The sequence below is a fragment of the Myxococcus sp. AB056 genome (assembly GCF_006547365.1).
In the GTDB taxonomy this organism is placed as follows: Bacteria; Myxococcota; Myxococcia; order Myxococcales; family Myxococcaceae; genus Myxococcus; species Myxococcus virescens.
Genome location: NZ_VHLB01000010.1, coordinates 57,111 through 113,554, shown reverse-complemented (window position 1 = coordinate 113,554; position 56,444 = coordinate 57,111). Strand labels below are relative to the sequence as shown.

49 protein-coding genes and 2 pseudogenes (2 of these 51 cut by a window edge) are annotated in these 56,444 nt (G+C 67.0%); 28 read left to right on the top strand and 23 right to left on the bottom strand.

Annotated features, from left to right (window positions below):
- Positions 1–119 carry the beginning of an RNA polymerase sigma factor gene (locus FMP39_RS07100; protein WP_228557744.1) on the bottom strand. The gene continues 412 nt to the left of window position 1, outside the view, so the window shows 119 of its 531 coding nt (coding positions 1–119); it begins with the start codon at positions 117–119; its stop codon lies beyond the left edge, outside the window.
- A gap of 597 nt (positions 120–716) precedes the next feature.
- On the opposite strand from FMP39_RS07100, the gene FMP39_RS37820 reads away from it, so the two are divergent.
- Positions 717–1,424 (top strand): hypothetical protein, encoded by a 708-nt coding sequence (locus FMP39_RS37820; RefSeq protein ID WP_228557743.1) that lies wholly within the window; start codon positions 717–719, stop codon positions 1,422–1,424.
- A gap of 220 nt (positions 1,425–1,644) precedes the next feature.
- Here FMP39_RS37820 and FMP39_RS07090 read toward each other — a convergent pair whose 3' ends face one another.
- From FMP39_RS07090 to FMP39_RS07080, 3 genes are all read right to left on the bottom strand, one after another.
- The gene (locus FMP39_RS07090; protein ID WP_194858275.1) at positions 1,645–3,093 is read right to left on the bottom strand and encodes a glycoside hydrolase family 43 protein; all 1,449 of its coding nucleotides are present in this window, start codon (positions 3,091–3,093) and stop codon (positions 1,645–1,647) included.
- 160 nt (positions 3,094–3,253) lie between these two features.
- Positions 3,254–3,571 carry a hypothetical protein gene (locus FMP39_RS07085; RefSeq protein ID WP_194858274.1) on the bottom strand — a complete coding sequence of 106 codons (318 nt, stop codon included), beginning with the start codon at positions 3,569–3,571 and terminating at the stop codon, positions 3,254–3,256.
- A 5-nt stretch (positions 3,572–3,576) separates the two neighbouring features.
- A complete protein-coding gene (locus tag FMP39_RS07080; RefSeq protein ID WP_141589209.1) occupies positions 3,577–3,786 on the bottom strand; it encodes a hypothetical protein in 210 nt (69 codons plus the stop codon).
- Positions 3,787–3,854: 68 nt separating this feature from the next.
- Here FMP39_RS07080 and FMP39_RS07075 point away from each other — a divergent pair, with 68 nt between their 5' ends.
- The 4 genes from FMP39_RS07075 (at position 3,855) to FMP39_RS07060 (ending at position 7,818) form a co-directional block, all read left to right on the top strand.
- Positions 3,855–4,982, top strand: coding sequence for an MYXO-CTERM-anchored inactivated metalloprotease (locus FMP39_RS07075; protein ID WP_228557742.1), 1,128 nt, complete (start codon positions 3,855–3,857; stop codon positions 4,980–4,982).
- Between the two features lie 317 nt (positions 4,983–5,299).
- Positions 5,300–5,875 carry a putative immunity protein gene (locus FMP39_RS07070; RefSeq protein WP_228557741.1) on the top strand — a complete coding sequence of 192 codons (576 nt, stop codon included), beginning with the start codon at positions 5,300–5,302 and terminating at the stop codon, positions 5,873–5,875.
- 438 nt (positions 5,876–6,313) lie between these two features.
- Positions 6,314–7,054 (top strand): alpha/beta hydrolase, encoded by a 741-nt coding sequence (locus FMP39_RS07065; RefSeq protein WP_141589208.1) that lies wholly within the window; start codon positions 6,314–6,316, stop codon positions 7,052–7,054.
- Positions 7,051–7,818 (top strand): glutathione S-transferase N-terminal domain-containing protein, encoded by a 768-nt coding sequence (locus FMP39_RS07060; protein ID WP_141589207.1) that lies wholly within the window; start codon positions 7,051–7,053, stop codon positions 7,816–7,818. The genes FMP39_RS07065 and FMP39_RS07060 overlap by 4 nt, the downstream gene beginning before the upstream one ends.
- A 17-nt stretch (positions 7,819–7,835) precedes the next feature.
- Here FMP39_RS07060 and FMP39_RS07055 read toward each other — a convergent pair whose 3' ends face one another.
- Positions 7,836–8,303, bottom strand: coding sequence for a hypothetical protein (locus tag FMP39_RS07055; protein WP_255508461.1), 468 nt, complete (start codon positions 8,301–8,303; stop codon positions 7,836–7,838).
- 38 nt (positions 8,304–8,341) lie between these two features.
- Complete coding sequence (locus FMP39_RS07050) at positions 8,342–8,530, bottom strand: hypothetical protein (protein WP_141589206.1); 189 nt, start codon at positions 8,528–8,530, stop codon at positions 8,342–8,344.
- 72 nt (positions 8,531–8,602) lie between these two features.
- On the opposite strand from FMP39_RS07050, the gene FMP39_RS07045 reads away from it, so the two are divergent.
- Complete coding sequence (locus tag FMP39_RS07045; protein WP_141589205.1) at positions 8,603–9,040, top strand: YciI family protein; 438 nt, start codon at positions 8,603–8,605, stop codon at positions 9,038–9,040.
- Between the two features lie 166 nt (positions 9,041–9,206).
- Positions 9,207–9,995, top strand: a complete 789-nt coding sequence (locus FMP39_RS07040) for a DUF4163 domain-containing protein (protein ID WP_228557740.1) — start codon at positions 9,207–9,209, stop codon at positions 9,993–9,995.
- A gap of 630 nt (positions 9,996–10,625) precedes the next feature.
- Here the strand turns inward: FMP39_RS07040 and FMP39_RS07030 are convergent.
- Positions 10,626–10,985 carry a DUF3175 domain-containing protein gene (locus FMP39_RS07030; RefSeq protein ID WP_141589202.1) on the bottom strand — a complete coding sequence of 120 codons (360 nt, stop codon included), beginning with the start codon at positions 10,983–10,985 and terminating at the stop codon, positions 10,626–10,628.
- 361 nt (positions 10,986–11,346) lie between these two features.
- Between FMP39_RS07030 and FMP39_RS07025 the strand changes: the two genes are divergently transcribed.
- Positions 11,347–11,580 carry a GFA family protein gene (locus FMP39_RS07025; RefSeq protein ID WP_141589201.1) on the top strand — a complete coding sequence of 78 codons (234 nt, stop codon included), beginning with the start codon at positions 11,347–11,349 and terminating at the stop codon, positions 11,578–11,580.
- A 130-nt stretch (positions 11,581–11,710) separates the two neighbouring features.
- Here the strand turns inward: FMP39_RS07025 and FMP39_RS07020 are convergent, their stop codons facing one another.
- The gene (locus FMP39_RS07020; RefSeq protein WP_141589200.1) at positions 11,711–12,631 is read right to left on the bottom strand and encodes a hypothetical protein; all 921 of its coding nucleotides are present in this window, start codon (positions 12,629–12,631) and stop codon (positions 11,711–11,713) included.
- Between the two features lie 241 nt (positions 12,632–12,872).
- On the opposite strand from FMP39_RS07020, the gene FMP39_RS07015 reads away from it, so the two are divergent.
- Positions 12,873–14,147 carry a hypothetical protein gene (locus FMP39_RS07015; protein WP_228557739.1) on the top strand — a complete coding sequence of 425 codons (1,275 nt, stop codon included), beginning with the start codon at positions 12,873–12,875 and terminating at the stop codon, positions 14,145–14,147.
- A gap of 261 nt (positions 14,148–14,408) precedes the next feature.
- On the opposite strand, the gene FMP39_RS07010 is transcribed toward FMP39_RS07015, so the two are convergent.
- Positions 14,409–14,738: a hypothetical protein gene (locus FMP39_RS07010; RefSeq protein ID WP_141589199.1), complete on the bottom strand. Its 330-nt coding sequence runs from the start codon at positions 14,736–14,738 to the stop codon at positions 14,409–14,411.
- Positions 14,739–15,334: 596 nt separating this feature from the next.
- On the opposite strand from FMP39_RS07010, the gene FMP39_RS07005 reads away from it, so the two are divergent.
- Both FMP39_RS07005 and FMP39_RS07000 read left to right on the top strand, forming a co-directional pair.
- Positions 15,335–15,886 carry an RNA polymerase sigma factor gene (locus FMP39_RS07005; RefSeq protein ID WP_228557738.1) on the top strand — a complete coding sequence of 184 codons (552 nt, stop codon included), beginning with the start codon at positions 15,335–15,337 and terminating at the stop codon, positions 15,884–15,886.
- Between the two features lie 56 nt (positions 15,887–15,942).
- Positions 15,943–16,878 carry a cation diffusion facilitator family transporter gene (locus FMP39_RS07000; RefSeq protein ID WP_141589197.1) on the top strand — a complete coding sequence of 312 codons (936 nt, stop codon included), beginning with the start codon at positions 15,943–15,945 and terminating at the stop codon, positions 16,876–16,878.
- 109 nt (positions 16,879–16,987) lie between these two features.
- Here the strand turns inward: FMP39_RS07000 and FMP39_RS06995 are convergent, their stop codons facing one another.
- Positions 16,988–17,545: an oxygenase MpaB family protein gene (locus FMP39_RS06995; protein ID WP_141589196.1), complete on the bottom strand. Its 558-nt coding sequence runs from the start codon at positions 17,543–17,545 to the stop codon at positions 16,988–16,990.
- 516 nt (positions 17,546–18,061) lie between these two features.
- Between FMP39_RS06995 and FMP39_RS06990 the strand changes: the two are divergent.
- Together FMP39_RS06990 and FMP39_RS38650 are read left to right on the top strand one after the other, a co-directional pair.
- A pseudogene (locus FMP39_RS06990) lies at positions 18,062–18,316 on the top strand (ISKra4 family transposase); the annotation flags it as partial.
- A gap of 123 nt (positions 18,317–18,439) precedes the next feature.
- Positions 18,440–19,015: an RICIN domain-containing protein gene (locus FMP39_RS38650; protein WP_141589194.1), complete on the top strand. Its 576-nt coding sequence runs from the start codon at positions 18,440–18,442 to the stop codon at positions 19,013–19,015.
- Between the two features lie 470 nt (positions 19,016–19,485).
- Here the strand turns inward: FMP39_RS38650 and FMP39_RS37345 are convergent, their stop codons facing one another.
- On the bottom strand, positions 19,486–19,980 hold the full coding sequence (locus tag FMP39_RS37345; RefSeq protein ID WP_228557737.1) for an ATP-binding protein: 495 nt from the start codon (positions 19,978–19,980) through the stop codon (positions 19,486–19,488).
- Here FMP39_RS37345 and FMP39_RS06975 point away from each other — a divergent pair.
- A pseudogene (locus FMP39_RS06975) lies at positions 19,981–20,184 on the top strand (transposase); the annotation flags it as partial.
- Positions 20,185–20,479: 295 nt separating this feature from the next.
- Here FMP39_RS06975 and FMP39_RS06970 read toward each other — a convergent pair.
- Complete coding sequence (locus FMP39_RS06970; RefSeq protein WP_141589192.1) at positions 20,480–20,899, bottom strand: MAPEG family protein; 420 nt, start codon at positions 20,897–20,899, stop codon at positions 20,480–20,482.
- 658 nt (positions 20,900–21,557) lie between these two features.
- Here FMP39_RS06970 and FMP39_RS06965 point away from each other — a divergent pair.
- From FMP39_RS06965 to FMP39_RS06950, 4 genes are all read left to right on the top strand, one after another.
- Positions 21,558–21,836, top strand: a complete 279-nt coding sequence (locus FMP39_RS06965; RefSeq protein WP_141589191.1) for a hypothetical protein — start codon at positions 21,558–21,560, stop codon at positions 21,834–21,836.
- A gap of 600 nt (positions 21,837–22,436) precedes the next feature.
- Positions 22,437–24,989: a galactose oxidase-like domain-containing protein gene (locus FMP39_RS06960; RefSeq protein WP_141589190.1), complete on the top strand. Its 2,553-nt coding sequence runs from the start codon at positions 22,437–22,439 to the stop codon at positions 24,987–24,989.
- 717 nt (positions 24,990–25,706) lie between these two features.
- Positions 25,707–26,687, top strand: a complete 981-nt coding sequence (locus FMP39_RS06955) for a hypothetical protein (protein ID WP_141589189.1) — start codon at positions 25,707–25,709, stop codon at positions 26,685–26,687.
- A 404-nt stretch (positions 26,688–27,091) separates the two neighbouring features.
- Positions 27,092–28,336 carry an MFS transporter gene (locus FMP39_RS06950; protein ID WP_141589188.1) on the top strand — a complete coding sequence of 415 codons (1,245 nt, stop codon included), beginning with the start codon at positions 27,092–27,094 and terminating at the stop codon, positions 28,334–28,336.
- 60 nt (positions 28,337–28,396) lie between these two features.
- On the opposite strand, the gene FMP39_RS06945 is transcribed toward FMP39_RS06950, so the two are convergent.
- A complete protein-coding gene (locus FMP39_RS06945; protein WP_194858272.1) occupies positions 28,397–29,233 on the bottom strand; it encodes a ferritin-like domain-containing protein in 837 nt (278 codons plus the stop codon).
- Positions 29,234–30,330: 1,097 nt separating this feature from the next.
- On the opposite strand from FMP39_RS06945, the gene FMP39_RS06940 reads away from it, so the two are divergent.
- A complete protein-coding gene (locus tag FMP39_RS06940) occupies positions 30,331–31,932 on the top strand; it encodes a PKD domain-containing protein (RefSeq protein ID WP_194858271.1) in 1,602 nt (533 codons plus the stop codon).
- Between the two features lie 96 nt (positions 31,933–32,028).
- Here the strand turns inward: FMP39_RS06940 and FMP39_RS06935 are convergent, their stop codons facing one another.
- Positions 32,029–32,997 carry a hypothetical protein gene (locus FMP39_RS06935; protein ID WP_141589186.1) on the bottom strand — a complete coding sequence of 323 codons (969 nt, stop codon included), beginning with the start codon at positions 32,995–32,997 and terminating at the stop codon, positions 32,029–32,031.
- Positions 32,998–33,295: 298 nt separating this feature from the next.
- Here FMP39_RS06935 and FMP39_RS06930 point away from each other — a divergent pair, with 298 nt between their 5' ends.
- A complete protein-coding gene (locus tag FMP39_RS06930) occupies positions 33,296–34,012 on the top strand; it encodes a helix-turn-helix transcriptional regulator (protein WP_228557736.1) in 717 nt (238 codons plus the stop codon).
- A 169-nt stretch (positions 34,013–34,181) separates the two neighbouring features.
- On the opposite strand, the gene FMP39_RS06925 is transcribed toward FMP39_RS06930, so the two are convergent.
- Positions 34,182–35,417, bottom strand: coding sequence for a hypothetical protein (locus FMP39_RS06925; RefSeq protein WP_228557735.1), 1,236 nt, complete (start codon positions 35,415–35,417; stop codon positions 34,182–34,184).
- 133 nt (positions 35,418–35,550) lie between these two features.
- On the opposite strand from FMP39_RS06925, the gene FMP39_RS06920 reads away from it, so the two are divergent.
- The 4 genes from FMP39_RS06920 to FMP39_RS06905 all read left to right on the top strand — a co-directional run bounded on the left by FMP39_RS06920 (position 35,551) and on the right by FMP39_RS06905 (position 40,462).
- A complete protein-coding gene (locus FMP39_RS06920; protein ID WP_141589184.1) occupies positions 35,551–35,838 on the top strand; it encodes a hypothetical protein in 288 nt (95 codons plus the stop codon).
- A gap of 82 nt (positions 35,839–35,920) precedes the next feature.
- Complete coding sequence (locus FMP39_RS06915) at positions 35,921–36,733, top strand: helix-turn-helix domain-containing protein (RefSeq protein WP_141589183.1); 813 nt, start codon at positions 35,921–35,923, stop codon at positions 36,731–36,733.
- A 145-nt stretch (positions 36,734–36,878) separates the two neighbouring features.
- The gene (locus tag FMP39_RS06910; protein WP_141589182.1) at positions 36,879–38,684 is read left to right on the top strand and encodes an ABC transporter ATP-binding protein; all 1,806 of its coding nucleotides are present in this window, start codon (positions 36,879–36,881) and stop codon (positions 38,682–38,684) included.
- A complete protein-coding gene (locus tag FMP39_RS06905; protein WP_141589181.1) occupies positions 38,684–40,462 on the top strand; it encodes an ABC transporter ATP-binding protein in 1,779 nt (592 codons plus the stop codon). Before FMP39_RS06910 ends, FMP39_RS06905 begins: the two co-directional genes overlap by 1 nt.
- Positions 40,463–40,559: 97 nt before the next feature.
- Here FMP39_RS06905 and FMP39_RS06900 read toward each other — a convergent pair whose 3' ends face one another.
- A complete protein-coding gene (locus tag FMP39_RS06900) occupies positions 40,560–42,026 on the bottom strand; it encodes a DUF3943 domain-containing protein (RefSeq protein WP_228557734.1) in 1,467 nt (488 codons plus the stop codon).
- Between the two features lie 554 nt (positions 42,027–42,580).
- On the opposite strand from FMP39_RS06900, the gene FMP39_RS06895 reads away from it, so the two are divergent.
- Positions 42,581–43,564 carry a hypothetical protein gene (locus FMP39_RS06895; RefSeq protein WP_228557733.1) on the top strand — a complete coding sequence of 328 codons (984 nt, stop codon included), beginning with the start codon at positions 42,581–42,583 and terminating at the stop codon, positions 43,562–43,564.
- A 607-nt stretch (positions 43,565–44,171) separates the two neighbouring features.
- On the opposite strand, the gene FMP39_RS06890 is transcribed toward FMP39_RS06895, so the two are convergent.
- From FMP39_RS06890 to FMP39_RS06880, 3 genes are all read right to left on the bottom strand, one after another.
- Positions 44,172–44,420 (bottom strand): hypothetical protein, encoded by a 249-nt coding sequence (locus FMP39_RS06890; protein WP_153904232.1) that lies wholly within the window; start codon positions 44,418–44,420, stop codon positions 44,172–44,174.
- A gap of 514 nt (positions 44,421–44,934) precedes the next feature.
- Positions 44,935–46,089 (bottom strand): hypothetical protein, encoded by a 1,155-nt coding sequence (locus FMP39_RS06885; RefSeq protein WP_228557732.1) that lies wholly within the window; start codon positions 46,087–46,089, stop codon positions 44,935–44,937.
- Between the two features lie 600 nt (positions 46,090–46,689).
- Complete coding sequence (locus FMP39_RS06880; RefSeq protein ID WP_228557731.1) at positions 46,690–47,124, bottom strand: hypothetical protein; 435 nt, start codon at positions 47,122–47,124, stop codon at positions 46,690–46,692.
- A 475-nt stretch (positions 47,125–47,599) separates the two neighbouring features.
- Between FMP39_RS06880 and FMP39_RS06875 the strand changes: the two genes are divergently transcribed.
- Both FMP39_RS06875 and FMP39_RS06870 read left to right on the top strand, forming a co-directional pair.
- Positions 47,600–48,418 carry a hypothetical protein gene (locus tag FMP39_RS06875; RefSeq protein WP_141589174.1) on the top strand — a complete coding sequence of 273 codons (819 nt, stop codon included), beginning with the start codon at positions 47,600–47,602 and terminating at the stop codon, positions 48,416–48,418.
- Positions 48,419–48,635: 217 nt separating this feature from the next.
- On the top strand, positions 48,636–49,718 hold the full coding sequence (locus tag FMP39_RS06870; protein WP_141589173.1) for a hypothetical protein: 1,083 nt from the start codon (positions 48,636–48,638) through the stop codon (positions 49,716–49,718).
- 58 nt (positions 49,719–49,776) lie between these two features.
- Here the strand turns inward: FMP39_RS06870 and mtgA are convergent, their stop codons facing one another.
- Complete coding sequence (gene mtgA, locus FMP39_RS06865; RefSeq protein ID WP_141589172.1) at positions 49,777–50,676, bottom strand: monofunctional biosynthetic peptidoglycan transglycosylase; 900 nt, start codon at positions 50,674–50,676, stop codon at positions 49,777–49,779.
- A gap of 94 nt (positions 50,677–50,770) precedes the next feature.
- On the opposite strand from mtgA, the gene FMP39_RS06860 reads away from it, so the two are divergent.
- Positions 50,771–52,366 (top strand): DUF4034 domain-containing protein, encoded by a 1,596-nt coding sequence (locus tag FMP39_RS06860; protein WP_228557729.1) that lies wholly within the window; start codon positions 50,771–50,773, stop codon positions 52,364–52,366.
- A gap of 46 nt (positions 52,367–52,412) precedes the next feature.
- On the opposite strand, the gene FMP39_RS06855 is transcribed toward FMP39_RS06860, so the two are convergent.
- The 3 genes from FMP39_RS06855 to FMP39_RS06845 form a co-directional block, all read right to left on the bottom strand.
- Positions 52,413–54,098 (bottom strand): LVIVD repeat-containing protein, encoded by a 1,686-nt coding sequence (locus FMP39_RS06855; RefSeq protein ID WP_141589170.1) that lies wholly within the window; start codon positions 54,096–54,098, stop codon positions 52,413–52,415.
- Positions 54,099–54,347: 249 nt separating this feature from the next.
- Positions 54,348–55,124 carry a collagen-like protein gene (locus FMP39_RS38545; protein ID WP_141589169.1) on the bottom strand — a complete coding sequence of 259 codons (777 nt, stop codon included), beginning with the start codon at positions 55,122–55,124 and terminating at the stop codon, positions 54,348–54,350.
- A gap of 281 nt (positions 55,125–55,405) precedes the next feature.
- On the bottom strand, positions 55,406–56,444 hold the 3' portion of the coding sequence (locus FMP39_RS06845) for a hypothetical protein (protein ID WP_228557728.1). It continues 32 nt past the right edge of the window; only the last 1,039 of its 1,071 coding nucleotides appear in the window; its start codon lies beyond the right edge, outside the window — the gene reads right to left on this strand; it ends in the stop codon at positions 55,406–55,408.

The following is a 56,444-nucleotide window of genomic DNA, read 5'->3' as shown; positions in this document are numbered from 1 at the left end:
TCGAGCGCGTCGTCGGCGAGCAGGCCCTCGTTTCGAGCCACCGCCGCGAGCGTGCCGCGATGGTCGCGCACCAGGCGGGTGACCCAGGAAAAGAACCCCTTCTCGTCGTTGCGCTCCATCTCCAGCTCCTTTCAGCGGCAGATCCGGCAAGCAACCGTCGCCCCCTCGCGAAGCTTCCTGCACGCCTTTCGTTACGTCGAAAGGGCGCAACGTAGCCGATGCGCCAATGCGCATTCCACCCAACTTCCTGACGGCGACTACTTCCGCGGCTGCGTCGACAAGGCCGCGTGAAACCGCAACCGTGCCGAGAGCGAACGTGGCCCATTGTTCGGCCAACGCGACCTTCGTTGAGAGCATGGGGTGGCTACCTGGCGCAGAGAGACGAGGAGGGCCGCCAACGGTGGCGGCCGAGCTGTGTCCCAGTCCGGTCGAGAGGTCGCGCAGTCCCTTGGGGGACGCACCTGGCCAGGCCGCCCTCCCACGAGGGGCGCGGCAGCTGACGGAGGCAGGCATCTGCTCCCCGCCGAACCATGGACTCTGTCACACGGCGACGACGCTTCATCTGAAGGGGGCCCGCCTCTCCGGCGACCTCAATAAGGGCCGACCCGCCTCCTGGTCCAGTCGGCCCGCGAGCGCGCCCCCCTGAGCGGTTACGCCAGCCGCAGTCCGCCCACCGCGATAGGAACCTTCGCGCGTGTCCAGGCGTCCACCGGTGCATGGTTCCCATCCTGCTGCTCCTCACCCTTGCCGCTGTCGACGAGGAGCGCGACGCCCCTCTCCCAGAGCGGCCCTATGCCGAGGTGGTCTCCGAGTTGGAGTCCCGACGACACGCCTTCGGCACGCGGTGGCACCAGCCCGGCGCCGAGCGCATGGCCTTGCGTGACGAGGCCCGCGCAACCGTGCTCGATGCCATCACCCGACACCTGATGCCGGCCTGGTACGGCACACCGTGGGAGTTCTACGGCGACAGCCAGACGCCACGCACAGGGAGCATCGCCTGTGGCTACTTCGTCTCCACGGTGCTGCGAGACGCCGGCTTCCGCGTCGAGCATACGCAGATGGCCCAGCAGCACGCCGAGTACATCGTGAAGGCGCTGGCACCTCCGAAGAAAATCTGGAGGTTTCGCAACCGTCCCGTGTCCGGGGTTGTCGACCGTGTGAGGCGCGCCGGTGAGGGGCTCTACGTCGTCGGGCTCGACTACCACGTCGGGTTCCTCTGGAACGACAGCGCGCGGGTGTGGATGTGTCACGCGTCCTACCTGGGCGAAGCCACGGTCGTCTGCGAGGACGCGCTCACCTCCCCCGCGATGGTGTCGCGCTACCACGTCGTCGGGAAGTTGCTTGAGAACCGGATGATGGACGCCTGGCTGGAAGGCCAGGTGCTCCCTGTCTTCATCCCGCAGGGGCAGGAGCCGGCCGACTGAGCTTCGGGTGGTGGAAGAGAGACTCCGGCTCACGATGACGCCGATGTCCGCCCAGATGCTCCAACCGAAGGGCGTGGTCTTCCGCGCGCTGCGAGGTGCCTCGAACCATGCGGAGCTGTCGATTGCCTTCTGCGGGCAAACCGCCCTCCCCCGCCGCCGCGCACCTCCACGCCGTGGCGAATGAGGCCGCGGCGCGGAGGCAGTCGTCACAGCGAAGCCGCTACGGCATGGGCCGCGAGCTCGCCGACGGCGCGGACGGAACCGAGGGCCAGCCATTGGGCCACGTGATTGCATCCACGAGCATCACCCGCGCCGTGTGGGCGCTGTTCCACGCGTGGTAGACCATGTACATGTCACCGCGCGGCCCGGTGACGACGGAGTTGTGTCCCGGCCCCACCCAGCCGCCACCCGTCTTGAGAATCGGCGAGCCCAGCTTGGTGTACGGGCCCAGCGGGCTCGTCGCTCGCGCGACGCCCACGGCATAGGTGCTGTTGTAGTACGCGTTACCGCTATAGAAGAGGTAGTAGTAGCCGCCCCGAGCGACGACCCATGGCGCCTCGACGACGCCGCCCTCCCACGAGAGGTTGTTGCTGATGAGCGTCTGGCGCGAGCCCACCAGCGACAGACCATCCGCTGACAGCGCCTGCCCGTAGATGGGCGTCGGCCGTCCCACCGCATTGCCGTCCGCCTTCCACACCAGGTAGGGCACCCCGGTGGTACTCGTGAAGAAGGTGGCGTCAATCATTCCCATCGCGGTGTCATGCACGAGCGGCCGGCCGATGTCCGTGAAGGGCCCGAGCGCGCTCGCCGACGTCGCCGCGCCGATGGACAGCTTCCCGTTCGAGTGCCGCGCGGTGAAGTAAGCGATGTAACGCGTCCCCACCTTGTGGATTTCCGGCGCCCAGAAGTCGCCCGTCGCCCAGGTGGGCTTCGACGCCGACGGGAAGATGGAGCCCGCGCTCGTCCACGTCACCAGGTCCGTCGACGTGCGCAGGGGGAAGGCATTCGCCGCACCGCCGGACGTGCACGCGGCGACGTACCGCGTCCCATCACGGATGACGCCGGGGTCCGCGCAATCCACGGGGACCACCGGGTTCCGGTACAGGCCGCCGCACCCCGTGTAGCGGAAGGACATGCCGCACGCGCCCGTGCCGCTGAAGTACGGCCTCCACCCGTTGGAGAGCACCGCGTACGAGTTGCTGCCCTCATTCGTGCAGGCCCGATCCCAGAACACGCGCCCGCTCACGTCGTCGTACTGCGCGGTGTGTCCCGACGGATGCAGCCACGACGCGGCATAGGTGACGCGCGTCGAGCACGCGGTAACCCCGGCACAGTCCGTGTCGAGCGCCATGACACAGGCGTTGTTGCCGGTGAAGTACGGCCGCCAGCCGTTCGAGAGCACCGCATACGAGTTGCTGCCCTCGTTGATGCAGGTGCCATCCCACGTCACCAAACCACTCGCGATGTCGTACTGCGCGGTGTGTCCCGAGGGGCGAATCCATCTCTCGCCGTAGGTGATGCGGGTACTGCACGCGAGCGACGCGCCGGCGGTGCCTACCGGAGCCTCCTCCGCGAGCGGCGTGTCGATGCGCTCGTCGCCACAGCCGGATGCAAACGCAGAGAGGACGCACACCACCGTGAGCGCCAGGATGCGAGGGAACTTCCTCATGGAACCACCTCCAGATGGAGGGGCACGAGCTAGCACGAAATACCAGCAAAACAAGAAATGCAAACCACTCTACATCCCGGCCAATGTCCTTCAGTCGACCAGAGACAACAGCACTTGAACCTCCACCGGCATGAGCACCGGGACACGCACGCCTGGCGCGCTACCTATTCAATGGCGCCGCCGGAGCCGCCTCGGACGAGCTCCCACGCTGATACGCATCCAGCGCCTGCTTGAACCGCGCTCGCTCTTCCTCGGGCCATTCCTTGGGGAACTTCGCCACCGCTTGCTGTTGGTCCGCGACCGCTTCCCGGCAATGGCCCTGGTGGAAGGCCACCAGAGCCGAGGTCTCGAGCGCATAGGGATTCTCGGGTGCGAAGTGTCGCCCCACCTTCGCCAAGGGCTCTGCTTCCGCGTACTTCCCTTCCAGCGCTCGCAGCCACGCCAACTCTGTCGCGGGCCACCAAGCCTCGGGCGACAAGCGGTTCAGGGCGTGAAGTCAAGCCAGGCATCATCGCTTCCAGGAAATTGCGCGACACGTGCGCGAAGCCACGGCAACTCCTCCTCTTGGGACAGGTATACCTCATAGCCAGTCGCGCTGAGCCTGAACGTGCGCGGATACTCGATGGGATGCCTCGCCAGTTTCGCTGGCTCGTAGACGTGAGCGGCCAGCGCCTTGATGAATTGCTCGGTCATGCCGTAGGGCGCGGATGGTCACCCGGTCCACCAGTGCCAACAGGTGCTCGGCGCTCGGAGGCAGGTTGGTGAGGGGTTGGGCGACAATCACCTGGTGCGCCGAGTCCACTGCCGCTCTGTTCGACCTGAGCCGGAACTCGCGGCGTATCACCCGCACCGTCTATGATTTTCCGGACATGACCCCTGCCAGATTTTTTCTTCTCATTCCTCTCGTCGTCCTCGTCGGTGTGACCAACGCGCGGGCACAGCCATACGAACGTACACGATACGAAGGGCTGGAATTGTGCCGCGGCGACAGGACCGTGACCTATGCGATGACCACCTCGGGTGGCCACCCGACCGCTGAAGAAAGGGCCGCAGTCACCGCCGCGTTCAACACCTGGAACCAGGCCGTGGCCAGTTGCTCGGACCTGGTGTTCACACCCGGCGAGGATGTGCCCCATCCCGCACCGCGACCTCTCGACGGGAAGATGCTGGTGACCTTCCGCCAGGTGAACTGCCCGGACATCGTCCCCGATGACGATGCCTGCTGGCAGAATGAATCCTGTCCCGACAAGTATGACTGTTGGCCCTTCGCGCCAAGGGACGTCGTCGAGGAGACGAGCTATTTCCAGCTTTCCACCGGTGAGATTCTCGGCACCGAGATCAGCCTCAACAACAGCAATGGCATGCTCACCACGCTGGATGGTCCCCCCTGCGACCAGGGAGTCATCGAGCCCGGCTGCGTCATCGGAGATGTCCAGAGCCTGGTGACACGCTCCATCGGCGAGGGGCTGGGGTTGGCCCTGCTGACACGCACCGATTCCACGATGTCTCGCGTCCTGCCCTGGGGCGATACGCAGAAGCGCATCATCGACCCTGGCACGCTCCAAGGCATCTGTGAGACCTACCCTCGAGGGCTGCCAACCCCCGGGTGCGTCATCTCAACGGATGGCGGCGTCCCGGATGGTGGTGGCGGCGTCCCGGATGGTGGTGGCGACGTCCCGGATGGTGGTGGCGGCGTCCCGTCCGGCGATGGTGGTGTGTTGGAGGCTGACGGGGGTGTGGGTGTCCCGGACGCTGGTGCCAGCCCCCCTGACGGCGATGGCGGCGCTCCGTCCAAGTCCGGCTGCACCACCACCTCCTCGGTGCCACTCTTCGGAGCGCTCATGCTCCTGATGGGGGCTCGACGCACTCGCCAACGCACACGGGGCTGAACACGGACACGGGCTCGGGGTTGTCGCTCCAGATGACGGATGGGTTCGGGCTGGACGGTGGCCTACAACGGCGCGGGCACGGTCTATCCCGCGACGGCCACCCGGGACACGTTCTTCATCGGCACCAACGAAGGAACGATGGACTCGCTGGCGCAGGCGAACAGGTCCACCGCGAATCTCCTGCTTGAGCAGCCCCGCGAAAGTCCACTCGCGGCGTCCTGTCCATCCTCGGCTCCTGCCTCGCCGCCTCCTGGCGCCCCCTCCTTGCCTCCTCCTCGCCCGCGTGGGGGAGCACGGCGCGACAGGAGGTCCCTGTCGTGCCGCCCATCGCCGACCCCATCGCGTCGACGAGGAGGCTGGGCGAGAATCTGGCGATGCCGATCCTGCCGAAAGAGCGAGACCCCAGGTTGATCACGATTCGTCGTGGCGGGAGCCTGACCGACGAGGACCACCACCTGCTCGCGGAGTGGGCTGCCCTCTGCGCGGAGCACGTCCTGCCCTTCTTCGAGAACGCGCGCCCTGAAGACGCGCGCCCCCGTGACGCCATCGCCGTGGGACGGGCGTGGATCAGGGGCGAAGTGAGAATGCGTGACGCCCACCAAACCGCGTTCGTGGCCAACGCCGCGGCGCGTGGGTTGCCGGACCCGGCCAGGTTCGCGGCTCTCGCGGCAGGCCAGGCGGTGGCCGTCGCCCACGTCGCTGCGCACTACTTGGGCGCGGCGGCGTACGCCCTCCGGGCCGCCGCCGCGTCGGTCGCCGTGGGTAACGCGGAAGGGGCCCGTTTGCAGGAGCTCGGATGGCAGCGGGAACGGCTCCCCGCCACCCTCCGTGAGCTGGTCCTCGAAGACCAGCGGACGCGGAACGACATCTGCTGGGGCGTCTTCACCGGGTGACGCAGGCCCGAGGCTTCACGCATTCGCGGTGCCGGGCCGGGTTGTCGTCGCCGGGGAGCCCGATGAGCCGTCCGGCTCGGTGAGAACGTGCGCCCCCGCCGAACACTGGCCGTGCGCCTGGACGAGGTATTCCGCCTCCACGGCGAATTGGTGGCGCGCGAGCGGCTGACGGTGCGGCGGGCGCAAACACCGGCTCGCGGCGATGCAGGAGGCGACGAGGCCCACCGCAACGAGACCAACGGCGCGGTGCGTGAAATCGTAGGGGCCCGGTGGTGCTGGACTACAACCGGGCCTACGACCCCACTTGCACCTTCTCCGCCTACAGCCTGTGACCGCTGCCGCCGCGCCAGAACCAGCTTCCCTTGCGCGTGCAGGCAAGCGAGAAACGCCCGCAGAGTCAGTGAGCGCCGCGTCTCCCCTTCCGCTGTCGGAGGTCTGATGATGAAGCCCCTGCACCTCGCCGTGCTCCGGATGTTGCCTGCGCTCTGTCTCGCGTGTGCCCACCCGCCCCAGGCGCCCCGCGAGGCGCCGGTTGCTGCACCCGCGCTCACCTACGAGACCTACACCGTCGGAGCAGACGAGCCAGAGTCGATGCTCGTCGCGCTGCACTACTCCGGGTCCACACCCGGGTTCTGGAGACCGCTGATCGAGGACTGGCGCACCCCGACCCGCGTCGTGCTACCGCGCGGCCCGCACCCGCGCAGGGAGGGCTTCACCTGGTTCGCCGCCGGCCACGAGCAGAAGGCGACCGAGGAGAAGACCGCCGACGTGGAGCAGATGGCCGCGCGGCTCGCAGAGCTCATCCGCGAGCTGCGCGCCGCCCACCCCCGCATCCGCCGCGTCGCCGTGACGGGCTTCTCCTACGGCGGAGACCTCGCCTGGGCGCTCGCGCTGCGCCACCCGGAGCAGGTAGACGTCGCGGTGCCCATGGGCTCGCGCTTGCTCGGAGACCCCACGCCCGATGCACCGGCCACGCGGCGCGTGTGGGTGCTGCAAGGCGAAGTCGACCCCATCACCACTGCCCCGCAGACCGCGGCGCGCGTGGACGCACTGAAGGCAGCTGGTATCCCTATCGACGTGAAGGTCTACCCCGACCTCGGCCACGACTTTTCACCGCAGCTCATCGAAGACTGGCGCACCTTCCTGCAGCAACAGCTGCGCACGGAGGCGCAGCAATGACGTGGACCCTGATTGGCGAAGCCGCTTCTCCCTGGTCCGAAAAGGCCCGCTGGGCGCTGGACCACCACCGCCTCGCGTATGCGTACCGCGAGCACTACCCGCTCATCGGCGAACTCTCGCTGCGGCTGCGGGCGCGGCGACTGAAGGGCCGTGTGAGCACGCCCATGCTGCTCACGCCCGAGGGGCCGCTCATCGACTCCTTCCACATCGCCCGCTACGCGGACGCGCACGGCAGCGCGCACACGCTCTTTCCGGCCGAGCATGCCGAGGAGATCGCCGCCTGGAACGCCCGCAGCGAGGCCGCGCTCGGCGCGGCGCGGGTGCGATACCTCGACCGGCTCGCGAACGACCGCGCCGCGAAGCTGGAGCAGCAACCACCCGCCTTCCCTGGCTTCGTGCGCCAGCTCTCGGTGCCCGCGGTGGACTTCGCCATGGCCTTCCTGCGTAGGAAGTACGGGATGCCGGACAGCAAGGCGGCGGAGGCCACGCTGGTATTCGAGCTGGAAGCGCTGCAGCGTGCGCTCGCGGGCGGCAAGCGCCACCTCGTCGCGAACCGCCTCACCTACGCGGACCTCGCGATGGCGGTGACGCTGCAGTTCGTGTCACCCGTGGACGGCGGGCACCTCGCGGTAGGCCCCGCCACGCGCGCTGCGGGCGTCCACCCGCAGCTGTGCACGCGCTATCCGGACATCGTCGCCTGGCGCGACGCGCTCTACGCGCGGCACCGGCGCAGCGAGCAGCCCGCCGAGCCCGTCCGGGAGTAGCGTGCCTACGCCCACCTTCAGCGTCCGGCGTCGAAGCCCCCGAGCACGCCGGCCACGTTGAGGCCGAGGTCCTCCACCGCGTAGCCGCCCTCCCGCACGAACACCGTGGGCAGCCGCAGCTGCGCGAGGCGCCCGCCCATGAGGGGGAAGTGCTCGCGCTCGAGCGCGAAGGTGGTGATGGGGTCTCCCACGTAGGTGTCCACGCCCAGCGACACCACCAGCGCATCCGGGCCGAAGCGGGCCACGGCGTCCAGCGCGGAGTCGAGCGCGGCGCTGTACTGCGCCCAGGTGGTTCCGCGCGACAGCGGAAAGTTGTGGGTGAAGCCCTCGCCGGCGCCGGCCCCGAGCTCGTCGGCGTAGCCGAGGAAGTTGAGGTACTCCGTCTCCGACGTGCCGTGCAGCGAGACGACGAGCACGTCGGCGTGCTCCCAGAAGATGTCCTGGGTGCCGTTGCCGTGGTGGTAGTCCACGTCCAGCACCGCCACGCGACGCGCGCGGCCGCGCTCGCGCGGGTGCTGCGCCGTCAGCGCCGCGTTGTTAACGATGGCGTGACGTGCTCAGCCGGGTACTCGCCCGCCGGGAGGTCCAGCTTCAACACGAAGCCGAGCACGTCCGCATGGAACGCGAGGGCCTTGGCCTGCTCGTCCACGAGCACGCTGCTCAGCGTCACCTTCATCGCCACCTCGGGGTGGTGGGATTGCCCTTCTCTCATCAACCGGAAAGTGGCGCCGCGTCAGCCGCTGCCTCTAGGGTTCCCCGCACCTGCTTCCCTAGGACCCTCACCATGACGCTCACGACCGCCCTGCTCCTGCTCACCCTCGGCGCTGCACCAGCCCAGCCCGCCGCGAAGAAGTTCGAGTTCGACAGGCACTACCTCGTCCTACTCGAGCGCGTGCCTGGCGCCAAGAAGCTGCCGGAGGCCGAGCTGGCGCAGCTACAGAAAGAGCACCTCGCGCACCTCACGCGCATGGGGGAGAGCGGCAAGATGGTGCTCGCGGGCCCCTTCGACGAGCAGGACGACGTGGGCATGCGCGGCGCGTGCATCTACCGCACCGCCACCAAGGCGGAGGCGAAGCAGCTCGCCGAGCAAGACCCGATGGTAAAGGCGGGCCGGCTGAAGGTGCAGGTCATGGCCTGGTACACGGAGAAGGGCTACCTGGCGTTCCCCCAAGCCCCACCCGTCGAGGATGCCAAGGACGTGGCGAAGGACGCGGGCAAGTAGCGCCCACACAGGCGGGCCACCTCAGCCCTGCCCCCGCTGCACTCGCGGTGTCCTCTCCTTCCTCGGCCCCTGCCCCGCCCCGGAGTGCCATGCTCGCATCCTCCGCTTCCGCTTCGGGAAGCGCCTGACCCCAGAGCGGAATCCGGGCAGAATGGCGCGCATGCACATGAGCGCCCTGTTGATGGTGGCACTGCTCGCGGCTCCTGCCCAGCCGCTCAAGTGGAAGGTGACAGGAGCGGACGTCACGTTCGAGATGTCCGCGAAGGACCTACGCGCCCTGCGCGATGGCAAGGAGGTGTTCGGCCTGCAGTCACGCCAGGCAGACTTCCTCTCCAACTTCAAGGCCGAGGAGGGCACCAACACGTTCGGCTGGGAGGGCTCCCAGTCCATCAAGGTACTGTCGGTGGTGGGCCCCTGGGTGAGCTACGAGAATTCGGACTCGGGCTTCACCGGGGGCGCGCACCCGTACGCGAGCACGTCCTACGTGACCGAGGACGTGACGAAGCCCAAGGGTGCCTTCTCGCTGCTGAGCGTGTTTCCCGAGAAGGACGTGGTCGCGGCGCTCAAGGCGGACCGCTTCATCCGCAAGCACATCCATGATGAGGCGGCGTTCAAGAGCGCCAGGACGGTGGAGGCGCTGATGCAGAGCCTGGAGCCCGGCGAGGACTGCGTGGGCTTCGACTCCGGTGGGCTCGAGTCCGTGAAGCGCTCGGTCGCGTTCCACCACATCGAGGGCAACAAGGTCGCCGTGCGCATCTCGTTCGGCTACGCCGCCGAGGCGTGCCGGGGGCGGAGCTTCGTGGTGGGCGTGCTGTTGACCATCCCCGCGGAACTGCGGCCAGCGATCAAGCGCGCGGCCCAGCGGGAAGAGGGCTTCCTGATGAAGGATGCGAAGGCGGTGAAGGCCCCTTCCGTGCATTTCACGTGGGAGTCGCCCGAACCGAAGCAGGAGTGAGTGAGTCGGGAGAGCCCCCTCGCGCCAGCCCTCGGCGTGGCAATCCAGGTCCCTGGCGAAATCCCGACACGGCCAGTAGGAGCACCGCTGCAAGGGGCTCCTCGGCGGGTCAGAAGCGGAGCTGCTCCAGGCCCGCACGCATGTCCGCGACGTCAAGGTGGCCGTAGACGCCAGCCGTAACGGTGGGCGAGGAGTGCCCGAGGATGCGCTGCACCACCGCCAACGGCGCACGTCAGCCTTGGGAGCGTGCTCGACGTGTCCACAGCAGCGGCACTTGTGGACCCACCCTCTCGACAAGCTGGGCACGATTCATCGCTGAGCAGAGCAGCGGCGGCAAGGTCCACGTTCGGGAGTGCATCGAGCCATCCGGGCGAGGGAACACCAGCCCCGAGGGGCTCGCTCGCATCTCCTGGACGAGGGAGGGCCGCAGTTCGTGGTGCCCGCCTCCCAACTCCTCGTGACGAGGCATTCCCCCAGCTCAAGGTCTACGTCCCCCTTCTGGAGAGCCACGAGTTCGCCCCGCCTCATTCCGGTATCGACGGCCGTGGCGCACAGGCACCGCCACTCGGGAGGGACCTGGACAAGCACGGGCGCCACCTCCTCGGCCTTGAGATAGGACGTGGCATCGCATCAGGCGGGTGGTGTGCCCTTCGTCGGCCGGCCGTAGAGTCTCCGGAGCTCATCCTTGGCTTGCTCGAGGGCCTGCCGCCTTTCCGGCGTCAGGCCGCGGCCCGCTCGGTTTTCGAAAAACGTGAGCATCGACATGGCGGACTGAAAGGGTGAAGCCTTCCGCCGGCTGCTTTGTTCCGCCGAGCGTTTCAGTGAGCGGGCCATGTCTTTCGGGTCCCGCGTGAAGACTCCCTCTTCGAGGTCGAGCGCGTTGCTTCGCTCCGTCACGTCGCGGGACCATCGGCGTTCCTGCTGGCCTTCACCCGGCTCGCGCTGGTGACGCGCTGGTCTCGGGGCTTGTTGAGACGGCGGAGTGGGCATCCCGCGCGTTTCCGGTGACTTCGGACCGCGGCCCGCGACCTCTGCCTGGGTCGGGCGTGCCCGCCGGGATGTTCCCTTGCTTGTGCTCACGTCCAAGGACTCCGGAATGCGGTGTCGCCTCGGAGTACACGAGCCGCGCGGCCCGTGGCCTCCAAGCAGACGATGCGAGGTGGGTTGGCTGATATCGCCGGGCCCTGGACGTTGCATCCCTCGGCCCGGCACCGGCCGGCCACACCCCGTCTGTCGTGACGCTGTTCATGGCGTGAGGCGTCGACAGGCTCGAAGTTCCACGCGGCGCTGGAGCGGCCGACTCACGAGGGCCTTCGGAAGCGGCTGCCTGACTCGTTGGCCCGCTCACTCAATGCGGTTCACGCCTCGCGAGGAGCCCACGCCAGCGGCCGTCGCGAGCAGTTGGCGCACGTGCGGGGCCTCCCTCTTCTGGGACCCGCTCGACACGCGCATGCACGACTGGCTCGGCATCGCGATGGGCGCCTTCGAGGGCCCCACGAACACGACGGTGAAAATGCACATCTTCATCGAAGAGAAGGGCGACTCCTACGAAATCACCGATGGCTTGCCGCAGCATGAGAGGTGATTGTTTTTGTCACTTCTCTGCCGAGCGCATACCGCGAATCGATCGCTTCACCGCCGACCGGACGCGGCGCGCTCGCGATCGACTGGGGCGAGCAGCCCCACGACCGCGAGCGCGCGTAGCGCCAGGGCGCTTACGGGGTCGGCGGCATAATCTCGCGTGCCGAGGGGTAGGCAAAGTCGACCCGCCGCCAGCCGTCCACGCGGAACGTCGTCTCCCAGCCGGCCCATGTGGCCGCCCGATTGTAGTGACCGGTGCTCTCGCCGTCGCGGTCGTGCCATTCGGTGAAGAGGCGGAACTCGTTACGCGGCGTTCCGGAGGCGTCGAAGGGATTGGTGTCGAGGAACAGCAGGTTCCGGGTGCCACCCTCGACCAGATACGAGACCACCTTCACGCCGAGCCAGCGGCCTTCCTGCAACTGATAGTCGAAGTGGGGCGTGAGCGAGAGGTGGTCGTAGGTCGGGTGGTCGAGCTCGCGGTAGGCCTGGGGCGAGGCGCCTCCGAACGGGACGTCCATGCCGACGCAGCTCGAGCGCGCGACTTCGGGCTTCGTGTGCTGGCCGCCGCGCATCTTCCAGGACATGGAGTGGTGCGTGCCGTTGTCCTCGTGGACGCGCACGTAGACGGTGGCCTCGAAGTTCAGGAGATCGTCGGGGCTGCCGATGAAGCCGTTCTCGAGGGCGCCGTCACGCCAGGTGAAGGACTGCTCGCCGCCGCCGGGACGGAGGTGGAGCCGCACCGTCTTTCCGGCGGGCTTGCCGCTCGCGTACGTGACGCGGTGGCCGGTGGTCGACCAATAGGGGACGCCGGATTCGAGGCCGGGCGTGGCCTCGTCGCCTTCCATGTCGAAGAATGGCTCGGAGTCGGTGGGGTCGCCGTCGCCGAGGTGGAAGCTGCTGCCGGAGGGCTCGGAGGGGAACAGCATCCCCACCCCGTTCGGACCGACCTCCGCCACGGGAGCGGGAGCAGTGGCCGGGGCGGCGAGCGCCGGAGCGGCGGTGCCAATGACAAGCGCGGAGATGAACGAAGCTCTGAAGAAGTTTGGGAGCGTCATGGGCGGTGCGAACCGCGTGCGGTGACGAGATCATCCCGAACGGGGTGCGGCGGAGCGTGCGGATAGGCAAGCACGCGGCTCTATGCGCAGAGCCCGTTCGACTGACCTCCCGGGGGCGTGCGTGCTCCGTACAGCCGACGAGCCGAGCTTCTCACTCAGGGGCCACCGCGACGAGGTGGGCGCGAAAGCGCTGGTTCGCTGCCCCGGGCCCCTCGCCATCCCAACCCTCAGGAGTCCCTACTTGTCGACCCAGTCGCTTGAGCGATCCAACTTCCGTCCCTCCTCCGAGCAGCGCAACGCCAGCCGAAGCGCGCGCGCCGCACTTCTTCTTGCTGCCGTCATGCACCTGGCGACGGCCAGCACGGCGTTCGCCGCGCCTTCGGGTGCGAACAAGAGCCCCGCCAAGGTCGACATCCAGACGGTCGAAGTCAAGATGAAGAGCATCACCAAGAAGTTCGAGAGGTCGGACTGGAAGGACCCCAACATTCTCGACGAGATCGCGAAGATGCTCGATGACGTCGAGACCCGCATCGCTCGCATCAAGGAGAGGGACAAGGACTGGGACACCTCGAGCTTCGAGACGTTCTTCTCGGAGTCCACCGCGAAGTGGAAGAAGGCGAGCGAGGAGGTGAACGCGGCCCACGGCGAGATGCAGCTCGACCTGGAGCGCCGCGCCCGGTTCACGACCATCGGTGATCGCCACGGCGCCGCCATCCAGGCTGGGCTCATGGCCCGCGACGGACAGGTGCGAGGCGCGCTCGGGCATGTCCGGGAGGACATGGGGGCGATCCTCGCGCTCTCCGCCCTCGCCAAGGAGTGCGAAGACCGCCAGTACCCGACGATTCAGAAGTACTACGAGGACGAAGGGCGTGCGAAGCAGCCGAAGGTGGTCTGCGAGCTCGCCGGGAACCATCAGAAGATTGCCGAAACATACGTGTCGCTCGCGGCGAAGGCGCGCCTCGAGGATCAGCTCAAGGTCGACCAGGAGGCGCTCACCGCGCTCGAGCAGGATGGCGCGCTCTCCAACGCCTGGCTCGCGCGCGTCAAGGAGCCCGCCGCGCACGCCAAGCAGGTCGCCAGCGAGTTCGCCGAGCTCACCGCCTCGGCGAGCGTGACCATCGGCGCCGATCACTTCAAGCCGCTCGAGGCCCAGGCGAAGAAGTTCAAGGAGGTACTGACCGCCGCGGGCCGGGTTGATCGCTTCCCCAAGGCCTGGTCGACGAACGACGCGAAGCTCAATGGCTCGGTCTCCAGGCAGGTCAAGTCCTTCGGCGGTACGCTGGTGAAGCTCCGCACCTCCGGCACGACGATGGTCGAGAAGAACGCCCTCGGCATCCCGCTCGCGCAGTCGACCCGTGGCGCGGCGCTCGTGCGCGTCGCGAGCGACGGCGGGTTCTGCCGGCTCTACGACGACGTAGGCTTCTCGGGGACCTACAAGGGTGGAGGGGCCTATGCCCCGCTCTCCTACGCCTCGGGGATCGAAGATGAGTTCAAGGTGACGGTCTGCTCGAAGTAGCGAGCACACCAACGACGCCCGTCGATGCGGTCCGGCTCCTCGAACCGGACCGCTCGCCGTCGTCTCGCCGCGCACGAGCGCCGCGCCCCCGGCCGCCACGAACATGCCCCGGCCGAAGACGGGATTGAAGGCGCACACGGCGGCACCGACGATGCCCCTCTTCTCCGGGAAGCGCGCGAGGCGCTCGTAATGCCTCGCCAGGTGGCGTCAGAGCGGGCATTTCATGGCGAGGGCCTGACGCGTGCCTTCCCGGTGGGAGGCCTAATCGATGACGATTTCGCAGTCAGGGAGGCAGTACTGGACGTTGATGAGCGTGCGCGTGCCCGTCATGTTGGACTGACAAGCGGCGTACTGCGTCGAGGGCTTCCCGGGCTTGCGGGTGGTACCGCACTTCATCGTACAGGCCTGCACGTTCTCGACCCAGTAGATGAGGTCTCCGTTCGGGCAATGCGGCGGAACGCCCAGGCCCTGCTCGACGGTGGCGGGCGCCTCGCCCTCGGGGACATCCAGGGAGGCGTCTCCGCCTCCGCAAGCGATGAGGGAGAGGGAGAGCGCGGCGGCCCATGAGGCGGCGAGGCGGGAGACATTCATGCAAGGCTCCTTTCGGATGGGGAAGCCCGGGATGATGAATCACCCCTTCCTCGCGCTGAAGCACGCACCAGGTGTGGCGCGCCTTGGGTGGCCCCATCCGTTGTTCTGAGGTGTCCTCCAGGCCCGGGGGGCGCGCGGGAGATGTCACCCCCGCGGTGGGCGCCGAAGCATCGGATTTCCTCCGGGGGCTGCCCTCCAGGGCAGTTCGCTCCCGCCACCGGGTGGCTCACCGTCAGCAGGTTTCGGGCAGGCGAGGAGTGGGCACATGCGCGTCGGGTTCTGGTGAGTCCTGGCGGGCCTGGGGGTGGCGGGCCTGGGGTGCGGTGATGCCGTGGATTCGGCGGCAGTGGATGCGGTGAAGGAGACCTCGGAGGTGCCAGTGCAGGCCCTGGCCCGCGCGCCACCGGGCGCCGTCTACAAGGTGAAGGACGTCCTGCCGCCGAGTGCGCCGGTGCCATCTAACGCCTTGCCGGTCCCCGACTGGCTGACCTCTGACACGCGAGGCGACGCGCTGTGGGCCATTCCCGCCACCGTGGCCTTGTCCCACGCAGGAAGTCCCCGCCCGCTGATGCACCGCGATGTGCGAGGCTGGGGCCATGTCCCCCGAGGTCCTCGCGCTCCTGCTCCAGAACCGCCAGCGCTTCCTCGCCTTCCTGACACCCCACGTCGGGAGCGCCGAGGCGGCGGAGGAGGTGCTCCAGGCCGCGCTGCTCAAGAGCGTGGAGCGCGGGAGCACCCTGCGTGAGGAGGAGCGAGCGGTGGCCTGGTTCTACCGCCTGCTTCGCAACGCGCTCATCGACCGCTACCGGCACGAGCAGCGTCAAGGGCGCGCCCTGCGGGCCTTCGCCGAGGAGAGCCCCCTGTCCACCGAGGACGCAGCCGAACTGGAGCGGACCGTCTGCGCCTGTGTCTCCACGCTCACCACCACCCTGAAACCGGAGTACTCCGACGCGCTCCAGCGGGTGGACCTGGACGGGCAGACCCTGGCGGAGTTCGCGGAGGCGGCCGGTATCACCCACACCAACGCGAAGGTGCGCCTCCACCGGGCCCGGCAGGCGCTGGGCCGGAGACTGGAGCAGGCGTGCGGAACCACTTGCTGCCGCAAGGGCTGCGTGGACTGCCCCTGCGAGGAGGCGGGCGGACTGTAACCGGGGGCCCAGGCGCGTCGTCAGGAGGGAGAACTGGAACGAAGGAGCCGTTCTCCATGGCGGGACACTCGCACTCCCACTCGCACTCTCACGGACACGGGCACGCGCACGCCGCGCCCGACTCGCACAGCCGGGCCTTCATGCTCGGCATCGGTCTCAACCTGGCCTTCGTCGGCATCGAAGCCACGTATGGCATCCTGTCCGGCTCGCTCGCCCTGCTGGCGGATGCGGGGCACAACCTGAGTGACGTGCTGGGGCTCGTCCTCGCCTGGGGCGCGAGCGTCCTGGGCCGGCGCAAGGCGACGGAGCGCCATACCTACGGCTTCCGGAGCGCCACCATCCTGGCCGCGCTGCTCAACGCCTTGCTGCTGCTGGTCGCGGTGGGCGGCATGGGCTGGGAGGCGGTGCGACGGCTGGGGCAGCCCACCACCGTGTCCAGCTTCACCATCATGTCGGTGGCGGGCGTGGGCATCGTCGTCAACGCGGCCACGGCGCTGCTCTTCTGGAAGGGCCGCGAGCGCGACCTCAACATCCGAGGCGCCTTCCTCCACCTGGCCGCTGACGCGGCCGTGTCGCTGGGCGTCGTCCTGGCGGGTCTCCTCATCTACTACACGGGTTGGGCGTGGCTGGACCCGGTGGTGACGCTGGCCATCGCGGGCCTCATCTTCGTGGGGACGTGGGGGCTGCTCAAGGACTCCGTCAACCTCGCGCTCCAGGCGGTGCCGGGCCACATCGACGTGCGTCAGGTGCGCGAGCGGCTCGCACAGACTCCAGGGGTGTCCGAGGTCCATGACCTGCACGTCTGGGCCATGAGCACCACCGAGGCCGCGCTCACCGCGCACCTCGTCATGAGGGAGCCGCGGCTGGACGACGCCTTCCTCGACGACGTAAAGCGGCGGCTCCATGACGAGTTCGGCATCGAGCACATCACGCTCCAGGTGGAGGAGGGGGCGCTCACGGGTTGCTGCCAGCTCGCGTTCGAGCCTGCCTGACGCGGCGGCCCGGAGCCGGCCGTGGTGCCCACGGGCGTGAAGCTCCGGCCTCTGCGTGGAGCGGAGGCCGGGGGGACAGGACGCGCCCGGCCCCGGCTCCATTGGGTGCTCAGGCGCGCCGGGTGCCGTGCTTCACGGGGCACGTCTTGGGGAAGGTGCCCAGCGAGTCAGCGGTGTAGCCATTCGGGTCGCTGCGGATGTTGGGGCGCTGCCGGCCGTAGAGGGGCTCCTCGCGGGGCGACAGCGCGTAGCGCACGAAGGCGCCGCGGGCCTTGAGCGCCATGCGGGTCACCGTGAGGCTGAGCCGGGACGGGTGGGCGTAGTGGAACGCGTCGAGCAGCGCGTTCTCCAGCAGCGAACGGGCGAACAGGTGGACCAGTCGCTTGGGCGCGAGGTTCGAGGGAGGAAAGGTGGTGAGCAGCTCCAGCGTGACGTCCGCCACCGCCTTGCTGCGTGCGTCGAACGCGAAGTCCGCGGCCTCATGGTCATCCAGGAGCGTGGCGAAGGCCTCGTAGGTCTCTGGGATGTCCCGGATGCCCATGTGGCGGTCCATGGCGCGGTGGTAGTTCACGCAGGCCGTCACCTCGTGGGGGGTGAGCGAGCGCCAGCCGAAGTCCGCGAGCCAGCGCACGGGCGTCACCACGAAGGTGGAGAGCACGTAGCGCATGTCATCACTGGAGATGTCGTAGGCGCATAGCGCATACGACGAATAGGGACTCAGTTGAGGGTGGCGGGCAGGAGCAGAGGGGACGAGGAGGGCAGCTGACGGGGGGCGTCCGAGCTGTGTGCCAGGCCGGTGGAGAGGCCGCGCAGCCCCCTTGGGGTACACCCCTGTCCAGGCCGCCCTCCCACGAGGGGCGCCGCAGGGGCCTGGGCCTGTTGGCGATGGATTGAGCCTCAACACCACGCGGCCTGGGCTGGCCCTCGCGCCGGGGCCAGCCTTTCACTCGCCGTGGGCAGTCCCAGTTGCTCCAGAATCGTTCGCACCCCTCCCGCCTCCTTCTCGTACGCCAGCACCCGCCGCCTGCATCCACACCTCACGCAGGTGCATACGTCGAAGTCCAAGGTCCTCCTCAGCAGTTCTGCCCACTCCACACGCGCCGTCCTCTCCCTCTTCGGCTCCTTCCTGGCCACTGCCTGGGGTGCCACCCTCGCCTCCTCACCTCCTGCCTGGGAGAACACCACCTACATGGAAAACCACGGCGAGCGAATGCACTACGCCGAGGCACGAGCGCGGGGGCTGCCCATCGGCAGCAGCAACGTCGAGGCAACCTGCAAGTCGCTGGTCGCCCTGCGCATGAAGCGCCCGGGAGCGCGCTGGAAAGAGGAGTCTGGCCAGCACATCCTGGACCTGCGAGCCCTGGTGCTCTCGGAACGATGGGACGCCGCCATGAACCTCACGCTCGCGCCGCAGCGTGCAGAGGTGCAGCGCGCCGCGTGCTCAGGATGGGCGCCAGCCCCTGCGGCACACATTGCCGCTATCACAACCGTTGAAGGAGAGATATTCGGCAAAGCCAATTAATCCTTGCAATCCAACCACGCCTTCACTACAGACATTAGCATGAACATCCTTATGCCATCTTGGACTTGGACCTTCCTAATCATTTTCGCGACTGCGCTCCCAGTAGGTGCTCAGCCGTCCACCACCATCAAGTCTTCAGATTCTGGATTTAGGAGTGGCCAATTCCCATACGAGCATGGGAATCCGACCCAGCAAGGATGGTTTCTTGATATTCTTGGGTCCTCGACAAGTGAGGGGATCAGGGCGGTGGTTAGCTATGCCAATCCGTTCATTCCAAGTCAAAAATTCGATCTATACGAATATCCGGACGGAACATTCGATATCCGGGCTGCGCATGACAATAAATGCCTAGATGTGTTCGGGGGGGCTCTTGGCTCTGGCGCAGTCGTCGTTCAGGCAATCTGTCACGGGGGGATAAATCAGCGTTTTTATTTCCAGTCATACTCCCACTCGGAGTACCCATTTTACTACAATGTAATTCGCACGCTACATAGCGGCGGATGTCTTGGCATTCGCCAAGAGGCCGATGGTCCGCACTACGTGGTACATGAACCCCCCAGTCGCTGCACACTTGTACACACTCGATGGTATTGGCATAGCTCTTATCCCTGGTGAATCATCAAACGGCTCTGGCTCGTGCAGTAAGTGTTTGAGTCGACCCATCCCGACCCGGCACCCGAGCGAGGCCTGAAACTGGTCCGTCGGCATGGTTACGCTGGTGCGTGGAGCGCGACTACCAAGAGATGGACGGCAAAGTCGGCCTGAACCATCTTGAAGGTAGATGCTGGATTTTCCACCACCATGCCACACTTTTATGAATACCTCGCCCTGCGCCGGGCGCATTTCCCAGAAGCCGCACATCGAGCACTGGAGCTGCGGCTCCCGCAACTGGATGCCGACGGGCCCGTCCGCCTCGGGCCCTCTCCGAACCTCACCCCGGCAGTGCAGGAACTGAAGTGTCAAGGACCGGGGCTATGGCTCGCATGAGGTTCGGCCAAGCGGATCGCCCTACTGATCCGTTATGGAGCGGCGATTCGAGCTCGCAGCGCTGATGAGGTCGGTCGGCCAAGAGGATCCGCTGCGTGCTACCGGGTCTCGGAGGCCGAGGGTTTGCGACGCAGGGAGGGAGACGGCTTGCTGAAGCTGTCGCCTTCGATGACGAGGACGTGGGAGTGATGGAGCAGTCGGTCCATGGCGGCGCTGGCCATGAGTGGGGCGCCGAAAAGGGGCGGCAACTCCTCAATGGAGCGGTTGGAAGTGATGACGGTGCTACGGCGCTCGTAGCGCTGACGGACCACCTCGTAGAGGTCCATCGGCTCTTCTTGAGTCAGCCCACGCAGGCCGAGGTCATCGATGATGAGCAAGTCTGGCGAGGTGAAGCGCAGGAGGCGCTTGTCGTAGCTGCCGTCGCCCCGAGCGGCGCGCAGGTGCGTGAGCATTTCATGGGCGCCGACGTAGAGGGCGCTGAAGCAAGCGCGGTGGCCGAGGGCCTGGGCCACGTGGGACTTGCCGACGCCGGTGGGGCCGACGATGAGGACATTGTCGTGGCGCTCAAGGAAGGCGCAGGTGCCCAACTCCACATCATCCCGAGCATCGCTCGCAAGGGCATCGAGTCGAGCCGGCGGCTGGGGCGATACCGCTGGGCTGTGGAGCGCACGCTGGCGTGGCTCCACAACCTCAAGCGGTTGCGTATATGCGAGGAGCGCCGGGATGACATCCACATCGCCCTCCTTCACCTGGGCTGCAGCCTCATCCTGCTGCGGAGGCTTGCCGGGCATTATTGAAAGGAACTCTCAGTTACGTCGCCCATGGCAGCTGCAACGTCGTGAACGCATCTGCCAGCTCCGCGCGGGCTACGCGTAAGACGAATAGGGACTCAGTTGAGGGTGGCGGGCAGGAACTGAGGGGACGAACAAGCAGTCCCTCCTGGCGGCGCTGGCCCCCGAGGGCTACGACCTGCTCGCGGAGCGCGTCGCACGGGCCGTCGCGAGTGAGCCCACCGTGGCGGGCAAGTTGACGGAGATCGCCACCGCGTATATACGCCTGCCCAGGCCGCCTGCGCGGCGAGCCGTGACCTGGTCAGAACACAGCCATGGCCGCCCTGAACGTCAGTCCGAACAGCGCCAGTGACGACAGCACGAAGAGCGCGAAGCGCAGCTCGATCTTGTTGATGAGCGCCTGCACCAAGCTATGCACCACGCGCAGGCCCACATAGCTCCAGGCCAATAGCAGGTTGAGGCCAGTTCCTTCGCCCAGCAGCGCCAGTGCCAGGGTGATGGCGTAGAAGATCGTCGGCTGCTCCATCAGGTGGTTGTAGTTGTCGGCCTTCCAGCGCACCTTGGCCGGCAGCTGGCTCATCTGCTCACCGCGCGGTGCATACGGGTCGGGTTTCATGCTGACCTTGAACATGGCCGGCAAGCGTGTGGCATACATCCATGCCCACATGACCATGGACCAGGACACGAGCGCGACGATGGGAGCGAGAATGGGGCTGTGCATGTTTGCTTCCCTGCCCCATGCCGCGGCACGGCGCAACTCGTGGCTGGCCACCTGAATCCGGCACACTTGCCTCCGGGTACGCGATGGGGCCATTCGGCAGAGGGTGGAGCGCTGGCTGACGACCACTCTTCTCGCGCTCAGGGGTAGCTGACCCGCCTGCAGTGAGACACCTCGCCGAAGGTGCAGGCCGTCGAAGCAATCGAAGTGGCGAAGACATGGACCAGACGACCCGTGGGCCATGTTCGAGGCTGAGCCCGGGCGCACCGGGAGCGGAATAATCCCCGGGAATATCCGGCGCGGGCTCCGTTCCCATCGCTGACAGCCTTCATGACCCCGCCGAGGGCCCTCGCTCCTGCCAGAGCCGGGGCCCGCACGGTTCCCATCGCAGTCCCTGACAGAGGGCGCCCTGGATGCGCCCGGAGACCCGGGAGCCGCGCACACGCGGGTGCTCCATGGGAGGAGTGTGTTTCATGCGTCCGTCGAGCCCGTGGTGTCTCGCAGTTCTCTGCGCACTGGTGGCCTGCGGAGAGGCTACCAAGGGGAAGTTGAACGACGTGGAGACACTGTCGGGGGCCTCGCAGTCCCTCAATGGCGCGTGTGATGACACGCAGCAGGCCTGGGCCTCCGCCGGAGACCCGTCCAACATCTGCGCGGTGCCGTGGCAGTACGGGCTGGACTGCAGCAGGGGCTCGCCTCGGGTCTCCCTGCCGGAGCCGGTGGCGCGCAGCTTCGCACGGAGGTCGTCTCCCAGCTGAAGCTGCTCTTCGAGTTGCACGGGCACCAACTGACGCCCTCGCAGGTGCAGTTCATCCGTGGTCTGTACCTGTCCGACCCGTCCGCCAACACGAACTGCAGCGCGGGCTTCATCCCGCCGTCCACGCCCGGCTGCGGCACGAGCCTGACGGCGCTCACCGCGTCGATGGACCTCTGCGCATAAGACGAATAGGGACTCAGTTGAGGGTGGCGGGCAGGAGCAGAGGGGACGAGGAGGGCCGCTGACGGGGGCGTCCGAGCTGTGTGCCAGGCCGGTGGAGAGGCCGCGCAGCCCCCTTGGGGTACACGCCTGTCCGGGCCCCCCTCCCACGAGGGGCGCGGCAGCGCGTCGCGGTTGATGCTCGCGTCGCCGGTGAGCATGCCCACGTTCTCCGCGCCGAAGGCATCACAGAGCGCGAAGAACTTCTCGTTCACCAGCGCCTTCTAGAGCAGCCACCGATCCGAGTCCGCTGGGAAATCCGACACGCGTGCCTCACGGACGGTCCGGGCCCCGACGAAGGCGCTGGGGCTCGGTCCACCCCACGTCATTGTCCACGCACGCCGGAACGATGTGGCTCGCAAGGGCCGTGTGCCTACCGTTGCGCGACCTTTCAACCAACAAAGGGGCAGTCTGATGTTCCATCCGTGGCGTCTTGCCTTACTCGCTGCCTGGGCCTCGTTATCGGTCGCCCAGGCACAACCAGCCTCCGTGGGACAATGGACCCCCGTCCAGAAGTGGCCGTACTCTGCGGTCCACACCCACGTGCTCCCCACCGGGAAAGTGATGTTCTTCTCCGAGTTCGGGGACGGCGACACCCCCACGCTCTGGGACCCGCAGACCAACGTCCTCACCACGCTGCCCAAGGCGGGCTTCAACATCTTCTGCGCGGGCCACGCCTTCATGCCGGATGGCCGGCTGCTCGTGGCCGGTGGCCACATCACGAATGACTCCGGCCTGCCCTACGCCGCCATCTTCGACCCCTTCAAGCTCACCTGGACGCGGCTGCCGAACATGAACGCCGGCCGCTGGTACCCCACCGTCACCACGCTCCCCAATGGGGACATGCTGGTGATTGGCGGCGCCAAGGAAGACACGACCAAGAACCTGATTCCCCAAGTCTGGCAGACGTCGAAGAACTCCTGGCGCAACCTGACGGGTGCGAGCTTGGAGCTCATGTACTACCCGTGGATGTTCGTGACGAGCACGGGAAAGACGCTCATGGCGGGGTACTGGAAGCCTGCGCGGCACCTCGACACGAATGGCACCGGCTCCTGGACCTCCGGGCCTCGCACCAACTACGCCCGCAGCCGCAACGCGGGCAGCGCGGTGATGTATGACGACGGCAAGGTGCTGCTCACCGGTGGCGACAATCCCCCCACCAACAACGTGGAGGTTCTCGACCTCAACGCCGCGAAGCCCGCCTGGCACACCGTGCGGCCCATGCGCTACGTGCGCCGCCAGCACAACAGCACCGTGCTCCCGGACGGCACGGTGCTCGTCACCGGCGGCCACAGCGGCCCCGGCACCGACAACCCCAACTTCCCCCGCCTGGAGACGGAGCTGTGGAACCCCGTCACCGAGCAGTGGTCGGTGCTGGCGCCCGCGTCGGCCTATCGCGGCTATCACTCCACCACCGTGCTGTTGCCGGACGGACGCGTGCTGTCCGCGGGCAGCCGCTACGTCAAGACGATGCAGGTCTTCTCCCCGCCGTATCTCTTCAATGGCCCGCGCCCCACCATCACCTCCGCGCCCGCGTCCATCGCCTATGGAGAGACCTTCCGCGTCAACACCCCCGAGGCGGCCAGCATCACCATGGCGTCCTGGGTTCGCCTGGGCTCCGTCACCCACGCCTTCGACGAGAACCAGCGATTCATGAAGCTGCGCTTCACCGCCAGCGGCGGGGGGCTCAACGTCGTCGCGCCGCCCAACCCGAACGTGGCGCCGCCCGGCCACTACATGCTGTTCCTGCTCAACGCGAAGAAGGTGCCGTCGGTCGCGAAGATCATCCGCATCGGCGGAGGAGGCACGACGCCGCCCCCGACGGACCCTCCTCCCAACCCCGGCTTCACCGCGGTGGCCTTCGGCTCCGAGTGGAAGTACGACGACCGCAACGTCGACCCGGGCTCCGCCTGGACGTCTTCAGGCTTCAGCGACGCGTCCTGGAAGAAGGGCCCGGCCCAGCTCGGCTATGGCGAGACGGACGAGGCGACGGTGCTGAAGAAGACGACGCCGGCGCAGCCCACCGTCTACTTCCGCCGCAAGTTCACCGTCCACGGAATGGTGGAGCAGGCCACGCTCCAGGTGATTCACGACGATGGCGTGGCTGTGTTCCTCAATGGCACCCAGGTGTTCTCCAAGTATGTCGGCTCTACCGCGCACTCGGCCTATGCCTCCGGCACAGCTTCCGACAACACCTTGAGCCAGACGACCGTCTCCGGCGCCCGCTTCGTGATGGGAGAGAACACGCTGGCCGTCATGGTGAAGCAGGCGAACGCCACCTCCAGTGACCTGTCCTTCGACCTGGAGCTGAAGGTGACCACCGACGGCATGCAGCACGATGCCCTCTTCATGGAGAGCCCCAACGGCGGCGAGACGCTGCGCCCGGGCAACGTCCAGATGCTCCAGTGGATGACCCACGGCGCGGGCGTCGACAACGTCCGGGTGGAGTTCTCGCCCGACGACGGGGCCAACTGGACCCTGGTCGACCAGGGTGTCCCCAACATCGACTTCTATGAGTGGACGGTGCCGAACACCGAGACGTCCAAGGGCGTGCTGCGAATCTCGGACGCCTCGCGTCCGGACATCGACGACCGCACGGACCTGCCCTTCACCATCTCCAGGACGCCCCAATTCCAGGCCATCGCCTTCGGCGAGTACTGGAAGTTCGATGACAGCAACGTGAACCCGGGCATGCAGTGGACGTCGGTCAACTTCGACGACGACGCATGGCGCTCGGGCCCCGCGAAGCTCGGCTATGGGGACGGGGACGAGCACACCGTGCTCAACAAGACAACACCCCTCCAGCCGAGCGTCTACTTCCGCAAGAAGCTCACGCTCGGCGAGGCCATCCGCACCGCCAACCTCCGCGTGCTGCATGACGACGGCGTGGCCATCTGGGTGAACGGGAAGCTCGTCTACTCGCGGTACGTCGACAACGGTCTCGGCCATGGCACCTTCGCCAGCCGCGTGTTGAAGGACGCCGTCATCAGCACGGCCAGGTTCGACGGCTCTGCCTTCGTCGTGGGGGAGAACATCATCGCGGTGATGGTGAAGCAGGCCAACGCGGAGTCGAGCGACGTGGCGTTCGACCTCGAACTGAACCTCGAAGCGAAGTAGCCACCTCTCGGCCCCGGATTTGACTCAGAGCACCTTCACCGCTTTGACCATGTCCGGGGCCAGCTCCTCGTGGGGGAGGATGGAGAACCCCAGCCGCTTGCTGACGCCCACACGCGCCGTCCTCTCCCTCTTCGGCTCCTTCCTGGCCGCTGCCTGGGGGGGCCACCCTCCCCTCCTCACCTCCTGCTTGGGGGAGCTCCTGGCCCACGGGCTCCGTGGAGGGTGACGCCTCCTCGGGAGCGCCACACGCCACCAGCGCCCCCATGAGGACGGTACCCATCGAAGGAACAAAGACACGACGAAGCAAGGGCCCATGTGACACGAATGGCCTCCAAGAGCATCACGTCACGATGGACGGAGTGAGAACGGACACAGGCGCGAAGACGGCGGGAGACGGACGGTCAGCACTTGGGCCTGGCCGGCATTCCCCCCTCCGTACCTGCTCGTTACGAAGTCCCCCCGAAAACGGGTTGATGCCCTGGCCTGCCTACGGGCCCGAAGCCCTCTCTGACGCGTCAACCCCCGTGCCAGCCCATGCCTCCTGACGTGTCAGGCCCACGCTGGCGACAGCGCCTCGAGCCCCATTCCATCCGATGGCAGAGCGGACGCCCTGAGCAGTGAAGACTCTCTCCTCCTGGTCCCTCGCTTGCACTCCCAAGACTCGCAGAGAAGCTCCCGAGCATCCGAAGTCCCCGTTCGAGACAATGGAGAGAGAGCATGAGAGGTCTTTCGCAACTGACCGCGCGTTGTGCTGGATTGTGGGTGTTGGCCGCCGCCCCCGCGTGGGCGCAGCAGCAGGAAGAGGTCTGGCTCGACACCCGGAGCGCCGCTCCCGTGATGAGCCAGATGGTGCTGAAGCAGGGATGGCCGCATCTCGTCACCATGCAGGGCACCTTCAACGTGTGGGGGAACAACATCGTCCCGGGCCCGCAGTCAGGCCAGCCCGAGCCCGCGCCGATGTTCCCAAGCCCGGGCGTCACCAACCGCAACGTCGGCTTCGACCCGGAGTTCGTCTTCGCGGGCGTGAAGCCCCCGGCGGCCGCTCCACTCAAGGCAAGCTCCATCCAGCTCAGCCTCGACGGAGGAAAGACGTGGGCGCATCCGGCCTCCACGGCGGCCTTCAACGCGGCCGAGCACAAGTATGGCTATGAGGTGATGGGCGGGGAGTCCGCGCTGCAGGTGCGCATCGCCGACAAGCCCGTCACCGACAACTCCGGGCGCTTGAAGATTGTTGTGGTGCCCGCCGAGGAGCTGTGGCTGAACACCCGGAGCGCCGCCCCCGTTCCCAGCAAGCAGGTGCTCCAGAAGGGCAAGCCCTACCGTGTCACGATGCAGGGCACCTTCAACGTGTGGGGGAACAACATCGTCCCAGGCCCGCAGTCCGGTCAACCCGAGCCCGCGCCGATGTTCCCGAGCCCGGGCGTCACCAATCGCAACGTCGGCTTCGACCCGGAGTTCGTCTTCGCGGGCGTGAAGCCCCCGGCGGCCGCTCCGCTCAGGGCGAGCGCCGTCCAGGTCAGCCTCGACGGAGGAAAGACCTGGAAGCACCCGGCATCCACGGCGGACTTCAACGCGGCCGAGCACAAGTACACCTACGACCTGACGGGAGAGGACGCACCCCTGCAGGTGCGCTTCGCGGACGCGCCTGTCAACGACAACTCCGGGCTCGTGCGAATTCTCGTGCTGCCCGGAGCCTGATGCGCCCGCTCCAGGAATGACGCGAAGCCGCCCGGATAACTCAAGGGCGGCTTCGCGGCGAATCGGGCGAGCGCCCTACGCCCCCTGGCCCAGGTCGAAGTCGAGCCCTGACAATACTGCGTCAGCCAATTCCCATCCCCGCTGACCGTGATGGAAACAGGCCCCCATACCACGCTTCCGCAGGTTGCGAGCCCCCGCCAACCCGCCCCACCGCGGCTCATGACCGATGGGGGCCTGGTTCGAATCCAGGCGGGCTCACTTCCCTCCGCGCCTGGGAAGTCTTTCCTGAGGTGTCTAGCGACTGAGCGAACTTCACTCGCAGCCGAAGAGAAAGATACGTCCAGTATGGAGTCATCCAGACCGGTATGGTTGTTGATACTCAGCCAGCGACTACAGTGCGCGCCATGCACGCCTCCTGGAAGCGCAACACAGCCCTGTTCCTGGGCAGCCAGGCCCTCTCCTTACTCGGCTCCTCCCTGGTGCAGTACGCGCTCCTGTGGCAGGTGACGCTGCAGACACGCTCGAGCGTCATGATGACGCTCTACATCGTGGCCGGCTTCCTGCCCACGTTCCTCCTCTCGCCTTTCGCGGGCGTCTGGGCCGACCGGTACGACCGCCGCAAGCTCATCGTCCTCGCCGATGCGATGATTGCGCTGGTGACCCTGGCGCTGGCCGTGGTGTTCACCTTGCGCGGCACGGAGTTGTGGCTCTTCTTCCTGGCCGCGGCGATCCGCTCCGTGGGGACGGCCGTTCAACAGCCGGCGGTCGGCGCGCTGCTGCCGCAGTTGGTGCCCGAGGACCAGCTGATGCGGGTCAACAGCATCCAGGGCACCCTCCACTCGGTCAACATGTTGGGGGCACCCGCGCTCGCTGGCTTCCTCATGTCCGTGGCCCCCCTGCAGGTGCTCTTCTACATCGACGTGGTGACAGCGGCCCTGGCCATCACCCTGGTGACGATCTTCGTCCAGGTAGAGCCGCGCCCCCGCGCGCCGGAGCAGGAGGGGGCCTCGCAGCTGACGGAGATCCAAGACGGCTTCCGCTACATCCGCGGCCACGCGCACCTGGTGCCGTTCTTCGGCTACCTGGGATTCATCATGGTCCTCATCACTCCGGCCGCATTCCTCACGCCGCTGCAGACGGCGCGAAGCTTCGGGGACGAGGTGTGGAGGCTGTCGGCCATCGAAATGGTCTTCTCGGTGGGAATGATGTTGGGGGGCGCCGCGCTCGCGGCGTGGGGCGGCTTCAACAGCCGCATGCGGACGATGGTCGCATCCAACCTCATCATGGGTGCGTGCACCGTGGCCCTCGGCGTGGTGCCTCACTTCGGGGTGTACCTGGCGGCCATGGGGATCTTCGGCGTGGCGCTGCCGCTCTACAACACGCCCGCCATGGTGATGCTCCAGGAGCGCGTGGAGCCGGCCTACCTGGGCCGCGTCATCAGCGTGATGACCATGCTCTCCACCTCGCTGATGCCACTGTCCATGCTGCTCTTCGGGCCCCTGGCAGAAGTGGTCTCCATCGAGCGGCTCCTGCAGGTCACCGGCGTGCTGGTGATCCTTCTCGGACTGCTCACGCCGCTACACCGTCGGCTGATGTCCTTCGGTGAGCCCAAAATCCCCCCAGTTCAATCCCAGGAACTGGCCAGCTGAGGGTGTGAGGGGCACCACATGGGGGAGGCCGCCGCAAGGGCCTGCCCCGAAGAACTTCTGTCAGCAGCGCGGCGCGACCTCCATGGGCACCGCGTCGCGCGAAGAGGAAGCGGGCGCCACCTGGAAGTCACTGGGGCCGTGCCGCTTCGAGAGGCTCGACGGCTCCAGCAGCGCCTCCGCCCGGGCGCGCGTCCGCTCAATGCACACCGCCATCAGTCGCCCCAGTTCCACCTGGGGCAGGACGCCGTTTCGCGCGAGGAAATCCTCGTCGACGCCCGGGATGCGAGGGAGCGCGGGCGTCTGCTGCGACTCCAGCGCCAAGAGGGCCTCGCGCAACGCGTCCTTTGCACTCCGGCCACCCCGCTTCAGGGCGAACGCGATGACGTCCCAGGCCAGTTCGGCGTGCCGCCCCTCGTCCTCGGAGATGACCGACAAGGTCTCCCGCACGACAGGGTCTGAGGCCCGCCTGGCGCCTTCGCCGGCGACCAGGGAGGCCATCCCCTCGGCAAGACATCCATCCAACAGCGAACCGCGCACGAGCCGGGCCCAGGTGTCTCCTGAATCCATCGGGGAAGGCGGCGTACTTCCCTGTCCAAGCTCCGGAATCGTTCCCGCCGTCCAGCCCACTCCCGAGTAGGCGTTGGCGAGCGCGAAGCACCGCCTGGCATGACGAATCTCATCCAGCGCCGCCAGGTGACAGTCCTCCAGGAGCTCCGAGGGCGCCCCCAACGCGGAGAGCTTGAGTGACAACTTCGAGAAGGCGGGAACGGACGCATGCTCCAGGCCCGCTGAGTACATCCAGACCTCCCCGAGCACCGTTCGCTGCCAGGGTGTGAGTCCCGAAACATCCGGAACGGCGTCATCCGCCCAGCCCGCCCCCAGCGCCCGGCGAGCCACGCGCGTTCGTCCACGCAGGCGAAGGACCCTCCCCTTCGAAAAGTTGGTGGAGCTGATCAGGTGGGCGAGCCAAACCAGGGCCCCCACCGTCACAGCGGTGCCGAGTGCCATGATGCCCCCGAGGACCCTCATGACCCGGGGCTGGTGCTTCTGGAGCATGAGGACGAGTCCGCCCACGAAAGCCCCCACGATCAGGAGGGCAACGAGAATCACGGTCACTGCAGCCATGGCCAACCCCTTCGAGAGTCCGCGGCGACGTGCCTCGGTCTCACGAGTGTCGTCGGCAATGCACCGAGAATGCCAGCGCCGTTGGCCCTTCCGAGAAGCCCCGGGCGTGCAATGGGTGGCGCGGTCGCAGCACACCTGTGCACGCCGCTACACGGTGGACAAGGGCCGGTCGGCCGCACGCAGGGGTCGCCGTCGACCACTCTTCGCATGCGCGCCCCTGCAGCGCGCTGGGGTGAGTCCCAGGGGAGACTGCTCGACTCACGTCCAATGAGCACACACGCCCATCACTCAACCGTCGGCGCACAATCCAGAGCCGCGCCCAAACAAGGCTCGGCATACACCACCTCGGCATATTGGGTGCGCGCCCCGGCATGCGCCGCCAGGCGGCGACACTCACAATAGGTTTCTCCAACCCATGTCGTGAAGGTCGCGTCGCTGTAGCAATGATACAGAGCGATCTCCAGGCAGCAGAAATCAGTATCCGCGCTCTCGACCTGGGGGCGGCTGACTTCTCTGCCTCAGAAACGCGCTCACCAGGTCCCAATCAACACTACTCAACACTCGCCTTGAGAGCCACTCCCCCTTCACGCCTTGCGATGGCAGCCGCCCCAGTCGGAAGGGCTGCGGCGGAATCAACCCGTCCACCCAACGGGTTCACGCTCCATGCAGACACCCGCGCTTAAACGTTCTTGCCTGACTTGAACCACACCAAAGATTGACACAATGCATTCGTCGCTCGCAATCTCGGCCCGTCGCTATCATTGGCGACCCGGAGTGCGCCTGGGCATGAACGAGCGCAATGGCTCACGAACAGACGCGGCTCGCCGGCCATCACATCGTCCACGACGCGCAATGCCATGGAGCATTTCATGTCGAAATCGAATCAGTCCGCGCCGACCCTTTCTCGCCGCAGCCTGTTGCCAACACTCGCCGCGCTCGCCCTGGCTGTCGCCGCGCCGGATGCCAGCGCGTACTCGGCGATCTACGGCGGCGGCCCGTTCTATTCCGGCGGGACCGCGGTGATGAACGACCTGCGCGGCTCGGGTTTCACCACGGTCATCCTGTGGAGCTTCCACATCGAGGAGAACGGTGACCTGATCTACAACGACATTCCGGTGGTCAAGAACGGCGCCTACATGGGCGACCCAGCCTGGCCGGACCGGCTGGCCACGCTGAAGACCGCGCCGACCTCGGTCAATCGCATCGAGGTGTCGATCGGTGCCTGGGGTGTTCCGGACTTCGAACGCATGATTCGACTGGTCAACGGCACCGCACCCGGCTGCGGCACCACCATCGTCTGCGGTACCGGGAGCAACAGCATCCTGTACAGGAACTTCCAGGCGCTGAAGGCCGCCACCGGCGCCGACGCCGTGAACTTCGACGACGAAAGCGCCTACGACCTGGCCTCGACCACGACCTTCAGCCAGATGCTCATCGGGATGGGCTACAAAATCACCTTCGCGCCGTACACGCAGCAGACGTTCTGGCGGAACCTCAGGAACAACCTCGGCAGCGCCGTCGATAGAATCTACCTGCAAGTGTACGCCGGTGGCGCCGGCAACAACCCGGCGAGTTGGAACACCGCCATGGGCATGACTGTCGCCCCCGGCTTGTGGTCCAAGCATGGCAGCGGCTGCACGTCTGGCGACAGTCCAGCCACGGTGCAGACCCGGATGAGCAACTGGAAGGCCAGCGCCGGCATCAGCGGCGGCTTCATGTGGTTGTACGACGACATCCAACAGTGCAGCGCGCAGGGGACGAGCGCGCAGTATGCAGCGGCAATCAACACCGCCGTCAGCGGCAACACCCCGCCGGTGGCCAACTTCGGTGTCACCGTCAGCGGCCTCACCGCGACCTTCAGCGATGCGTCCACCGACGCGGACGGAACCATCGCCTCGCGCAGCTGGAATTTCGGCGACGGCAGCACCTCCACCGCGACCAACCCTTCACGCACCTACGCAAGCGCCGGCAACTACAACGTCACCCTGACCGTCACCGACAACGGCGGCGCCAGCCATACGAAGTCCCAGGCGATGTCCGTCGGGTCGGGCTACGCCAATCTGGCGTTGAACAGGCCCACCACCAGCTCAGCCCCCTGCAACAGCACCGAATCGGCCGCCAAGGCGGTCAACGGCAGCGTCTCGGGCGGTACCACCGACAAGTTCTGCTCACTGGCCTCGCCAGCGTGGATGCAGGTCGACCTCGGTACGGCGCAGACAGTCAGCAGCTTCACGATTCAGCACGCGGGTGCGGGCGGTGAATCGACTGCTTGGAACAGCAGGGCGTTCACCATCCAGACGTCGAGCAACGGGTCTACTTGGAGTACACCCGTCACGGTGCGCAACAACACTGGCAGCACTTCGACCCACGCAATCACGGCGACGTCGGCGCGTTACATCCGGCTCAACGTGACGACGCCGACTCAGAACAGCGACCCAGCGACGCGAATCTACGAGTTCGAAGTTCGCTGAACGGTCGGTAACGAAGCCGGCCCTCGACACCACGAGGGTCGGCTTCGTGCCTGTGCCTGCTCCAAGCAGGCATCGACGGGCCCACTTACGCGGACATCAGGGGCTGAACGTACACAAGCCGCCGCTGCAGTTCCGCCTGAACGCATAAGTGAAGTGATATCCGTCGCCGACCGCGTCCGTGACGTCCCATCGATGATTGCGGATGTAGTAATCGGTGATGCCGCAGGCAACAAGTGGGGGGCACGTCCAGTAGGTTCCGCTGTATTGGTGGAACGAAAACCATTCTCCGGCGGCAACGTTCCAGGCAGCTTTCACAGAAGACTCGTACGACACCCAAAGCCCAACAGTCCCCCGATAGGGCGCGAGTTGGGTGAAGGATGTCTTGGCATCCGCGGCCGCCCAACCGTTGCCGGTCACATTGGACCAGCAGTCGAAGAAGTCCCCGCCCTTGTAACAGACGCTGTCTCTCCAGAAGGGGCCGTCCGCGCTCGTCAGGGGTTGAGCCACGGACGAGAAGCCGTCTGTCCCCTGCTCCCCAAGGTCCGGTGCGAATCCCCCTGATGATTCCAAATGGGGAGCCGCTTCATCCCGCACGATGACATGGGCATCATCAGGGACAGAACGGCGCGATTCGGCGCTGACCAACGCCGTGGGCGGCGTGGCGCCTTGCGTCAACTGGCGATAGAGTTCGACGGCGGAGTGCCTGGCAACATCACCGTCACGCAAGACACGTCCATCCGCTACGGGGCCACGCTCCACGACGAGGATGCCGCCGGGCTGCAAATCGTAGAATTCGATGAAGTGCTCCCGTGACACCTCGACACGAGCAAGCAGCTGATTGAGCTCATCGAGCTTCGGCCGCAGTCGCCGCGAGGCCTCCACCGCGGCCGCCGGATCGGACTCATAGAGTCGGTCGATGTGCCGGAACGACAGTCGCGCTGCATTCAGCGAGGACGGGCTGAGATCGATTGGCGCTTGGGTCTCCCCGAGTCCGTCACCGCACCCTGCTGACACCAGGCCGGCCATCAGCAGAATCCCCAGCCGAAACGTGCACTTGCTCTTCATGATGTATCCTCCTTGACTCCGGTTCCCAAACGATGCGCCGCCAACGTGCCTGTGAAATGCCGCGCAAATCCTGGCCTTCACATGCATTTCTTGAAATTCGCTAAAATTAGGGAGATGCTCGGTCCGGCGCGAACCGGGAGGTCCCATGAGCGGCGGCACCCTTCGAAGCCCACAGGTTCATGCGCTCGTGAGGCTCATCAACGAGGCACACGAGCTGCCAGCGCGAGTGGCGACACGGTCCCGGCATCTCCTCGTCGGGCTGTGTCGCATTCTGGGCGCAGAGGCCGGAGCGTGCGTCTTGGAGCGCGACTTCAGACCGGGAGGACATGTCGGATTCACGGAGATCGTCCTGGAAGGGTGGAGCGGGAGCGCGGTGTCCGCGCTCAAGGCACTCCGGAGGATGGGAAGTGCCTGCAACCCCGCCATTCGCTCATTGATGGAGCGCGGCTCGGAATCCGGCACCATCGTCACCGCGATGCGCCGGGAACTGGTGGAGGACTCGAGCTGGTATGGCGCCCCCTATGTCGAGCATTATCTGCGCCCCACGGGGCTCGATGACTCGGTGTACTCAAGCCAGTGGTCCGAGCTCCCGGGGGTGGTGCGGGGTATCGGAATCTACCGTGAGCGGGGCGGCCGCCCCTTCGACGCCGCGGACCGCGAGCTGCTGCATCTGTTCCACGCCGAGTGCGGAGCCATGTTCGACCCGCCAGGCTCCTCGAAGGTGGGAACGCCATCAGGCTGTCTGGCGCCTCGCGAACGACAAACGTTGGAGTTGCTGCTTCAGGGACTCGGAGACAAGCAGATCGCGGCTCGGCTCGGCATCAGTCGTTTCACCGTGAATCAGTACACGAAAACCCTCTACCGCCGCTTCGGAGTCCAGTCGCGGGCGGCGCTCATCGCACAGGTGCTCGCACGCGATGAACCGGAGGCCACGACTGCGCTCCCCTCACGGCAAGTCCCGCCAGATGGACAACCGAAGCTCGCACGCGCATCCGACGGGCAGGAGCCGTGTTGATACTCGGAACCCCTGGGGTCGATTCCCCCCGTGTTCTTCTGCGATCGCAAACTGTAGCCCTGAACGCTTCGCGAGAGTCGTACGTCGCGAACATGTTCGTCCGCCCAGGCTCTCTTGAGGCTCCGGCACAGGGGGGATGAATTCCCTCCCTGCGCCTGGAAGCCCATGACTACGGAGGGGGCAGCGGCTGCCAGTTCGGGTCGGGCCAGACGAAGGGGTTTCCACCTGCGCCCGGGGCCGCGTTACCGAAGTAACGCTGGCAACCCGCGACGTTCTCCGAGCGCCCCAACAGTTCCCAGAAGCCAGGGCAGACGTCCCGAGGAATTCGCGTGCGGCAGTCCGCCATCGTCCGCTCGCCCGCGTCAGGTTGCGCGTAATAGGCGCTCACGAAGTTCCAAGCGATGCGCTGGAGCGCCTGGACGGTCGCCGCGTTCGCGCCAGCAGGCCCCGGGGCGCCCTCGGGCGACTCCCGGAACACGGACGCATGGTGGACCGCGGCCATGTAGTACGCACCCAGGCTCGTCAAGTGGACGTTGTCGCTGAAGAGCACGTTGAGCTTCTGCGACGTCGTGCCGGTGATCCCCGGCACCTCGTTCGCGATGACGCGCTCCACCAGGTCGACCAGCGCCGTGCTCCCCGGGAGCGCCACCACGCGGTCCGCCCGCCCATCGGACTGCAACGTGAGGTTGACCTTGGAGGACACACACTCCCAGGCAACCCGAGCGTTCTTCTCGTAGGCAATCCACCGGGCAGGGTTGGCTTTATCGATATCCAACCACGTGTGATAGAAATACGTCACGGCTTGCGGATTCCCGGCAATCAACCGGTCATGGAAGTGCCGCAAGTAACCGACGGTGTTCTCCCACTCGATGGTGCCCAGGAGGTCATGCCGCTCGGTGATGAGGAGGGTGTCGTATCGCTCGCCTGGACCCAGCGTCTGGGGAGACAAGAGCTCCTGGACCACGTTCATGTTGGAGCCCACGCGATTCTTGCCCTGGCGGTACCCTGCCCATCCGCCATTGCCCCAGGTCCGCACCCGGAGGGGTGAGCCAATCACGTTCTGCTGGTTCCAGTTGAAGTCCTTCGCCAGGCTGGTGGCGATGCCATCGAAGTGGTCGGGCATGGGGTTGTCGAGCAGGCTGTGTCCGGAGAAGAAGACCCGGGCGCTCGTGATGGGGGGCGCCGTGCCGGGCTCCCCCGCGTCCGAGCCGCCGGCATCCGGGACTCCCGCGTCCTCTGCCCCCGCATCTGGCTCCGTGTCGCCGCCGTCCGGGGGCCATACGCCCGAATCAGCGGTGCCAGGAAGCGCGTCGTCGGGAACGTCCTGACTGGACTGCCCGGCACACGCCAGCCCGAGGGAGACAACCAGAAGGGTGCATGGCCTCAGCCGAAATGCATACATCATTCGAGTCCTCATCGCTGAAACGACGGTTCCATCCCACCACCCCACCCTGCAGGAGCCGGCCACCTGCACCAATCCAGAATAGACTGAAAGCCACCAATTCAGTCATCCTTTCCCCCTCTCCAAGGAGGCACAAATGAAGATGGGACGCATCGCAGTGGGCTTCGTGGCCGGTCTCGTGTCCATGGTGGGCTGTGGTGGCCAGACGCAGGATGCGCCGGGCACGGACGTGGCAGCCGAGGGCCTCGAGCAATCCTGCGTGTATGCTTATTTCGAGTGTGGCTATCGCGGCCACCAGTATCCCTACGCCTGGCCGGCGACCTGCGCCGTTGGAATCCATACGCACCAACAGGCCTTCGCGGTCTGTCTCGCGGAATGCCCCTGGATGTGTGTCGACACGGGGGACATCGGCACGGCGCCGTAGTCGGAAATCCCTGTCACGGTCACTGGATTTGGGCCTTGAGAATCATGCGAGCAGCTCGCATGATTCGCTCACAGTACGCGCCATGATGCACACGACCTATCGGCCCCACGCGCCTCTCGACAAGTTCGTGGACTTCCTCTGGGTGTCCGCCGGCTACGTCGCACAGGCGCCACGAGAACGTGTGCTGCCGTCGGGCTCGCACTCCCTTATCGTCCCTCTCGGCGCCCTCCCACTGCGCGTCTACTCCAGCGACCAGACAGACGAGGCCGCTGAAATCCGGGGCGCGATCGTAAGCGGCGCGCGAAGCAGCCCGCTGACCATCGCGGCCGTGGCTGGCCCGACCGCCGGTATCTACTTCAAGCCCGGCGGCGCGCGCGCCTTCTTCGACGTGCCCTGCAACGAATTCGCGGAACAAGTCATTTCGCTGGATGCGATATGGGGCGCGTCGGCGCACTCACTGCGCGAACGGATCATGGAGGCATCCTCGACGCGCGAGCGCTTTCAACTGCTGGAAGAACACCTCCTGCACCGACTGCGCCGGCCCGTCGAACCAGCGCCCGCGCTTCGTGCGGCGCTGGCCGCGTTCGAGGAACCCGACCTCACGTCGGTCGCTGAAGTCAATCGCCGCACGGGGCTCTCCCCCAAGCGCCTGTTGGCCCTGTTCCGCGAGGAAGTCGGCTTGAGTCCGAAGACGTACTGGCGCGTTCGACGGTTTCGAGCGGCGCTTCTCGACGTCGAACAGGGCGCCCTGCGTGGCGCCGCGTTGGCCGCCGAGCACGGCTACTTCGACCAGGCCCACTTCCTTCGCGAGTTCCGGACGCTCGCCGGCTCGAGCCCCCGCGAGTACCTGGCAACGCGCGTCGAGGGCACCGACCACGTGGCGGTCTCCGGGTAAAAAGATCCAATCCGCGGCGGCGGTCCCGGCGTTTCCTGGGCGTCATGGAACCGAGTGAACGCCTCCCACAGCGCGTGCCGGCAGGCCCGGCATGGACGGAACGATCGCACCCCAGCCGCAGCGGCCCCCACAGAGGGAGGCGAGCATGAGCGCCGACTCCTCCGCCACGCGGGCCCAGGAACGCCCTCTCCGGGACATTGGGGCACTTCTCGGACCGCAGGGGCCACTCGTCGCTGGGGCCGCGCTCTCGTCGACGTTGGCGGCAGCCCTCGCATTGGTGCCGTTCTTCGTCGTCGCACGCATGGCGACCTCCATCTACGCGGCGCCGCCGGACCTCGACGCGGTTCGCGCGCTCGCCCTCCTCGCCGCGGGTGCGCTCGCGTTGCGTTACATCCTCGTCGCTGCCGCGAACGTGCTGGCGCACGTCGCCGCGTTCCGCATCCTCCATGACCTGCGCGTGCGGCTCGCGAAGAAGCTCGGCGCCGTTCCGCTTTCGTTCTTCAGCCGTCGTGGGGCGGGCGAACTGAAGAAGACACTGATGGACGACGTGAACCAGATCGAGGCGTTCGTCGCTCATCACTTCCCGGATGCGGTCACCGCGCTCGTCGTCCCGCTCGCGACGGCCGTCGCCCTCCTGTGGATTGACTGGCGCATGACCCTTGCCAGCCTCGTGATGGCGCCGCTCGCTGTCTTGGCGATGGCCGTCGCCATGCGAGAGGTCGGCAAGGCCCATCAACAGTGGAACGAGATCCAGAGTCGGATGAACCGCTCGCTGCTCGAATACCTGCGGGGCATCCACGTCATCAAGACCTTCGGCCTGTCCGCGCGGCGCTTCAGCGACCTCTCGCGCTCCATCGAGGAAGGGCTCGCGTGGATGGAGGGTTTCATGCGCACCAACGGCCGTGGCTACGGCGCGTTCGGCGCGCTCATCGGCTCGAGCCTCGTCGTCCTCGTCCCCATGGGCGGTTGGCTCTACACGCGCGGCACGCTTTCGCTCGAGTCGCTCGTACTCTTCCTCGTACTCGGGCCACAGCTCCTCATGTCGATGATGCGGCTGATGTTCGCGTGGGGCAACGTTGACCGCATCCAGGCGGGCAACGCGCGCATCCAGGCCATCCTCGCGGCGCCCGATCTCGAGACGCCCACGAGCGCCGCGCGGCCCACGCACGATGGCATCGCGTTCCGTGGCGTCAGTTTCCGTTACGAGGACGGCGGTTCAGAGGTCCTCCGCGACGTCTCCTTCGAAGCGCCCGCGGGCAAGGTCACGGCACTGGTCGGACCTTCGGGCGCTGGCAAGACGACGCTCGTGAGGCTCGTGCCCCGGCTCTGGGAGGCGACGAACGGCGCGGTTGAACTCGGCGGCGTCGATGTGCGCGCGCTCCAGCTCGACCAACTGCTCTCCCACCTCTCGATGGTGTTCCAGGACGTCTTCCTCTTCCACGGCACCGTTCGCGAGAACCTGCGTCTCGCTCGGCCCGATGCCACCGATGCGCAAGTCGATGCCGCGTGTCGCGCCGCGCGTGCGTACGACTTCATCCAGGCGCTTCCCAGGAAGTACGACACGCTGCTCGGTGAGCGCGGCGCCCGCCTCTCCGGGGGCGAGAAGCAACGCCTGTCCATCGCGCGGGCGCTCCTCAAGGACGCCCCGGTGCTGCTGCTCGACGAGGCGACGGCTTTCGCCGACCCCCAGAATGAGGCGCGCATCCAAGAAGCGCTGTCCGAGCTATGCGCGGGACGGACGGTGCTCGTCGTCGCGCACCGGCTTTCGACCATCGCCACCGCGGACCACATCGTCGTCCTCGACGGCGGGCACGTGAATGACCAGGGGACGCACGACGAATTGCTCGCGCGCTGCGCCTTGTACCAGCAACTCTGGCGCAGCCACACCGAAGCGCTCGACTGGTCACTAGGCGATCCGGCCACTCCTGACATTCAGAAGGAGGTGGTGTGATGCTCAGGGAACTCTTCATGCTCGGCGAGCGGCTCGCGGGCCGAAAGGACGCACGGCTCCGGCGCGGACTTCTCTTCGCCTTTGCCGAGGCACTCGCGGTCGCCGCGCCCTACACACTGGTCCTCTTCTTCGTTCGTGAAGCGCTCGAGCACCGGCTCTCGATGCACCTGACGTGGTGGCTCACCGGCGGCATCGCGCTCTCGGTGCTGCTGCGCCTGGCGTTCTCCAGCAGAGCGATGTCCAACATCTTCGTCGCCGCGCACGCGCTCATGGGGCAAGCGCGCATCCGCACCGCCGACCACCTGCGACGCCTGCCCATGGGTTTCTTCACGCAGCGAAGGAGCGGTGAACTGGCAGGCGTGCTCACCACCGATGTCGCGCTTGTCGAAGACGTGTGGTCGCACACCATCGGCATCTTCACGGCGAGCTTCGCACTGCCGATGCTCGTCGGTCTCGGCCTCTGCTTCCTCGATTGGCGCCTGGGGCTCGTCGTCCTCGCCGCCCTACCGGTGGCACTCCTCGTGCTGGCAGCGACCACGCCCCTCTTCGTTCGTGAGTTCGAAGCCGTGCTCGAGGCCTCGGCGGATGTAAACGCCCGCGTCGTCGAATACGTGCAGGGCATCGCCGTGCTCCGGGCGTTCGGCCGGCACGGCGAGGTCTACCAGCGCTTCGTGAAGGCAATGGAGCGCCTGCGCGACGCCCTCATCCGCGCCGATGTCTTGCCCTCCCCGCTGCTCGCCGTGTTCGGCTTCGTCGTCGAGATGAGCTTCGTCGCGGTGGCGTACGCAGGAAGCACCCTGGCGTTGCGCGGTTCGATTCAGCCCGGGGTGCTGCTCGTCTTCCTCATCGTGACGGTCGGAGTCGTTCGTCAGGTCTCGGATCTCGGTGTGGCACTGCTCATGCTTCGAGCGTCTCAGCGCGCACTCGGTCGCGTTGACCGGCTACTCGCGGAGAAGCCGCTCGCGGAACCGTCCGTAAGAGCGGCGTCGATCCAGAAGTTCGACGTGGAGGTCGACGCAGTGTCCTTCGCGTACGAAGACGCGACCGTGCTCGACGGCGTCTCCGTGACGTTCCCCGAGCGCTCGCTGACCGCGCTCGTCGGTGCCTCGGGCTCAGGGAAGTCGACGCTGGTCCACCTCGTGGCGCGGCTGTGGGACATCCCGCGCCAGGGAGCCATCCGCATCGGCGGCGTCGACATCCGGGACATTCCGTTCGAGGAACTGCACCAGAACCTCGCGATGGTGTTCCAGGACGTCGTCCTCTTCTCCGGGACCATCCTCGATAACCTGCGCGTTGGACGGCCCGACGCCTCGCTCGAGGAAGTCCAGCGTGCAGCGCGGGCAGCGCGCGCCCACGACTTCATCACCGCCTTGCCGAACGGCTACGACACCCTGCTTGGGGAAGGAGGAGGAACCCTCTCGGGGGGTGAGCGCCAGCGCTTGTCCATCGCACGTGCCATCCTCAAGGACGCCCCCATTGTGCTTCTCGACGAGGCCACTGCCTCCGTCGACGCGTCGGCGGAGGCTGAAATCCAGCGCGCCATCGACGAACTGGTCAGGAAGAAGACCGTCGTCGTGATCGCACATCGGCTGCGCACCGTGCGGCGGGCGCACCGCATCATCGTGCTCGACAAGGGGCGCGTCGCGGAGTCAGGCACGCACGACGAATTGCTCGCGAAGCGCGGCGTCTACGCAGCGCTCTGGCAGGAACAGGAGCGGGCCAAGGGCTGGCGGCTCGCTGCGAGTACGGCCGCCCGCGTCACCGAGGAGCGGACCTGACGGGCTCTCCAACTGCGCTCCGGCTTCAAAGCCGAGCCGGGCGGTCAGAGCGAGCAGTGGGAGTCGCGCTCGGGCTGGAATTCGCTCACGCGGGTCCTCAGCGCGTTCCGAAGCCCGAACCCTTCGAGACCGTCCACAGCAGACGGATTTGCGTCGCACGCTGGCGGATGGTGTCGGAAACGCTGCCGAACTCTCCCGCGCGGTTGGCGACGAAGGCTTCGAGCGCCACGCCATGTTGGCCGGCGAGCAGGAGCTCGGCTCGCGCGGTGGCATAGGTGATGAGCTCCACGCCCTCACCGAGGAAGGCGCCCGAGATGAGATAGTTGCGCACGGACACGCCGACGCGCCCGACACCCCGCCGCACCAGGCCCAGCTCGAAGGCCGACTGCGCCCCTGGCCCGAAGTGGTAGTCACGAGCGGACTCCGGCGAGGTGAGACCGCCGCCATGGCCGAACGGCACCCCGGCCATGTTCGCGTTGACGTCCAGGGTGAGCTGCGACGTGAGAGGAACCTGCGCCACGCCGCCGATGCCCAGGCTGACCGAGGAAACGCGCAGCGTGTTCGGATTGGCGAAGTCGTAGCCCGCCATCAAGCCCCAGAGCCCCGAAATGGAGCGGAACTTGAAGCGGTCGCCGTAGAGAAGCCCTCGGCTGAAGAATCCCACCGTCAGCGTGTCGCGCGAGAAGCCCATTCGCGCGAAGAGCGTGAAGTAGTCGAAAGGCTGGTCATAGTCGCCCGTGGTGAGCTGCGGGGGGCCGTAGACCATTTCGACGCCGAGGTGCCCCTCCATCTTGTTGGGAACATCGAAGCGCGTGCCGTCGATGTCGTTGTAGTTGTCGACGTTGCTCGTGAAGCCGGCCATCAACTGGAGGAAGTTCCCCTGCACCGGGAGGAAGTCGTTCTTGCGGCGGCCAAAGAGGTAACGGTTGATGCCGCCCGCGGGTTCGACGAGCAGCGAGAGCACCGAGCGCGCCACCGTGGGTTCGCCTTCGTCGAGAATCGCGAGCGCGGTGCGATGCAGGACCTCGCCCAGCACGACGCCCCCGATGGACGTTGTAATGAGGTCGTTCGTGGATGGAGTCTCAGACTCCATGAACAGCTCCCACAACACGCTTGAAGCGACCGTGAACGGGACCGAGCCCCAGAAGCCGAAGCCGCTCGAGCGCGCCGCGGTGTAGGCCAGCGAGCCCTGGTAGGGGTGCCCGAGCGCATTGGTCGCGAACGCATCCTCGTCCCACACCCAGCCATCGGCGACGTTGCGACGCATGGTCTCCAGCGAGATGTCCGCGTAGGGCTTGCCGAGGAGCTTCGCCGTCCCCCAGAAGATGGCGTGGAAGGCGCCCATCTCCACGATGGGCACAACGAAGTTGCGCCCTCCTCCGTCCGGCGCGTTCCAGATGGCGCGGCGAGGCGGGTGCACGAGCTCCGGCACGAGGAGCCGGGGCTCCGCGGGAACGGCCTCGACGCACGCCTCCGACACCAGGGGGGCATCCGCGGGCGCCGCGCCTGCGTCGCCTCCTGAGACGAGCGAGAACACAAGGAGCAGGCCTGAGACGCGATGCACGGGGAACGGGTTCATGGCGTGCATCGGGCTCTAATTGCTCTGGGGAGCGACTGCACGCACCAACCGCTACCGGCGCGTAGCGAGCCACGAATCCAGCGCAAGTCGAGAACTGTTTCCGATGGCACCGAACACTCGTGATGAACCGAAGTCGAGCCAGGCAGACGGTGCCGGACGCGAGGGAAAAGCAGGCGAGCGGGTTCGCCCGCCGGCGACCTTCCCTGGAGGCCGCGGTGCATCGCGCCGCCGCGTCAACGCCCCTGTGACATGCAGTGAACCCCAGCCGATGCGGGGCTCCATCAGGCCATGCGAGAAGGCTCCATGGAGCGTCGCCCCCCTTGGGACGGACGGGACTGCAGGTGTGGTGCGGGTTGGGATGGGATGATTTGCATCCGGGCCAGTCCCGGAAACATCGTGAAAGCTCGGCGTGAAGCGCTGGAGACCGCCCGGAACCGTGTTCGCGGCATGTGGACACGTCCGCCTTGATGCAACGAAGCTGTAACAAAGAAGGCCGGGCCCCCTCGCATCTCCGCGAGAAACCCGTGACAATCAACGAAATGAACCTGCGACTCTCGATACGCTCCCTGTTGATACTCTCCCTCACAGTCGCTCCCGCACTTTCCGGCTGTGGTTCCGATGACGTCGATCCGACGCCAGACGCGGGATTTGATGCGGGTGTTCAGCCCGACGCAGGCGTTGAGCCGGACGCGGGCATTGAGCCGGACGCTGGCACTGAGCCCGACGCGGGCACCGAGCCCGACGCAGGCACTGAGTCTGACGCCGGCACTGAGTCTGACGCCGGCACTGAGCCGGACGCCGGCACTGAGCCGGACGCCGGCACTGAGCCCGATGCTGGCACTGAGCCCGACGCTGGCACCGAGCCTGACGCTGGCACCGAGCCTGACGCTGGCACCGAGCCGGACGGGGGCACTGACCCCGACGCTGGCACCGACCCGGACGGGGGCACTGACCCCGACGCTGGCACCGACCCGGATGGGGGCACCGACCTGGACGGGGGCACTGCCCCGGACCCGTTCACCGTTTGCGAGGGCGAGTGCCAGGAAACCGCGACCACGATCCGATTGGGCGAGAACCAGCGTGTCTTGACGAGCGCCTACTTCGGCTATGAAGAGACGGACAACCCGGAGGCCCCGTGGGAGCTTTGGATCGAGCTCAACAACGGCGCGCCGAGTGAGTGCCCCACCGAGGATTCGCCGCTCCCGCCGCAGTTGGTCAACGTTCACAAGGTGAGGATGCCGGTGGACGCAACGCCGCAGGTAGGAACCATGTCGGGCGAGCCGACAGCGACGCTCGTCGACTTCGAGGGTGTGCTCACTACTGCGTACTTCTTGCACAGCACGAGCCTCACCTTCACACCTGTGGCCGCCTCGCTCTGCCCCACCTGCGTCCTGAGCGGTACCCCTCCCGAATCGCACTTCGTGGCCTTCGACTTGAATGGCCTCTACGAAAATGGCGACATCACCGGGCACGGGTACGCCACCTACTGCCCCTCGCTCGACTCCTTCAAGCGCAGGAAGTAACCGCGGTCCGGCTCACCTGACGGTGAGTCGGACCTGCCCAGGCCCCTGACACAGGGGCCTGGGCCCACCGAAGCGTTGTGCTGCCAGACGACGGCGAGAGCGCCAGCCCCTCCCCTTGGAGGGAAGTCGCCACGTCGCCATTGCAGCGCATCAGGCCGAGTTGGAGCCTGTCCTTCGCGCAAGGTCCGCTGGCCAACCGCCATTTTCGCACGGCACATGAGCCCGCGCCGGTGATTCTCCCGTCTGCTCATTCAACACACGAGCAGGTATCAGAACTGACGGCATTCACTGGGATAGTGCTACTCAGAGGCGCGCTCAAAGCGCATCACCGAGTCCCTCGGCATCATCCTGGGCGCGTGGCATGCCAGGGCGCTGCCACGGGCGGCAGTCGGCTTCCTCCTGGCCACGCTTGTCGCCTGCCTGGTGGGCTGGGTGGGCCTGGCCGCTGCGTCGGCCGCCGTTCGAAGCGCTGATCTGCCCCCGAGAACTCCCGCTGCTGTATCAAGACGATGAGTTCGCGGTGTACCGGATTGTCCCCGCGCCCTGAAACACCTCGGGGCGCCCGCTTCGCGGGGCCCTGCACACAGCATCACCTGGGGGACAGCCATCAACCCCAGCGGTCTTGCTGGAGCTCCTGAAGGCGAGCCTTGATTTTCGCCTCCCGTTGGCCATCCGTCCTCGCCATGGACAGGTGACGCATCGTGACCCGCTTCGCCGCCTTGTCGAGCTCCACCGCCGACAGCTTCGGGTTGTCACGAATGAATGCCTCCATCTCACTCATGACCTTCTTTTCGAGATTCGCGATGCCCGGTTTGTTGATTCCAATCACGTATCCGGACTGGATGAAGGACTCCATGAGGTTTGCCGACGTCGCCCTCCAATCCGGGGCTACGTCAGACGCCTTCGTCGCGGTCGTTGCGCTCGGCGCGGCACTTTTTGCATTGGAGGCAGAGCCCATGCCTAGCAGACTTCGCATTGCATGAAAGACAGGCTGTCGGGTCGTGATAGCCATCGCGCACCCCCAATGCATACGAGTTGGAGGCACTCTAGGGCAAACATCCAGCGGGTGGACTCGTGGAAACCCACTACCCGCCTGACATTGTCTAATCCCAAACGCTGTTGTTGCTGGCCCCTGGTGATTCTAGCGACCGATGAATCGGGGCCCAGGAGTTCCCCGCCAGGCGCGAGCACGTATGCCAAGTGCTTGTGCAGAATCGGGCAGGACTCCGGATTGTACGCGACAATCACATATCGTCTGCCGGACTCGTCGGGACTGGTTGCCCGAAGTGGTCCACCGTCCACGCGAGCCCGAAGACACCACTCGTCATCACACCCGCCCCAATCAGCAGGGCGCGTGTCAGCCCGCCCCTTCACGCCGTGCTCACGAGCCTCGCGCACGCCTCGCGCTCATAGGGGAGCCCCGCCTTCCGGAAGTGCCCCCCGGCGTTGCCGAAGCGCGGGTCCCAGAGGTGCGAGGTGTCCACGAGCGCGGCGAGGAAGCGCCGCTGTGCTTCTGTCCTCACCACCCCATCTCCACTCGGAAAGGCGTGAACGAGGAGGGGTCCCCACTCGAAGTCCACCCAGGACTTCTTGGTGGTCCGCGCGACCGCCACGGCCGCGTCCACGACGAGGTCGAAGTCGGGGACGCGCTCCAGGAGCCGCTGGACGACCGTGAAGCGCGGCTGCATCGGAAGCTGCGGCGGCTTCACCGGGAACCAGTCGTTGATGTGCGCGGCATGCTGCTCCAGCGCGGTGCGCAACTCGCGTGTCGCGACCTCACTCCGAGCCAGGGACGGCGCCATCGCCGCGCAAAGGCGCACCGAGGGCTCCGCATCCGACAGGAAGCGCTCCAGGGGCACGTTGAGCTCGCCCAGCGCCAGGAGCAGGGAGCATCGCTCCGCCACATCCACCGTCCGCGTCGCCATCTCCGTCAGCCGCTCCACCAGTTCGTCCGGTCGCACGTCCGACGCCGGTGACGTGGCGAGCGCGGTGGCGGCCATCGCCGCGTGCATCCGCACCCGGGCATCCGGATGGTCCAGGTTGGCCAGCAGCGAGCGGGCCAGGAACGGCGCCACCCGGGCACACGCCAGCACGGACTGCGCATGGAGCGCGTTCGAGGCGTCCTCGTCCTCGTAGATGGCATCATCGTCGTCCGCGTCCAGTAGCGGCCCCAGGTCGAACCGGGCCATCGACTCCAGGTCCTCCATCGTCGCGCCGCTCCGCTCGAAGGCGTCCACCACACGCGTCAGGAACAAGAGCAACTCCGCGCGAACGGGCTCCTCGCCCGCATCCAGCCTCGCGTCGTCGAGCAACCCGAGAATCACGAGTGCAACCGGAGCCGTCGCGGGGAAGACGGTGCCCTGATGGATGATGGCCGACCACAGGTGCTGCATGGCTTCGCCGCGAGCCCGCGCGTCCTCGGTGAGCAGGGCACGAAGGTGTTCAGGCGTGTCAGTGGCGCGGCCATAGGCGTGTACCAGCCGTGACCAGTCCGTCGCGTCGAGTGCGGGAATCCCGATGAGCATCGGCGCGACTATCCCCCACGAATGACAGCGCCTCAATGCATGCGCCCAGCGCGCGCCGTCCCGCTCAAGGCCTGAACTCCTCCACGCTCCCGCTCACCCGCTGCCACACGCCGACGATTCGATGCCGCCAAGGAGCTTTCCTCCCCTGCCCCCCCTCCGAACCAACTACACAGGATTCGGGACTTGCCCCCCGCGGACGCCGCAGGGGCACATGAGGACACGAGGGCAACGAAAAAGCCCAGCAACCCAATGAGATTGCTGGGCTTCTGAGTGTGGAGGCGGCGGGAATCGTGGCCGCCGCTCGGCGGGCATGTAAGGCATTGTGGAAGGCCTTGGCCAAGAACTTCTCGACGCGCGACTTCTCCGGCTCGATGGTACTCGCGGGCGAGGCCACGCTCGTGGCGCCAGCGAGCGCGGGGCGCAGGCCCGCCTGGGCCGAGTAATGGTGCACGCCACTGCCGCTGTAGCTCGAGGTAGAGGCCTGCATCGAGCCCACGTTGCCGCTCACCGTTCCGCCGAAGGTGTCCTTCTGGAAGGGGCTGCCCGGCTTGTCGACGAACAGCTTCTGCTTCGCGGCCGAAGGCGCCGTGAGCTTGTTGGTCAGCGGCGGGGCGTGGGCGCCTTCTCGCTGCTCGCGCGGCGCGCCCGGACGGGCGGCGCGGGCGCTTCCGGCTCGCTGTCGGGCAGCGCGGTGAGCTCTACGTGGTACGACTCCCGGTAGTCCGCCGCCCAGAACAGGGTGGCGAAGACGGGGAAGACGAACAGTCCTCCGACGATGCCGCCCGCGGTGCGTGCCCCGCTCCATTGATCGCGCCGAATGGTGACGTACTCGGGAGCGTGGCCGTCCAACTCCAAGGTGAAGCTCTCCGTGTTGTTGACGGTGGCCGAGTCGCTGTACTCGTACGGCGTCCGGCCGAGCACTTCGCCCGAGCGCGACCGGACCTTGGCGCCGCTGGGACTGGAGCGAATCACCGTCGAGCTGGCGCAGCCGGTGAACAGGACGATGACAAGAGCGGAGGAGACAAGGCGCTGCATGGGATGAACCTTCAGGTGAAAGGGGTCCCGCTCCCGATGCAGCCGTTGGACCAGCCCTCTCCGCCCGTGTTCTGGCCTACTTGCGCGGGCCGGGGCGTCCACGGGCGGAGCGCCAGTCCCGGAGCCTGGATACCGCGCCCAGAGACGCCGTGGCGGGGCATGGCCTGGCTGTCAGAGGCCGCCCATCATCCCGCCATCCACGCGCCAGACTCGTCCACGAAGCCGAACTTCCCACTCTCCACGACCAGCGCAGCACCACCTCCCCCTTCCGGTTGATGTACGCATCGGAGGACTTCGCCCCCGCGCGCATCACCTCGTATCGATGAAGCCGTAGCGCGTGGCGGGCATGGCGCGGACCCTGACGACGGCGTCCGCGACCGGCCACACACATGACCGCATGCACGAGTGGCGGCAGTGAGTGAGGCCGGAGATTCCCGTTTGTCCATACGCCACTGGCTCGGCGAGGATGCGCGGCATGGATGACTTCTACGCTGACGTCCTCGACCACGTCGGGCGTCCCCCCCGAGAGTTCGGCTCCGTCCACCTGCACGTAGAGCCCGTGATTCGCAATCCACTCGGGCAGGCCACCGCCATCGTGTGGCTCCAGGCCGCCTTCGAGCCCCTCGCCACCACCCCGTCGTCCGTGCAGGTGATGGGCAGGCAGAAGCAGGGCCCCGCGCACCGGCTGCTGGGCCAGTTCCCGCTGCCATCTCTTGCGGGAGGTCGCGTGGTGCGGTGGCGGCTTCCGCTCGAGCTGCCCCCGGATTTCGATGAAGTCCACTTCCAGGTGGAGTCGAGTCTTCACCCCAACGCCGCGCGCGTGCGGCCCGCGTGGAAGCTCTTCGACACCCTGGAGATTCCCAAGGAGAGTGACATGAAGGCGGTGTCGGGCGAGGTCTCCATGGGAATCGACCTCGGTGAATCCCTGCTCAACACCGTGATGTCTGGGGGCCTGAGTGTCACCGCCTACATGAAGATGGGACCCCAGGTTTCACCGGGCAGCCTGGCGGTGAAGCGCCACGCGGCGGCCACGCTTCCGACAGCCTTCATCGCAGCCGTGGTCGACGGCCCCTTGGAGCCATTGTCCGACCTGCAATGCGAGCTCGTCTGGGAGCCGGGGATGGCCCTCCCCGCCGCCAGCGCCGCGCCCAGTTGGAGCACGGAGCCCACGCCTGCCATGGCAGCGCATGTCTTGAAGACACTGCGGACCTGCTACGCCTGTGGCTTCGAGGGCCCACGAGAGGAGTATGAGCGCGCCACGATGTGTCCCCGGTGTGACGCGACGTGGATGTAGGCACGCCAAGAAAACCCGCTGGCGCTTGGATGTTGATTCACAGACATGACTCCTGGTCCAGGACCTACAGCGGCTCCGCGGGCCATGACATCGACACGTGAATGCTGAGCCACTCAGGCTGACCGTTCGTCGCAGGCCTCAGGGCCTTGGGACGGCGCGTGGGGGCCCATTTCCCATCCCGGTTATCGGGCCTCCCCTGTTGAGATAAAACGGGCGCATGCTCCCCTCGCGTCGTTTCGTCCTGGCCGTCTCGTCCGTTGTCGCGGTCGCCACCGCCTGCAGTTCGCCGGATCCAGTCCCGGACCGCCCCAACATCCTGCGCTTCGAAGCAAACCCGGCGACCATCGCTCCGGGCGAGTCCGCCGAATTGTCCTGGGAAGTCACCGGCGCGCAGGACGTCTCCATCGATTACGGCGTGGGTGAGGTGACTGGAAGGTCGGTGCAGGTCCGCCCGACAGCGACGACGACGTACACCCTCACGGCGACCAACGAGAGCGGCAGCACCACCGCGAGCACCACGGTCGCGGTGAGCACGTCCGATGGGACGAATCTCTCCGGAAGCCTCACGACACGCACACTGACGCGCGCGGGCTCGCCGTATCACGTGACGGGTGACTTGACGGTGCCCGCGGGGAGCCGGCTCACCATCGAGCCCGGCGTCCACCTCATTTTCATGGGACACCACAAGCTCGCCGTGCATGGGCGAATCACCGCGCAGGGCACCGCGGCCAGCCCCATTGTCTTCACCGCCAACAATCCCTCCCGAGGCTGGGCTGGACTGCGCCTGGCGGCGACGTCGGACGCCGGGTCGGACTTCCTGGAACACTGCATCTTGGAGTACGGCAACAAGATTGACGGCGAGAACGGCGCGGGCGCGGAGGGCTCCTATTCCGAGAACGCCGGTGGCGCGCTTTGGATTGGCTCACGCGGGAACGTGAACCTGAACCACAACGAGTTCCGCTTCAACAAGGCGCCCGCGTTCGGCGGCGCGCTGATGCTGATTGCGCCGACCAGCTCGGGCGTCGCCACGGGGAACATCTTCCACGGCAACGAATGCACCGGTCCGCGAACCCAGTTCGGAGGCGTGGGCGGCGCGGTCAACACCGCACACCTCCCGGCCAGCAACCAATGGACGTTCCGCGGCGGCGAGTTCCGTAACAACAGGGCACCGGAGGGCGGGGCGCTCTACTTCTTCGACAGCAACGTGATCCTCGACGGGGTTGCGCTGTCTGGAAACAGCCCCCAGAACTGGGCGACGCCGGAGCCACACCGGCTGACGCTCATCAACACGCCGAGGTAGCGGGAGGCCCCGCGGCGCGGTCCCCATCGTTCGAGGCAAGCCCGGCCGGGCCCGCGGGTCAGCTCTCCGAGGACAGCCGGGAGATGGCCTCCACCACGGAGCCGGGCACGGAGGTTTCGCCGAAGAAGCGCGAGAGTTCGGCCTGAGCCTCGCGGGCTTGCGTCGCGGTGATGCGGCCCTCGCGCTGCAGCCTCCCGATGATGGCGCCGGCCCGGATACGCAGCGTCTCGGGCTTCTGGGCGGGCAGCCAGCGGCGTGGGGCGGGCAGCATTCCCGCGAGCATCGCCCCCTGTGCCACGGAGAGCGCCCGCGCCGAAGTCCCAAAGTGCTCACGCGCCGCGGCCTCGATGCCATACACGCCCTCTCCCCACTCCACCACATTCACATACAACGTGAGGATGTGCTGCTTGGACAGATGGGACTCCAACTGGCGGGCGAGCAGCAACTCCTTGCCCTTGCGCAAGAGGCTGCGGTCCGTGGAGAGGTAGAGGTTCTTGGCCAACTGCTGGGTGAGCGTGGACGCTCCGCGGCCCAGGCGCGCCTTCCGCACGGACTGCTCGAGGGCGTTCTCCACCTCGATCCAATCCACGCCCTCGTGCTTGTAGAAGCGCGCGTCCTCGGAGCTCAGCACGGCATCCACCGCGTGCGGCGCCACCGCCTCCAGGGGCACCCAGGTCTGCCGCACACGGGGCTTCTTCCCCTCCGCCAGCGCCTCCTCGGCCCGCTGCGTGATGAGCGCGGTGGTGCGCGGGTTCTGCGTCTGAAGCGCGCGGACGTCCGGCAGCCGCACGTACTCCACGCTGAGCCAGACGACGAACAGCAGCCATCCGCCAAACATCCAGCGGCCCCAGCCCGGACTGGAATCCTTCCTCACGGCGCGCCGGGCGCCGGCAGGGAGCTGCTTCGTCTTCTGCGTCCGGGGGGAAGAGGCACGGACGGAGGGAGGACGGGAGGCCATCGGTATGCACACATCTGCCCCGGTCCACGGTCCCTGTCCAGAAGACGGCCGGGAAGGCACGCAGCGGCCTGTCTTGAGTAGGATGCCAGGCTCAATGCCATCTCTTCGTACCGCGCTCGGCGCGGGAGCCCTCGTCATAGGTCTGGGCGCCGGACTTGCCGTGACCGCTTCACGGGCAACGCGGAGCGCCGAGGTCGAAGCGCGCATCGCGGCGCGCCAGGAGCCCGTCCTGACACCCGCCCCCGGCCCCGCGCCGCAAGGGCTTCCCATCGTGACGCCTGCCGGGCGCGAGGAGGGCAAAGTCCCCCAAGGGCATGTGGACGGGGTGGCACTGCGCTCGCTCCTGCTCCGGCGCCAGTTCGAGGAGCTGACGCTGGCGGTCGAGCAGCTCCAGTGGGGCATGGAGTCGAACCCCCAGGACGAGCACTGGATGACGGACGGCATCCTGGCGCTCGGCAACGGCTCCTCCGAGTCGACGGAGCTCCTCGACGCCTGGGTGGAAGCGTCACCGCGCTCCTTCGCGCCCTACCTCGCGAGGGGGACCCACTGGGTGTCGGTGGGATACCTGCGCCGCGGCGGGAAGACCGTGTGGGCAACGGCGAAGGAGGAATTCGCCGGGATGCATGAGGCCTTCGAACGCGCGGTGCCCGATCTCGTCCAAGCGTGGTCGCTCCAGCCGAAGGCGGTCGCGGCGGCGCGGCCGCTCATCTACGTGGCGAACGCGCTGGGCGACGACGAGGCTCGCGAGCGCGCCTACACCCGCGCTATGGAGCAGTGCCCCACGTGTGCGGACGTCCGGGCCGTCTATCTCCACGGTCTCGCTCCACGCTGGGGCGGCACCTACGAGAAGATGGACGCCTTCGGCGAAGCGCAGAGCCTTGCTCACCCCAAGATGGGCTTCCTGCGCGGCTTCGCCGATTTTGACCGCGCACACGACCTGGCGGTCCGGGGCAAGCACGACCAGGGGCTGGTCCTGCTCGCCCAGGCACTGTCAGCTGGCGACTACTGGGAGTTCAGGCTGGCTCGGGCGAAGCAACTGCGCCGCACCAAGGCCCTGGACGCCGCGCTGGAGGAGGCGAACCGGGCCGTGGCCCTGCGGCCCGCTCGTGCGTCCGTCTATTTCGAACGGGCTCGGATTTTCTCCAACAGCCGGAAGTGGGAACCCGCGGGCAAGGACCTCCTGCACGCCTTGCGGCTGGACGCGACGGACTCGGACGGACGGACGCTGCGGGACCACGTGGTGAAGGGGGTCATCTACGACGCCTGGGAGGCGCACAAGGCCGGACGCCGTGAGGAAGCGTTGGGCCTGCTGGAACTGGCTGGGGAGCTCGCTCCAGGCAACCCCGAGGTGGCGCGGCGGCGTGCATGGGTCGTCAAATCTCCACAGCAGGCGGAGGCACGAGCCGAGGAGAAGCAAGGCGAGGGGGCGGAGGACTTCCGCACCGTGCAGCAACGGGACTACGCCCTGGCGCGCGAGCGGCGCTTCAAGGAAATCCTCCCGCTCTGGGATGCCTTCATCGAACGCAATCCCGACCACGGGCTGGCCTACATGGAGCGCAGCGGGACGCACTACCACCTGCGGGACCTCAAGTCCGCGCTGTCCGACTTGAAGAAGGCGTGCGACCTGGGCGTCAACGAAGGCTGCGCCCGGGCGCGCCAGGTCGAGCGCGCCAAGGCCGCGGCCCGCTGAGGCGTGACCTCAGAGCCTCCACTGCTCCAGCGACGCCGTGGGTCGCTCAGAGTTCGTTGAGGATGAGCAGGCCGCGCACGGAGTCGGCGGCGTACACGTACCCGTCGCCGGGCACTCGGATGCCGAAGGTGCCCTCGAAAAGGTTGTCCGTGCGGCCAGGGTCGCTCTCACGGAAGGTGTTGTAGTGCGCCACCTGGCGCGGCTTCGTGGGGTTGGACACATCCAGCACGCGCACGCCCTCGTGGTACCAGGCGACGTAGAGCAGGTGGCCCTTCAGAATCAGGTTGTGGATGGACGTGACGGGGCTGAGGCGGAACTCCCCCATCTTGACGATGTTCGCCGGGTCGGTGACGTCCAGCACGCGCAGGTGGCTGCCATTGAATTCAGTGCCCTCGAAGGCGATGGTGCGCCCGGCGAAGGTCCCCACGGCGCTGTGGTGCGCAAAGACGTTGAAGCCGTGCACGTACTGGCCCAGGTGCCGCACGTTGTCGAGGTCGGTGACATCCATGATGGAGTAACCACCGAAGCCATTGCTGACGTAGAGGCGGCCCTCGTACGCGAAGGCGTCATGCGCGCCCCCCGAGGAGAACTCGGACGGCACGGTGATGAGCTGGAGCAGGACGGGCGCCAGCGGCGAGGTGACGTCGTGCACATAGGTCACCTCGCCGGGTGACATCGCATAGAGCCGGTTTCCATCCACCAGCACGGTGTGCGCCCCCTGCCCCGCGGGCAGGTGGCGCACGTACTCAGGCTGCGCGGGGTTGGAGATGTCATAGACGACGACGCCCGCGCGGTTGCCGGCGATGTAGAGGGCATCCTCCTTGGCCCACACGCCATTCCAGCTCGAGTCCCCCGGCAGACTGATGGAGGCCTTGAAGATGGGGTGCGCCCTGTCACTCACGTCGAAGACGGTGAGTCCGCCGTTGCTGGTGCCGCCAAGGTCGTCGATGGAGACGACGTAGGCGTGGTTCTTCGTGACATAGACGTCCACGGCATCCCCCAGTGCGACGGGGGACTCGGAGATGAGGCGCAGCCCGCCCGAGGACTCGCCCTCCCCTCGCTGTGAGGGCATGCGCCGCGCTTCGAAGGTGCCGGCCCGGCTGAACCTTCCGTTGGTGCAGCGGGCGTAGCAGCCCGTGATGATGCCGGGTGAGGGCACCTGGCAGCCGGCGAGCGCGGTGACAGTGACGGCCCCATTGAAGGGATTGGTGCGGCTGCCAACGACGAAGAAGCTCCCACCGTCCGTGTGCCGCGTCAGCAACGGCTGGCCGTTGAGCGTGTCCGTCCCTCCGTCGGAGAAGAGCTGGTAGGTGGTGAAGTCGGGGGCAATCTGGGTCCCTCCGTCAGACAGCAGGCGCTCACCTCGCATGTCGGCCAGGTAGATGCCGTGCTGCGCCACCTGGGAGAGCGCCTCCGGTGAGCACTGCGAAACGTCGTAGCGCGACAGGTCATCACACCGGATGGTGGTGGGGTCTCCCTGCTGATTGAAGTCGCATGGCGAGTAACGGCCCCGGTCAATCCAGTCACCGTGTTCCTCCAGCACGGTGTAGCCGCCATCCCACGGCGCCTCCGCGCTCGCATCGGGAGCGCCGGAGTCCGGCGACCCCGAGTCCTCGGGAAGCCAGGTCCCTGCATCAGGAGTGGGGCCGGATTCGTCGCAGGCGGAGAGCGTGGACAGCAACAGGACGCAGGAGGAAAGCAGCCCCCAGGACGGACGCAACATGGACGGCATCGTGGACCTCGCGAGCAAAGGCCTCCCACGAACGTGGGGGCCATGACTCAAGCGGCCTGACGCCCTGATTCCCTTATTGAGACGAGAGATGGTTGCGGCGTGGAGGCAAGGTCCGCCCGCGAGCTCGGAATCCCGGGGAAAGCGCCCCGTGCGGTCCTGCCCTTGCATGACGTTCGGACCACGCGGCTCCAGCGTCCAACAGCCACGCCCAGCCGGGTGAGGACAGGGCGTGGGCGGGCCGTGGGCGGCTCAGGTGTCGCCGCTGAAGCTGCCCACAAGCTGGATGTGGCTCTTGCCCGTCTCCGAGCAGGTCGCGTTGACGCTGACGCTCCAAGACGGGACCTCGGAATGCCAGGTCACGGTGCCCGTCCAGTTCGAGCAGGCTCGGGCGTTTTCATCCGCGAACAGGGAGAGCGACACCCTGGAGGTCGGCAAGGTGAAGACCTGCCCCGGCGCCGTCATGGGCCGGGTCAACCGGATAATCAGCGTCGAGAAGACCGCGCCACAGGTGACGCTCTCATTGCCCGTGATTCCCATCTGCACGGTGAAGGTATCCGTCGAGAGGCAGCTCGAGGGCGCGTAACAGTAGGAACGGTCAGGCGAAACGAAGCCGCCATTTGTGTTCTCGTAGCCCGCGCCCGTGCTGCTGGTGGGGCGGCTCATGGACCACTGACACGTGGGCTTCTCGGTGCGGCAGCACGCGGCGTCGCCGGGGGCGCAGGCGGTCGTGAAGCACCCCGTGGGATTCGTCGTCGTGCCACCCGCACACTTCGTGTTCAGCACGGCGTCCGTCCCCGAGCGCGTGCAGGCCCACAGCCTCGTTCCCTCGCAGAAGAACTCTCCCGGCGTGCAGATCTCCGGCGACTCCCCCACAGGCCCCATGGGGCCCGCCGGACCGGTGTCGCCCCGGGGACCCTGGGGGCCCTGCGCGCCCGTCGCGCCAGGCGGGCCCTGCTCGCCCGTGTCGCCCTTGGGCCCCTGCGAGCCCTGGGGACCCATGACGCCGCGCGGGCCTTCCACGCCCATCGGGCCTCGTGGGCCCGTCAGGCCCTGCTCTCCGCGCGGACCCGCGGGGCCCTGCGGCCCCGGAGGCCCGCCCGCGGGGCCCTGCGGCCCTTGCGGTCCCGCCGGCCCCTGGGGGCCTACGGGCCCCTCCGAGGAACAAGCGGTGGTGAACATACAGCACAGCAACAGCGAGAGGAGTGCGCGCCCGAAGGAGGTCTTGGTCATTGGCGGGCGCGTGCCCTAGCAGCTTGCCCTCGCCCGGAGCAAGTCCGTCCGGAAGCGGGGGCAGAGCAGCCTTCCCGTTACCAGGTGTAATAGCAGGCGTTGCTGCAGTTGGTGCCGTTGCAGAGCGCGAGGTCAGCGTAGTTGTGGCAGGCAGGGACGGTCAGGTCCGACATGGTGTAACGGGTGATGATGTCTCCGCAGGCAAGCACGGCGTCCGCCGTGCCAGAATTGTCGGCCACCGACATGGCGTTGGAGACGTACGAGGAGCCGCTCGCGGGCAGGCCTTCGGTCCACCGACCCATGGTGACGCGCGTGGCGGCGAGGGATGGAGCGATGTGCGCCCCGAGCTTGACGTTCCCCATCTGTCCAGGGTTGAGCTGCACGCTGTCGGCCCCCGTGCCTCGGCTGAAGTTGAAGGTCACCGGCCCATTGCCCGCGCAGTTCAGCACGGCGAAGTGCATGGAGTGCCCTGGATGATTGAATGACAGGGCCCCGTTCCAGTCGGTGGCGCGCAGACGGACTCGCGTCGCGGTGCCACGAACCTTGTCGCAGGCGAGCAATTGAGGGGAGCACTGATAGCCGTCCTCACTTCCGAGTGGGAAGTCACAGCCCGGGGAATTGCAGTAGTAGTCGCTTGTGAAGGCCGTGTGGATGACCTCCTGGCTTGGGTCCCCGCAGGTGGGGTCCCCATAGACGGAGGCAGCCCAGGCGCGGTTCGAGGCCGAGCAGCTCCCGGTGAGCGAGCGAGGCTCCTCGGGGAAGGTGGTCGGTAAGGCGGAGAGCTCTGCCTCGTTCTGCCGCCGGAGCTGCGCTCTTTCGCCCTCATCCATCGCGACGAGCGCGTGGTCCGCCAGGGCCGAGGGCAGCGCGTGCCCCTCGGGTGCCACGGCCAGGAACACCTCCGCCGCCGAGTGTGTCTGGAAGAAACGAGGGGCCACGAGCGGACGCTGCGGATACTGGGCGATGACGGCCACGTTGACCGCGCCCCCCTCTCCCTCGAGCCAGAGCACATGGCTGTCAGAAGTCCCGATGCGGGCAATCTCGCGCGGTCCGGACGGCTCGGTGGGCGCCGCCCATACGGGGAATGCCCCCAGGAGGGAGAGGGCACCAGTGCAG

Bases quoted from the DNA above. Each gene is read 5' to 3' on its own strand.
- FMP39_RS06910 (WP_141589182.1), top strand. From the start codon at position 36,879: ATGAGCGCCGACTCCTCCGCCACGCGGGCCCAGGAACGCCCTCTCCGG.
- FMP39_RS07080 (WP_141589209.1), bottom strand. From the start codon at position 3,786: ATGACCGAGCAATTCATCAAGGCGCTGGCCGCTCACGTCTACGAGCCA.
- FMP39_RS06890 (WP_153904232.1), bottom strand. From the start codon at position 44,420: ATGGAGTCCTTCATCCAGTCCGGATACGTGATTGGAATCAACAAACCG.
- FMP39_RS07045 (WP_141589205.1), top strand. From the start codon at position 8,603: ATGACGCTCACGACCGCCCTGCTCCTGCTCACCCTCGGCGCTGCACCA.
- FMP39_RS06905 (WP_141589181.1), top strand. From the start codon at position 38,684: ATGCTCAGGGAACTCTTCATGCTCGGCGAGCGGCTCGCGGGCCGAAAG.
- FMP39_RS06855 (WP_141589170.1), bottom strand. From the start codon at position 54,098: ATGCCGTCCATGTTGCGTCCGTCCTGGGGGCTGCTTTCCTCCTGCGTC.
- FMP39_RS06935 (WP_141589186.1), bottom strand. From the start codon at position 32,997: ATGAAGAGCAAGTGCACGTTTCGGCTGGGGATTCTGCTGATGGCCGGC.
- FMP39_RS07030 (WP_141589202.1), bottom strand. From the start codon at position 10,985: ATGCCCACTCCGCCGTCTCAACAAGCCCCGAGACCAGCGCGTCACCAG.
- FMP39_RS06960 (WP_141589190.1), top strand. From the start codon at position 22,437: ATGTTCTTCTCCGAGTTCGGGGACGGCGACACCCCCACGCTCTGGGAC.
- FMP39_RS06860 (WP_228557729.1), top strand. From the start codon at position 50,771: ATGCCATCTCTTCGTACCGCGCTCGGCGCGGGAGCCCTCGTCATAGGT.
- FMP39_RS06915 (WP_141589183.1), top strand. From the start codon at position 35,921: ATGATGCACACGACCTATCGGCCCCACGCGCCTCTCGACAAGTTCGTG.
- FMP39_RS38545 (WP_141589169.1), bottom strand. From the start codon at position 55,124: ATGGGCGTGGAAGGCCCGCGCGGCGTCATGGGTCCCCAGGGCTCGCAG.
- mtgA (WP_141589172.1), bottom strand. From the start codon at position 50,676: ATGGCCTCCCGTCCTCCCTCCGTCCGTGCCTCTTCCCCCCGGACGCAG.
- FMP39_RS06940 (WP_194858271.1), top strand. From the start codon at position 30,331: ATGTCGAAATCGAATCAGTCCGCGCCGACCCTTTCTCGCCGCAGCCTG.
- FMP39_RS07005 (WP_228557738.1), top strand. From the start codon at position 15,335: ATGTCCCCCGAGGTCCTCGCGCTCCTGCTCCAGAACCGCCAGCGCTTC.
- FMP39_RS07025 (WP_141589201.1), top strand. From the start codon at position 11,347: ATGCGGTTCACGCCTCGCGAGGAGCCCACGCCAGCGGCCGTCGCGAGC.
- FMP39_RS06925 (WP_228557735.1), bottom strand. From the start codon at position 35,417: ATGATGTATGCATTTCGGCTGAGGCCATGCACCCTTCTGGTTGTCTCC.
- FMP39_RS06880 (WP_228557731.1), bottom strand. From the start codon at position 47,124: ATGCAGCGCCTTGTCTCCTCCGCTCTTGTCATCGTCCTGTTCACCGGC.
- FMP39_RS06885 (WP_228557732.1), bottom strand. From the start codon at position 46,089: ATGCTCATCGGGATTCCCGCACTCGACGCGACGGACTGGTCACGGCTG.
- FMP39_RS07065 (WP_141589208.1), top strand. From the start codon at position 6,314: ATGATGAAGCCCCTGCACCTCGCCGTGCTCCGGATGTTGCCTGCGCTC.
- FMP39_RS06955 (WP_141589189.1), top strand. From the start codon at position 25,707: ATGAGAGGTCTTTCGCAACTGACCGCGCGTTGTGCTGGATTGTGGGTG.
- FMP39_RS07020 (WP_141589200.1), bottom strand. From the start codon at position 12,631: ATGACGCTCCCAAACTTCTTCAGAGCTTCGTTCATCTCCGCGCTTGTC.
- FMP39_RS06895 (WP_228557733.1), top strand. From the start codon at position 42,581: ATGAACCTGCGACTCTCGATACGCTCCCTGTTGATACTCTCCCTCACA.
- FMP39_RS07090 (WP_194858275.1), bottom strand. From the start codon at position 3,093: ATGAGGAAGTTCCCTCGCATCCTGGCGCTCACGGTGGTGTGCGTCCTC.
- FMP39_RS37820 (WP_228557743.1), top strand. From the start codon at position 717: ATGGTTCCCATCCTGCTGCTCCTCACCCTTGCCGCTGTCGACGAGGAG.
- FMP39_RS07010 (WP_141589199.1), bottom strand. From the start codon at position 14,738: ATGAATGTCTCCCGCCTCGCCGCCTCATGGGCCGCCGCGCTCTCCCTC.
- FMP39_RS07000 (WP_141589197.1), top strand. From the start codon at position 15,943: ATGGCGGGACACTCGCACTCCCACTCGCACTCTCACGGACACGGGCAC.
- FMP39_RS06995 (WP_141589196.1), bottom strand. From the start codon at position 17,545: ATGCGCTACGTGCTCTCCACCTTCGTGGTGACGCCCGTGCGCTGGCTC.
- FMP39_RS38650 (WP_141589194.1), top strand. From the start codon at position 18,440: ATGAACATCCTTATGCCATCTTGGACTTGGACCTTCCTAATCATTTTC.
- FMP39_RS07050 (WP_141589206.1), bottom strand. From the start codon at position 8,530: ATGAGAGAAGGGCAATCCCACCACCCCGAGGTGGCGATGAAGGTGACG.
- FMP39_RS06920 (WP_141589184.1), top strand. From the start codon at position 35,551: ATGAAGATGGGACGCATCGCAGTGGGCTTCGTGGCCGGTCTCGTGTCC.
- FMP39_RS07040 (WP_228557740.1), top strand. From the start codon at position 9,207: ATGAGCGCCCTGTTGATGGTGGCACTGCTCGCGGCTCCTGCCCAGCCG.
- FMP39_RS07060 (WP_141589207.1), top strand. From the start codon at position 7,051: ATGACGTGGACCCTGATTGGCGAAGCCGCTTCTCCCTGGTCCGAAAAG.
- FMP39_RS06870 (WP_141589173.1), top strand. From the start codon at position 48,636: ATGCTCCCCTCGCGTCGTTTCGTCCTGGCCGTCTCGTCCGTTGTCGCG.
- FMP39_RS06970 (WP_141589192.1), bottom strand. From the start codon at position 20,899: ATGCACAGCCCCATTCTCGCTCCCATCGTCGCGCTCGTGTCCTGGTCC.
- FMP39_RS06950 (WP_141589188.1), top strand. From the start codon at position 27,092: ATGCACGCCTCCTGGAAGCGCAACACAGCCCTGTTCCTGGGCAGCCAG.
- FMP39_RS06875 (WP_141589174.1), top strand. From the start codon at position 47,600: ATGGATGACTTCTACGCTGACGTCCTCGACCACGTCGGGCGTCCCCCC.